Origin of the sequence: Bacillus sp. OTU2372 (assembly GCF_038440275.1) — a bacterium.
Taxonomy (GTDB): domain Bacteria; phylum Bacillota; class Bacilli; order Bacillales; family Cytobacillaceae; genus Neobacillus; species Neobacillus bataviensis_B.
In genome coordinates this window covers 57,672-115,342 of record NZ_JASATK010000012.1, presented here as the reverse complement: position 1 = coordinate 115,342, position 57,671 = coordinate 57,672, and the positions used below count along the sequence as shown (strand labels likewise).

61 protein-coding genes (1 of these 61 only partly in view) are annotated in these 57,671 nt (G+C 42.5%); 10 read left to right on the top strand and 51 right to left on the bottom strand.

All coding sequences use genetic code 11. The features are described 5' to 3' along the window. Positions 1-519: 519 nt before the first annotated feature. Both AAHB15_RS18605 and spoIID read right to left on the bottom strand, forming a co-directional pair. Positions 520-1,473 carry an NERD domain-containing protein gene (locus AAHB15_RS18605; protein ID WP_342043055.1) on the bottom strand — a complete coding sequence of 318 codons (954 nt, stop codon included), beginning with the start codon at positions 1,471-1,473 and terminating at the stop codon, positions 520-522. A gap of 789 nt (positions 1,474-2,262) precedes the next feature. Next, a complete protein-coding gene (spoIID, locus tag AAHB15_RS18600) occupies positions 2,263-3,303 on the bottom strand; it encodes a stage II sporulation protein D (RefSeq protein ID WP_335572611.1) in 1,041 nt (346 codons plus the stop codon). Between spoIID and AAHB15_RS18595 the strand changes: the two genes are divergently transcribed. Continuing rightward, the gene (locus AAHB15_RS18595; protein WP_342043054.1) at positions 3,281-3,517 is read left to right on the top strand and encodes a hypothetical protein; all 237 of its coding nucleotides are present in this window, start codon (positions 3,281-3,283) and stop codon (positions 3,515-3,517) included. The two genes, spoIID and AAHB15_RS18595, sit on opposite strands and share 23 nt — an antisense overlap. A 129-nt stretch (positions 3,518-3,646) precedes the next feature. Here the strand turns inward: AAHB15_RS18595 and murA are convergent, their stop codons facing one another. From murA to AAHB15_RS18570, 5 genes are all read right to left on the bottom strand, one after another. Beyond that, positions 3,647-4,957 (bottom strand): UDP-N-acetylglucosamine 1-carboxyvinyltransferase, encoded by a 1,311-nt coding sequence (gene murA / locus AAHB15_RS18590; protein WP_342043053.1) that lies wholly within the window; start codon positions 4,955-4,957, stop codon positions 3,647-3,649. A 32-nt stretch (positions 4,958-4,989) separates the two neighbouring features. After that, positions 4,990-5,856, bottom strand: coding sequence for a YwmB family TATA-box binding protein (locus AAHB15_RS18585; RefSeq protein WP_342043052.1), 867 nt, complete (start codon positions 5,854-5,856; stop codon positions 4,990-4,992). A gap of 254 nt (positions 5,857-6,110) precedes the next feature. Next, positions 6,111-6,344 carry a DUF1146 family protein gene (locus AAHB15_RS18580; protein WP_335572607.1) on the bottom strand — a complete coding sequence of 78 codons (234 nt, stop codon included), beginning with the start codon at positions 6,342-6,344 and terminating at the stop codon, positions 6,111-6,113. A 185-nt stretch (positions 6,345-6,529) separates the two neighbouring features. After that, on the bottom strand, positions 6,530-6,709 hold the full coding sequence (locus AAHB15_RS18575) for a hypothetical protein (RefSeq protein ID WP_144565989.1): 180 nt from the start codon (positions 6,707-6,709) through the stop codon (positions 6,530-6,532). Between the two features lie 67 nt (positions 6,710-6,776). Next, positions 6,777-7,103 (bottom strand): general stress protein, encoded by a 327-nt coding sequence (locus AAHB15_RS18570; protein WP_335572606.1) that lies wholly within the window; start codon positions 7,101-7,103, stop codon positions 6,777-6,779. A 144-nt stretch (positions 7,104-7,247) separates the two neighbouring features. On the opposite strand from AAHB15_RS18570, the gene AAHB15_RS18565 reads away from it, so the two are divergent. Continuing rightward, positions 7,248-7,595 (top strand): IDEAL domain-containing protein, encoded by a 348-nt coding sequence (locus AAHB15_RS18565; RefSeq protein ID WP_342043051.1) that lies wholly within the window; start codon positions 7,248-7,250, stop codon positions 7,593-7,595. A gap of 69 nt (positions 7,596-7,664) precedes the next feature. Further along, positions 7,665-7,919: a GlsB/YeaQ/YmgE family stress response membrane protein gene (locus tag AAHB15_RS18560; RefSeq protein WP_144565992.1), complete on the top strand. Its 255-nt coding sequence runs from the start codon at positions 7,665-7,667 to the stop codon at positions 7,917-7,919. Positions 7,920-8,013: 94 nt separating this feature from the next. Here the strand turns inward: AAHB15_RS18560 and cls are convergent, their stop codons facing one another. The 3 genes from cls to AAHB15_RS18545 all read right to left on the bottom strand — a co-directional run bounded on the left by cls (position 8,014) and on the right by AAHB15_RS18545 (position 13,249). Continuing rightward, on the bottom strand, positions 8,014-9,513 hold the full coding sequence (gene cls / locus AAHB15_RS18555; protein ID WP_342043050.1) for a cardiolipin synthase: 1,500 nt from the start codon (positions 9,511-9,513) through the stop codon (positions 8,014-8,016). 86 nt (positions 9,514-9,599) lie between these two features. Further along, positions 9,600-10,445, bottom strand: coding sequence for a CheR family methyltransferase (locus tag AAHB15_RS18550; protein ID WP_342043069.1), 846 nt, complete (start codon positions 10,443-10,445; stop codon positions 9,600-9,602). Positions 10,446-10,459: 14 nt separating this feature from the next. Then, on the bottom strand, positions 10,460-13,249 hold the full coding sequence (locus AAHB15_RS18545) for a CHASE3 domain-containing protein (protein WP_342043049.1): 2,790 nt from the start codon (positions 13,247-13,249) through the stop codon (positions 10,460-10,462). A gap of 215 nt (positions 13,250-13,464) precedes the next feature. Here AAHB15_RS18545 and AAHB15_RS18540 point away from each other — a divergent pair, with 215 nt between their 5' ends. Further along, complete coding sequence (locus AAHB15_RS18540) at positions 13,465-13,920, top strand: Dps family protein (protein ID WP_144565993.1); 456 nt, start codon at positions 13,465-13,467, stop codon at positions 13,918-13,920. Between the two features lie 332 nt (positions 13,921-14,252). Here the strand turns inward: AAHB15_RS18540 and AAHB15_RS18535 are convergent, their stop codons facing one another. The 4 genes from AAHB15_RS18535 to AAHB15_RS18520 all read right to left on the bottom strand — a co-directional run bounded on the left by AAHB15_RS18535 (position 14,253) and on the right by AAHB15_RS18520 (position 17,031). Next, on the bottom strand, positions 14,253-15,398 hold the full coding sequence (locus AAHB15_RS18535) for a PP2C family protein-serine/threonine phosphatase (RefSeq protein ID WP_335572602.1): 1,146 nt from the start codon (positions 15,396-15,398) through the stop codon (positions 14,253-14,255). A 73-nt stretch (positions 15,399-15,471) separates the two neighbouring features. Then, positions 15,472-16,254, bottom strand: a complete 783-nt coding sequence (gene sigB, locus AAHB15_RS18530) for an RNA polymerase sigma factor SigB (protein ID WP_144565995.1) — start codon at positions 16,252-16,254, stop codon at positions 15,472-15,474. Then, entirely contained in the window at positions 16,220-16,702 is a 483-nt protein-coding gene (gene rsbW / locus AAHB15_RS18525; protein WP_144565996.1) for an anti-sigma B factor RsbW, read from the bottom strand. Before rsbW ends, sigB begins: the two co-directional genes overlap by 35 nt. Before the next feature lie 14 nt (positions 16,703-16,716). Then, positions 16,717-17,031 carry an anti-sigma factor antagonist gene (locus AAHB15_RS18520; protein WP_342043048.1) on the bottom strand — a complete coding sequence of 105 codons (315 nt, stop codon included), beginning with the start codon at positions 17,029-17,031 and terminating at the stop codon, positions 16,717-16,719. A 221-nt stretch (positions 17,032-17,252) separates the two neighbouring features. On the opposite strand from AAHB15_RS18520, the gene AAHB15_RS18515 reads away from it, so the two are divergent. Beyond that, entirely contained in the window at positions 17,253-17,423 is a 171-nt protein-coding gene (locus AAHB15_RS18515) for a hypothetical protein (RefSeq protein WP_186446494.1), read from the top strand. A gap of 115 nt (positions 17,424-17,538) precedes the next feature. On the opposite strand, the gene AAHB15_RS18510 is transcribed toward AAHB15_RS18515, so the two are convergent. Next, the gene (locus AAHB15_RS18510) at positions 17,539-18,021 is read right to left on the bottom strand and encodes a hypothetical protein (RefSeq protein WP_335573560.1); all 483 of its coding nucleotides are present in this window, start codon (positions 18,019-18,021) and stop codon (positions 17,539-17,541) included. A 364-nt stretch (positions 18,022-18,385) separates the two neighbouring features. After that, entirely contained in the window at positions 18,386-19,321 is a 936-nt protein-coding gene (locus AAHB15_RS18505) for a magnesium transporter CorA family protein (RefSeq protein ID WP_335573561.1), read from the bottom strand. A gap of 120 nt (positions 19,322-19,441) precedes the next feature. Between AAHB15_RS18505 and AAHB15_RS18500 the strand changes: the two genes are divergently transcribed. Both AAHB15_RS18500 and AAHB15_RS18495 read left to right on the top strand, forming a co-directional pair. Continuing rightward, positions 19,442-19,708 carry a hypothetical protein gene (locus AAHB15_RS18500; RefSeq protein WP_255286531.1) on the top strand — a complete coding sequence of 89 codons (267 nt, stop codon included), beginning with the start codon at positions 19,442-19,444 and terminating at the stop codon, positions 19,706-19,708. A gap of 216 nt (positions 19,709-19,924) precedes the next feature. Continuing rightward, positions 19,925-20,647, top strand: a complete 723-nt coding sequence (locus AAHB15_RS18495) for a TrkA C-terminal domain-containing protein (protein ID WP_342043047.1) — start codon at positions 19,925-19,927, stop codon at positions 20,645-20,647. Positions 20,648-20,772: 125 nt separating this feature from the next. On the opposite strand, the gene AAHB15_RS18490 is transcribed toward AAHB15_RS18495, so the two are convergent. From AAHB15_RS18490 to AAHB15_RS18455, 8 genes are all read right to left on the bottom strand, one after another. Continuing rightward, positions 20,773-21,138 (bottom strand): PTS glucitol/sorbitol transporter subunit IIA, encoded by a 366-nt coding sequence (locus AAHB15_RS18490; protein ID WP_144566195.1) that lies wholly within the window; start codon positions 21,136-21,138, stop codon positions 20,773-20,775. Positions 21,139-21,268: 130 nt separating this feature from the next. Next, complete coding sequence (srlE, locus tag AAHB15_RS18485; RefSeq protein WP_335573563.1) at positions 21,269-22,282, bottom strand: PTS glucitol/sorbitol transporter subunit IIB; 1,014 nt, start codon at positions 22,280-22,282, stop codon at positions 21,269-21,271. A gap of 19 nt (positions 22,283-22,301) precedes the next feature. Beyond that, a complete protein-coding gene (gene srlA / locus AAHB15_RS18480; RefSeq protein WP_098527803.1) occupies positions 22,302-22,853 on the bottom strand; it encodes a PTS glucitol/sorbitol transporter subunit IIC in 552 nt (183 codons plus the stop codon). A gap of 16 nt (positions 22,854-22,869) precedes the next feature. Then, positions 22,870-23,319, bottom strand: a complete 450-nt coding sequence (locus AAHB15_RS18475; protein ID WP_186446495.1) for a transcriptional regulator GutM — start codon at positions 23,317-23,319, stop codon at positions 22,870-22,872. 24 nt (positions 23,320-23,343) lie between these two features. Next, entirely contained in the window at positions 23,344-25,269 is a 1,926-nt protein-coding gene (locus tag AAHB15_RS18470) for a BglG family transcription antiterminator (protein ID WP_342043046.1), read from the bottom strand. A gap of 138 nt (positions 25,270-25,407) precedes the next feature. Then, positions 25,408-26,208, bottom strand: coding sequence for an SDR family oxidoreductase (locus tag AAHB15_RS18465; RefSeq protein WP_342043045.1), 801 nt, complete (start codon positions 26,206-26,208; stop codon positions 25,408-25,410). Between the two features lie 155 nt (positions 26,209-26,363). After that, entirely contained in the window at positions 26,364-27,671 is a 1,308-nt protein-coding gene (locus AAHB15_RS18460; protein ID WP_342043044.1) for a hemolysin family protein, read from the bottom strand. Between the two features lie 293 nt (positions 27,672-27,964). Continuing rightward, positions 27,965-29,473, bottom strand: a complete 1,509-nt coding sequence (locus tag AAHB15_RS18455; RefSeq protein ID WP_342043043.1) for a mechanosensitive ion channel — start codon at positions 29,471-29,473, stop codon at positions 27,965-27,967. Between the two features lie 144 nt (positions 29,474-29,617). On the opposite strand from AAHB15_RS18455, the gene AAHB15_RS18450 reads away from it, so the two are divergent. Next, a complete protein-coding gene (locus tag AAHB15_RS18450; protein WP_098527798.1) occupies positions 29,618-29,854 on the top strand; it encodes a hypothetical protein in 237 nt (78 codons plus the stop codon). Positions 29,855-29,897: 43 nt separating this feature from the next. Continuing rightward, the gene (locus tag AAHB15_RS18445) at positions 29,898-30,068 is read left to right on the top strand and encodes a CsbD family protein (protein WP_342043042.1); all 171 of its coding nucleotides are present in this window, start codon (positions 29,898-29,900) and stop codon (positions 30,066-30,068) included. Between the two features lie 198 nt (positions 30,069-30,266). Here the strand turns inward: AAHB15_RS18445 and nuoN are convergent, their stop codons facing one another. The 13 genes from nuoN to AAHB15_RS18380 form a co-directional block, all read right to left on the bottom strand. Then, positions 30,267-31,754, bottom strand: coding sequence for an NADH-quinone oxidoreductase subunit NuoN (gene nuoN, locus AAHB15_RS18440; protein ID WP_342043041.1), 1,488 nt, complete (start codon positions 31,752-31,754; stop codon positions 30,267-30,269). Between the two features lie 6 nt (positions 31,755-31,760). Then, positions 31,761-33,269 (bottom strand): NADH-quinone oxidoreductase subunit M, encoded by a 1,509-nt coding sequence (locus AAHB15_RS18435; protein WP_335573569.1) that lies wholly within the window; start codon positions 33,267-33,269, stop codon positions 31,761-31,763. Then, positions 33,266-35,137: an NADH-quinone oxidoreductase subunit L gene (nuoL, locus tag AAHB15_RS18430; RefSeq protein WP_342043068.1), complete on the bottom strand. Its 1,872-nt coding sequence runs from the start codon at positions 35,135-35,137 to the stop codon at positions 33,266-33,268. The genes AAHB15_RS18435 and nuoL overlap by 4 nt, the downstream gene beginning before the upstream one ends. 138 nt (positions 35,138-35,275) lie before the next feature. After that, entirely contained in the window at positions 35,276-35,590 is a 315-nt protein-coding gene (nuoK, locus tag AAHB15_RS18425) for an NADH-quinone oxidoreductase subunit NuoK (RefSeq protein WP_335573570.1), read from the bottom strand. After that, positions 35,587-36,108: an NADH-quinone oxidoreductase subunit J gene (locus tag AAHB15_RS18420; protein ID WP_098527793.1), complete on the bottom strand. Its 522-nt coding sequence runs from the start codon at positions 36,106-36,108 to the stop codon at positions 35,587-35,589. Before AAHB15_RS18420 ends, nuoK begins: the two co-directional genes overlap by 4 nt. Then, positions 36,105-36,524, bottom strand: a complete 420-nt coding sequence (gene nuoI / locus AAHB15_RS18415) for an NADH-quinone oxidoreductase subunit NuoI (RefSeq protein ID WP_098527792.1) — start codon at positions 36,522-36,524, stop codon at positions 36,105-36,107. The genes AAHB15_RS18420 and nuoI overlap by 4 nt, the downstream gene beginning before the upstream one ends. A 106-nt stretch (positions 36,525-36,630) precedes the next feature. After that, positions 36,631-37,635 carry an NADH-quinone oxidoreductase subunit NuoH gene (gene nuoH / locus AAHB15_RS18410; protein WP_335573571.1) on the bottom strand — a complete coding sequence of 335 codons (1,005 nt, stop codon included), beginning with the start codon at positions 37,633-37,635 and terminating at the stop codon, positions 36,631-36,633. Further along, entirely contained in the window at positions 37,635-38,735 is a 1,101-nt protein-coding gene (locus AAHB15_RS18405) for an NADH-quinone oxidoreductase subunit D (RefSeq protein ID WP_144566014.1), read from the bottom strand. Before AAHB15_RS18405 ends, nuoH begins: the two co-directional genes overlap by 1 nt. Positions 38,736-38,738: 3 nt before the next feature. Next, entirely contained in the window at positions 38,739-40,058 is a 1,320-nt protein-coding gene (locus tag AAHB15_RS18400) for an NADH-quinone oxidoreductase subunit C (protein WP_342043040.1), read from the bottom strand. A gap of 3 nt (positions 40,059-40,061) precedes the next feature. Continuing rightward, complete coding sequence (locus AAHB15_RS18395) at positions 40,062-40,574, bottom strand: NuoB/complex I 20 kDa subunit family protein (RefSeq protein ID WP_141561107.1); 513 nt, start codon at positions 40,572-40,574, stop codon at positions 40,062-40,064. Beyond that, complete coding sequence (locus tag AAHB15_RS18390) at positions 40,565-40,936, bottom strand: NADH-quinone oxidoreductase subunit A (RefSeq protein ID WP_342043039.1); 372 nt, start codon at positions 40,934-40,936, stop codon at positions 40,565-40,567. Before AAHB15_RS18390 ends, AAHB15_RS18395 begins: the two co-directional genes overlap by 10 nt. A 1,053-nt stretch (positions 40,937-41,989) precedes the next feature. Then, entirely contained in the window at positions 41,990-42,847 is an 858-nt protein-coding gene (locus tag AAHB15_RS18385; protein ID WP_335573573.1) for a YitT family protein, read from the bottom strand. Positions 42,848-42,891: 44 nt separating this feature from the next. Continuing rightward, positions 42,892-43,647: a GntR family transcriptional regulator gene (locus AAHB15_RS18380; protein ID WP_335573574.1), complete on the bottom strand. Its 756-nt coding sequence runs from the start codon at positions 43,645-43,647 to the stop codon at positions 42,892-42,894. A 480-nt stretch (positions 43,648-44,127) separates the two neighbouring features. Here AAHB15_RS18380 and AAHB15_RS18375 point away from each other — a divergent pair, with 480 nt between their 5' ends. Then, the gene (locus AAHB15_RS18375) at positions 44,128-45,114 is read left to right on the top strand and encodes an SIS domain-containing protein (protein WP_335573575.1); all 987 of its coding nucleotides are present in this window, start codon (positions 44,128-44,130) and stop codon (positions 45,112-45,114) included. A 94-nt stretch (positions 45,115-45,208) separates the two neighbouring features. On the opposite strand, the gene AAHB15_RS18370 is transcribed toward AAHB15_RS18375, so the two are convergent. The 14 genes from AAHB15_RS18370 to AAHB15_RS18305 all read right to left on the bottom strand — a co-directional run. Then, entirely contained in the window at positions 45,209-46,045 is an 837-nt protein-coding gene (locus tag AAHB15_RS18370) for a PfkB family carbohydrate kinase (RefSeq protein ID WP_342043038.1), read from the bottom strand. A 56-nt stretch (positions 46,046-46,101) separates the two neighbouring features. Next, positions 46,102-47,115, bottom strand: coding sequence for an SIS domain-containing protein (locus tag AAHB15_RS18365; protein WP_342043037.1), 1,014 nt, complete (start codon positions 47,113-47,115; stop codon positions 46,102-46,104). A gap of 33 nt (positions 47,116-47,148) precedes the next feature. After that, complete coding sequence (locus tag AAHB15_RS18360) at positions 47,149-48,063, bottom strand: carbohydrate ABC transporter permease (RefSeq protein ID WP_335573578.1); 915 nt, start codon at positions 48,061-48,063, stop codon at positions 47,149-47,151. A gap of 2 nt (positions 48,064-48,065) precedes the next feature. Then, entirely contained in the window at positions 48,066-48,941 is an 876-nt protein-coding gene (locus tag AAHB15_RS18355; protein ID WP_335573579.1) for a carbohydrate ABC transporter permease, read from the bottom strand. 99 nt (positions 48,942-49,040) lie between these two features. Beyond that, complete coding sequence (locus tag AAHB15_RS18350) at positions 49,041-50,318, bottom strand: ABC transporter substrate-binding protein (protein ID WP_335573580.1); 1,278 nt, start codon at positions 50,316-50,318, stop codon at positions 49,041-49,043. 412 nt (positions 50,319-50,730) lie between these two features. Then, entirely contained in the window at positions 50,731-51,138 is a 408-nt protein-coding gene (locus tag AAHB15_RS18345) for a F0F1 ATP synthase subunit epsilon (protein ID WP_144566025.1), read from the bottom strand. A gap of 21 nt (positions 51,139-51,159) precedes the next feature. After that, positions 51,160-52,572, bottom strand: coding sequence for a F0F1 ATP synthase subunit beta (gene atpD / locus AAHB15_RS18340; RefSeq protein WP_144566026.1), 1,413 nt, complete (start codon positions 52,570-52,572; stop codon positions 51,160-51,162). Positions 52,573-52,814: 242 nt separating this feature from the next. Further along, entirely contained in the window at positions 52,815-53,672 is an 858-nt protein-coding gene (gene atpG / locus AAHB15_RS18335) for an ATP synthase F1 subunit gamma (RefSeq protein WP_342043036.1), read from the bottom strand. 86 nt (positions 53,673-53,758) lie between these two features. Next, the gene (gene atpA / locus AAHB15_RS18330; protein WP_144566028.1) at positions 53,759-55,267 is read right to left on the bottom strand and encodes a F0F1 ATP synthase subunit alpha; all 1,509 of its coding nucleotides are present in this window, start codon (positions 55,265-55,267) and stop codon (positions 53,759-53,761) included. 162 nt (positions 55,268-55,429) lie between these two features. After that, positions 55,430-55,966, bottom strand: coding sequence for a F0F1 ATP synthase subunit delta (locus tag AAHB15_RS18325; protein ID WP_144566029.1), 537 nt, complete (start codon positions 55,964-55,966; stop codon positions 55,430-55,432). Beyond that, complete coding sequence (locus tag AAHB15_RS18320; RefSeq protein ID WP_342043035.1) at positions 55,963-56,502, bottom strand: F0F1 ATP synthase subunit B; 540 nt, start codon at positions 56,500-56,502, stop codon at positions 55,963-55,965. Before AAHB15_RS18320 ends, AAHB15_RS18325 begins: the two co-directional genes overlap by 4 nt. Positions 56,503-56,621: 119 nt before the next feature. Continuing rightward, positions 56,622-56,846, bottom strand: a complete 225-nt coding sequence (atpE, locus tag AAHB15_RS18315) for a F0F1 ATP synthase subunit C (protein ID WP_098527772.1) — start codon at positions 56,844-56,846, stop codon at positions 56,622-56,624. Positions 56,847-56,919: 73 nt separating this feature from the next. Then, positions 56,920-57,633, bottom strand: coding sequence for a F0F1 ATP synthase subunit A (gene atpB / locus AAHB15_RS18310; protein WP_098527771.1), 714 nt, complete (start codon positions 57,631-57,633; stop codon positions 56,920-56,922). A 22-nt stretch (positions 57,634-57,655) separates the two neighbouring features. Then, positions 57,656-57,671, bottom strand: the 3' portion of a protein-coding gene (locus AAHB15_RS18305) for an ATP synthase subunit I (protein WP_335573582.1). The gene runs 359 nt beyond the window's last position; the window shows 16 of its 375 coding nt (coding positions 360-375); the start codon falls outside the window, past its right edge — the gene reads right to left on this strand; its stop codon occupies positions 57,656-57,658.

Sequence of the window (57,671 nt, the reverse complement as noted above, 5' to 3'; positions counted from 1 at the left end):
ACACGGCGATAAAAAAATTTTTAAAACTTATTTTTCGACAGTGAGGATGTTTTTATGCATTCTTTTTGTAAAAATTTTTCAGGGGTAGTTTATGGGGCTGGGGTGTTTGCATATGTTTTGAAAAAAAGAGCTTGGATCCCCAAGCTCTTTTTTGACGTTATAAATAGGAGCGGTAGTAAAATAGCATGCTGGCGAATGATAGGATTGTATAGGCCAAAGAGGTGATGAATACTAGGCTGGGTGAAAACTCAAACTTTTCTCCATGCGTTTTAACCCCAGTTGAGCTCTGGATGCTTCCATCAACGATTCTGGTGGTTACGCCCCCCTTGGAGGTGAAGAACCAGATAACAACCCTTGCCGCAAAGCCCACTACAAAGGCATAATCAATGAATTTGGTATTCGTATAGTGAGTGATTCCAAGGGTAAGTACCATTAACACGATTAAAGTAATTATTATCGTTAGTATTTTTTTTAAAATCTCTCCCCCTTTTTTATATATATTCACATAATAACGTAATTTTAGAAATATTTTCTGTCTTTGTAGGATCCGGTATAGGCTAATCCCAGCTGGCGCAGAATTCGGTGTGCGGTCTTTGGGGAGTCTATTTGAAAAAAATGGCGAAGCTCTTGATTGCTTATGGTCGGCTTACATAAGAGAAAGTAGTGATTAATTGCTTGGATGTGAGCGGTTTTGGATTTATTTTTACAATGAGGGCATACCCACGTACCGTATTTGTAGCTCATGGCTAGGCACCCGCACTTAGGACAGTGGACGCCGGTAAGGATTTCATCTTGGGATAGGTGGAAATGGTCGAGGATGTCGGTATTCTCAGGAGTATGGCTCGCTAATAGGAGGCGCTTAAGTTTGCGGAGTTCTTTTTGATTCAGCTTTTCCTTTTGATTCATATTTGCGGTTTGGTTGATTTTTTCGACGAGTCCCTCGCTGTTACAGATAAACCGGAGAATCTGCTCGTTCCCCTGCTCGACTCTAATAAGTGCTTTTTCGTTGCTGTTAACAAATTGGTAATAGATTGGGTATTCACCAAAATGGTGCTTCTTGAGCCATTTGCTAAGCTTTAGGGCCTGAAGTTTTGCTTGCAGTACGGGATTTGGAATGCGCTCTTCTTTACCGGGTGTTTGAATTGTGGTCTGATTGAGGTATTTTTTAAAGTGATATTCACCGATTCTATTTTTGACTTCAAGGATGAGGCCAAAGGTGGTGGTTAGTAGGAGGATATCAATCTGAAAATAGTATATGCCTAACGGAAGTCGGAGGTGGTGGAAAATAAGATATTTTTCCTCGGGTAGCATGCTCAGATAGAAATCTAGTGATTTTTCACCCTTGTATCCCGCTAGTCGACTTTTGTATTCATTTATTAGTGTGGGTCGAATGGGGTGGTTGGGGGTAATCCGAGTGTCAAGTGCTTGGATTTTTTGAATAAGTACTGGAAGTGTGAGTTCTTTCGCAAACAAATACATCATTCCTTTCTTTTTTATAAAACTTCTTTACTTTTACCCGATTTCCTGCACGAATTATTTGTCGATTTTATGAATTATTTTGAAGATGGTGGATTATTGGGATCGAAGTTTCCGTTTTTAAAAGAGAGGATTCTTTACCTACCACTTTGAACCAAATACCTGCCTTTTTTCAAAAATACCGGCCAATTCTTATTCTTACCGGACTCTTTTTACAATTTACCGGACACTCCCCAAAAAAGTACTCCGTGGGGTACCTTCTCTTCTCCTGTCGAAGTTTCCGTTTTTAAAAGAGAGGATTCTTTACCTACCACTTTGAACCAAATACCTGCCTTTTTTCAAAAATACCGCCCAATTCTTATTTTTACCGGACTCTTTTTACAATTTACCGGACACTCCCCAAAAAAGTACTCCGTGGGGTACCTTCTCTTCTCCTGTCGAAGTTTCCACTTTTAAAAGAAAGGCCTTTTTACCTGCCACTTTGAACCAAATACCTGCCTTTTCCAAAAAATACCTGCCAATTTTCATTTTTACCAGACACTTTTTTCAATTTATCAGACACTCCCCAAAAAGGTACTCCGTGGGGTACCTTCTCTTCCTCTGTGGAAGTTACCATTTTAAAAGAAAGAATCCTTTATCTGCCACTTTGAACAAAATACCTGCCATTTTAAAAAAATACCTGCCAATTTTCATTTGTACCGGACACCCTTTACCAATTCCCCCCCACCACCTCCCGACAACCACTAAACACCAAAAAGCCAGGCTCACTACCTGGCTCAGATCACATTATTTTTGCGCAGTTAAAGTAGATAACATACTCTCTGCAGAGGCAATCTCTACCCCTTTATAATAATGCTTCACGATCTCCTTATAATCCGACCCATCCTCGGCCATACCGTTCGCACCGTATTGACTCATGCCAACACCATGCCCGAAGCCCTTCGTCGTAATCACAATATTATTACCCTTCCGCTGCCAAGAAAAATCGGACGACTTCAGATCCAATTTTTCACGAATATCCTTACCCGTTAACACCTTGCCATTAAAGTTTACTTTCGCAACCCTTTTTCCAGTGGTACGGGCGACAATTTTTCCGATCGTCGAACTTGAGCCAATTTTCACACCGAGCTTCGCTTCAAACGCTCTCACCGTTATCACCTTTTGATTGGAAAACTTCGGTGACTCTTTATCCCATGGACTCGCGACACTCCGCAAATAAGGAATACTGCCTGCCCAGTAATCCTCCGAGTCTTCGGTATAACCATTTCCGGTTGAAAAGAAGAGTGCATCTATCGGTTTTCCAGCATAGGTTAAAATCTGGCCGTCCGTCGAGCGAACTGCTTCGAGGACCTTTTTCTTTTTCCAAGCATAATCCTGGCCCCAATCTCGCCTCATTTCAGCATCATTCATATAAACCTGGTGGATTTGCGTATCCGTAACCTGCGCCCCCTTTGGCACGCCCATCGTATCCTTATTTACCAATCTGTTTACGATATATGTCCGTGCCGCCAGCGCCTGTGCCTTGAGTGCCTCTTCCTTAAAATCTGCAGGCATTTCGGCCGCCACAACCCCAACAAGATAATCTTCAAAAGGTACTTTTTCAGTTACCCCCTTGGCTGACCGAAAAACGGATACGGTTATGCCCGTCTGCGAGTCCACACCTGGGGCTGTATTCGTTTCTTTGGCCGAGGCCTTCGTTAGGTCTTCTCCTAGCTTTCCGCTCGTCTGATGCGCACCTGAGAAAGGTAATACAACAACACAGGGGATAATGATGGTTAAGGCAATGAGGAGCGATGCTAGTACGATGAGTGGTTTGATTTTATTCATGATCGTGCCTCCAGTTTGTAAAATTTGCAGCCAGCACAACCTGCCGGAATACATCTCCATTCATACATATGGAAGCGGACAAGCATTTATTACAGATTTTTCAGCGAAACATGTTGAAAATGGTGACAGGCACCGTTCCTACTCTACACATAATGGAAAACATAAAAATGGTGACAGCATCGATAGCAGCTTATCCAATGTAGAAAACTACTAAACGGTGCCTGTCACTCCCTTATTACCAGACGTAAAATAAAAGAATCCCTTAGTAACGCAGCCGTCGGATATCAGACGACTGCCTACTAAGGGATTCTTTCACTTAAATTTCACTCTATTTTATTAAGATTTAAGCATTCATATCAGAAACATATTTCTTTACTTCGACAAATGTTTCATCTGCTTCTTTGACACGTTCGATATCTGCGCCTAACCCAGCTAACTTGCCGTGGAAGTCTACATAACCGCGGTCTAAGTGTTTCAACTCAGTCACGCGTGTCACACCCTCAGATACTAAACCAGTCAGAATCAACGCTGCCGCTGCACGAAGGTCAGTCGCAGACACTTCTGCACCCTGCAAATTAGAAGGACCATTTAAAATAACAGAACGGCCTTCAATCTTGATATCGGCATTCATGCGGCGGAATTCTTCTACGTGCATAAAACGGTTTTCAAATACCGTTTCAGTAATCATAGAAGTACCTTCAGCACGAAGCAATAACGCCATCATTTGTGACTGCATATCAGTTGGGAAACCTGGGTGCGGCATCGTTTTAATATCGACTGCCTTCAAACGATCAGGACCGATGACACGAACGCCATCCGCTTCCTCATGAATCTCAACGCCCATCTCTTCCATTTTCGCAATCAAAGAAGATAAGTGTTCAGGCACAGCACCTCTAACCAATACATCTCCGCCCGTAATTGCCGCAGCTACCATAAACGTACCCGCTTCAATCCGGTCAGGAATAATGGCATGATCGGCGCCGAATAATACATCCACGCCCTCAATACGTAAAGTACCAGTGCCAGCACCCTTTACGCGAGCGCCCATTTTATTCAAGAAATTAGCTAAATCGACAATCTCAGGTTCTTTCGCAACATTCTCAATAATGGTCGTACCCTGTGCAAGAGATGCTGCCATCATGATATTTTCTGTTGCACCTACACTTGGGAAATCTAAATAAATCTTTGCACCTTTTAAGCGGCCGTCAACCTCCGCTTCAATAAAGCCATTCCCTACCTTAACCTTTGCACCCATGGCTTCAAAGCCTTTAAGATGCTGGTCAATCGGACGGGATCCAATCGCACAGCCGCCAGGCAATGCTACACGAGCCCGGCCATTTCGAGCCAATAGCGATCCCATAACAAGGACCGACGCACGCATTTTTCGTACGTATTCAAACGGCGCCTCTTCTTTTAACACTCTAGATGCATCAACAACAACTGTATTATTGTCAAAAGCCACTTCAGCGTTTAAGTTACGTAGCACTTCATTAATTGTGTATACATCGGAGAGTGTAGGTACATCACGTATCACACTTTTTCCATCACTTGCTAATAATGTTGCAGCGAGAACAGGCAAAACGGCATTTTTTGCACCTTCAACTTTAACCGTTCCATATAGCCTTTGTCCGCCGCGGACGATGATCTTTTCCAAGAGTATTCCCCTCCGCGTCCATTTTCTCTATATTAATATTCAATCGTAATGATTGGGGTTCCAACTACTATGGTAGTTTTGCTGCCCAATCCTTCGGAGCGTAAGCCAATTTGTATATTCATGTTATGCAATTTGTGATCTATGGAGCCTGTAAAAATTGGCGATGATGCCGAAACAGACATGAAATTCTCCTCTTTTAACGCTTCGATCTCTCTCGCATTAAAACCTGACATGATCCTGTCAGCTTTCTTTGCCAAAGCCGTATCAATCTTATCACTGAAAACGCCTTTCATACAAGAGAAAACTGTAGGTTTGCCTCGAAATATGTCAGAAAGCCTATTCCGGAACGTTTTGGTAGTGAAAAAGCCCTCTGTCGTCTTGTTCCACTCGTTTCCACGAACACTATATACTATATACGCATCTACAGTTTGTTTTGTGTGGGAAGACATCAATTGAAGCGTTTCTTGGTGGTGTTTTGATGTTGGAGATACTGCTGTCACCTGCCACTTCTGGCTGGTGTTCGTTACAGACCATTTCCAATCCGGAAACTTCTGCTGAAGCTTTTTTGCATATTCCTGCACTTCCTCAACACTTTTCATGCCCGTCACATGTTCACGTGCATAAAAAGACCAATCATCGAGCAAAATATGTTCGGCTTGCAAAACAGAGCCAATTTTAGCTAAATCATCGGCGCCTTTTGGAAGAATCGACGAGTCGCTGCCGTTACCCTTCTCCGCTTTTAAAAGATTAGAGCCAACATGGCCTATCTCTTCAAGTGAGAAAAATCCTTTTCCAGCTTTCTGCCCGCCCATGGCTTCAGTTGTTCGGTTTCCCATCGCAACAAGGATGAAACATACAATCGTAATCATATATAAAAAGTTCATTGAATGTCTTTTCATTTCTCTACTCCCCCTTACTACCATTGTTGCCAGGCAGCCAGAGAGCAATACTTTCGAAATGTCGTCACTTTTTGACAAAGATGAACTTTTTTGGGACATACTTAGCTTTCCACATAAACTCGATTGTACTCAAAATTTCACCAATTGGGAACATGCAAGAAGACCTAAATTTTTTCCAATTTTGTCGAAGGAAGCAAAGGGACGGTTCTCGTGCTTCCAATTTTACTTACTCCCGTATGATTTCCTCGCGTCTATTATTGCAAAATCAAGGGCAGCTGTTTTGACCATTGGAGGTAATCAAGGAAAAAGTTACTAACAGATGAACCGATAAAAATAGCTAATAATATGTATAGTAATCGCGCCTGGAACACATGGTTCGGCTTCAACAGCTTCTCTAAGCGAATTACCTGCAGTGCATACCAAGCGATCGCAATAAAGACGATATGTGACAGGATACTAACAAGCGCTATTTGCCCAAAATCATCCATCGAACGGTCCTCCTTTTTTAGATCCAATGAATATTCTATCATATAGACGAGTGAAAACCAGAAAAGATTCACCGATTGGAAATTTTAGTAATTTTCAGAATATGGAAAGGGTTTACAAACAAACGATTGCCCGCCTAAACCGTAATCCTCATTAGAAGACTATTGTTTAAACAGGCAATTCGAAATTATATTTCATTCCACACCCGGTCTATATTTAATGGAACAAATACTCTGTCCCCCTGAATCTCCTTGTGAATGATCGGATTCTCAAAATACTCCTCCAAACTGCGTTTCTTACTTCTTTTATGTCTTACTATTCGGTGGACACCTAATAATGTATCTAAACTTTGCTTCGAAAATTTCATCTTCCTCACCTCATTATTTTTTATAAAACCGATAGGAAACCTTTGCTTCCTATCGATTTCTTCTATATTATGCTGATTTTGATGCTACGACGATGACCTTGCCATGATCCAATTCTTCTTCATATCGTTCTGCTTCATTACTTGTTAACCCAAGTGACTCTAATTTGGAGCGGAGTTCATCTCCCCGCGTCCGGAATACATTTGCGATAGAATCGAGGACGCCTTGTTCCTGAACACTAATATCATTAATATCCAGTGAATCAGTTAAATCCTCTGAGCGGTTTCGATCATGTGCCAAAAGGTAAATTTCTTCTTTTGTATAGCCTTGCATGATCAACTGTTCAATTTCCTTCTTTGCTTGTACACCATTTTCAACGATTCTAACTGTTTCCATATCGTTTCCTCCTTTTTTCAACTTATGTTACGTATATAACCGTTCTAACTAAATTGAAACCTATTTTTCTAAAAATCTACTAAGTTTAGGAACCCTTTCAATGTGGGTATATAGAAATCACCTATTATTAGTGGAGGTGCATATATGAAGAAATTGATTTGTAGAAATTGCGGGAACGAAGATTTTAAGGTTCTAAATGTAGGTGAAACATTATGCAAGTGTGGACGGAGGTTAACCAAACTAAGTGATTACCAATGGGAAAATTCACAAAAATGGAAGGAAGATCAAAGACGCCGAGCTGAAATCATTTCAAAAATCAGTCTGTTGAAGCGGGAAATTGATCAATGCCTTGACGAACGGGATGAAGAAGGCTTTAAAAAGCGAACGTTTGAATTAAAGCTTTGTCATCATTTCTTAGACAACGCACTGCAGGATTCCCAGCACCGCTACAAGAAGCACATCAAGGAAAATCAAAATAAGTTTAGTTTTTAAGTTTAATTGTCGAAACTCGCGGGTATTTAATTAGCATAACTCAATGAAAAATAGAAAGGAGACATTTTCATGGGATTTATTTGGTCATTAATTATTGGAGGAATCATCGGCTGGTTAGCTGGACTTATTCTTGGACGTGACGTACCAGGAGGAATTATCGGTAATATTATTGCAGGATTTGTAGGGGCATGGCTTGGATCATTGATATTAGGCGGATGGGGGCCAGTGATTGGCGGATTCTATATCCTCCCAGCCCTAATCGGTGCGATTGTCCTCGTGTTTGTCTTAAGCCTTATCCTAAAAGGGATGAGAAAAACTGCATAACCAAAGGAATTAGTGAAGACTGCCTAACCGGCGGTCTTTTTATTTTGAATGAATCATACTCCTAAAAAAAAGGTACTCGCCACAGCGAATACCCCTACAATACCCCAGAAAACAACCTGGCAAATGATTCCTTCCATTTAACCTCCAAGCCTCTTTTATAAAACTCTACTGGACGGATCCGATGGCATTCCTTCAAGTCCTCTTCGTAATGGGCGACAAGATCATTAATCGAGTCCGTTCCCGTTAAAAATAAATTCACCTCAAAATTCAAATGAAAGCTCCGCATATCCACATTAGCTGTACCAATCGAGGCCAAATCGCCATCAACGATAATCACCTTTTTATGTAGAAAGCCCTTTTGGTAGGAATAAATCTCAATGCCAGCCCGCAAAAGTTCCGGGAAATACGATTGCGTCGCATATTGAGTCAGGAAACCATCATTGGTGTCAGGCACCATTAAGCGCACCTGGATGTTGTTTTGTGCGGCGATTCTGAGTGCGGTTTGGATGGCCTGGTTGGGTATGAAGTACGGGGTGGCTATCCAGATCGATTTTGTGGCGCAGCTGATCATCGAATAGTAATGGTCGCTCATATCCCGTGTTTCCGGACCTGTTGCGACGACGTGCACTAATCCATCACCGGCCACCGGTATCGGCCGTAGATAGCGCTCTTGTTCAAAAAGGACTTCACCGCAGGCGTACTTCCAATCTAGCAAAAACACTGCATGAAGAGTTTGAACAGCCTCCCCTTCAAGCACGACATGACTGTCACACCAAAAGCCGAAATCATCGTCTTCACCAAGGTATTCGACACCAACGTTTAGTCCACCGACAAAACCTACTTGTCCATCAATGACAATGATTTTGCGGTGGTTGCGGAAGTTAAACTTCTGATTATACCAGCCTCTATTTAGCGGTAAAAAAGGCTGAACGTTGATGCCAGCCTCCTCCATTTTCTTAACAATCGGTTTTGAGAGGAAGAAACTGCCGACTGCGTCATACAACAGCCTCACCTCGACGCCCTCCTCTACTTTCGCCTTTAAAATATCGATTAGTTCCTGGCCAAGGCGGTCATAGCGGAAAATATAATATTCAAGATGAATAAAGTCCTGTGCTTCTATTAACCGCCGTTTAATCTCCTGAAAGGTATCAGCCCCGTTTCGCAGGATCTTGGTTTTCGTGTTCTGGTTTTGGTCGGTCAAGGTTACCTTCTCCAAATAGCTGGCAAAACTACGCTGGTGGTCATTCAGGTTGGATAAGTCGAGCTTTTTTTGTTTTTTCCCTAGGACTTCTAGCAACTCTCGGTCACTCAGCCGCTTACTTTTAAACAGCTCCCCTTTGACTAGCAATTGCCCAGAGTACACATAAAAGATATAGCCTAGGATCGGCAGAAATAGTAATATGTAAGTCCATAAGAGTGTCGTTTGGGCGGGGCGATTTTCTAGCCACAAAGCTATGACTGTGTAAAAAATGATGACAGCATAAAGTGTCAAGCACAGTACCTTCCACCAAAAAGGAACATCCATAAAAAGGACTAAATAGCCAAAGGCTATCATCATGGCTGCAAAAAGCCATTCAAAGCGTTTGATTTTCATGACCGCGGTCACCCTTTTTTCCTATGGAATACCCTTTTCTGAGGCTTATGAAACAAAAACGCCTGCCCCATGGACGGGGCAGGCATTTATAGCTTTCGGTAAATCTTCTCTTGTGAATTAAATTCCTCGTATTTCAGACTTTTTGGCACAAATAGAATCGACTCTTTACTGCCGAAGCCAACGAATCCTCCCTCAGCCAAGCTGCTATGAATTAAGTGATGAACCTGCTGCTGCAGCTCGTTATCAAAATATATCATCACATTTCGGCATAAAATCACGTGAAATTCATTAAACGAGCCGTCCGTGACCAGGTTATGCTGCGCGAAAAACAAGTTCTCCTCGAGGCTTGGGTTGAAATAAGCATACTGGTGGTCGGTCGTATAGTACTCCGAGAAAGCCTTCTTCCCACCTGCTTTCAGGTAGTTTTTTGTATACTGCTGCATTTTCTTTAGAGGAAATGCCCCCTCTTTAGCGGCATACAATGCTTTTTCATTCATATCAGTGGCATAGATTTTCGTTTTTTTCGCCAATCCCTCTTCCATCATCAGAATTGCCATCGAGTAAACCTCCTCACCTGTGGCACAGCCAGCATGCCAGATGCGGATTTCTGGAAGGTCCTTCAAAATCGGCACGACTTGGCTGCGGAAAACAGCAAAGAAGCTAGGGTCACGGTACATTTCTGTCATCCGGATTGACAAATCATTTAATAAGCGCTCCAAATAACCTTTTTCGTGCAGAACTTTTTCCAAGAGGGCAGTAATCGTTGGTAACCGCTCCGCTTTCATGCGGTTTAGAATCCTTCTTCTTAAGGAAGCCCGTACGTACCCTCTAAAATCGTACCCATACATTTGATAAAGTCCTTCAAGCAGCACGTTGATTTCAACTTCCTGCAATTCGTTGGCGAGTTCTTCTTTTTCTGTCAAAAATTCCATCGTCGTGTCGTTGTTCACTCCTGGTTCACCTGCTCTGTCAGCCATACCCGCATCAACGAGAATAGCTGATCGATATTCAATGGCTTCATAATATAATCAGAAGCACCGGCTTCCATACACTTATCACGTTCACCCTTCATCGCCTTGGCCGTCAACGCAATGATCGGCAGATTGTGCATTCCAAGATCCTCACGAATGATCTTCATTGCCTCATAACCACCCATAACCGGCATCATGATATCCATAAAAACAAGGTCATAATCGGACCGGTTTTGCAGCATATCTAATGCCTGCTTACCGTTTTCTGCAACGTTTACGGTCACACCCTTCCGCTCTAAAGCCGAAACTAGAGCGAATACATTGCGGCCATCATCTTCAACTAGAAGGACTTTTTTCCCTCTAAACAATTGCTTATCAGAGTATTCCTCTTCGGCTTGGCCATCATACGGCTCCTCGCTCATCCATGCCGGCTCCTCGATTACTTCACCAGCAGCGGCGGCTTCCTCCAGCGCCAGTTGGGCATCAAGAGGCAAGGAGTCCTCCCCATCCAATCTGCTCGGAATATAAAGCGTAAACGTGCTTCCTTTCTGAGGTTCGCTCTGAAGTTCGATTGCCCCGCCAAGCAGACGGGTGAATTCACGGCAAATCGATAAGCCAAGACCCGTGCCGCCATATTGCCGGTTTGTCGTTCCGTCCACCTGCTGGAAAGCATCAAAGATAATTTGCTGTTTATCCTGTGGAATACCGATTCCTGTATCGGTCACGGAAATCGCAAGGACAGGGTCCCTCGTTTGTTTATCGAGTACCCGTTGTGCTTTTTCCGGAAGAGCGAGCTCAATTTGAAGCGTAACGCCTCCCTGCTCCGTAAATTTAAACGCATTTGATAAAAGGTTCTTTAATATTTGCTGTAATCGTTGTCCATCCGTCGAGATCACCGGTGGTACATTTGAATCCATTATAATGTCAAACTGTAAATTCTTTTTCGCTGCTATTGGGTTGAACATATTCCGCATTGTCTGTGGAATCTCGGTAACATTGACTTCATCTGTTAAAATTTCAATTTTTCCAGCTTCGATTTTGGATAAATCAAGGATATCATCAATCAGACGCAGCAAATCTGCTCCGGAAGTGTTGACGACCCGCGCGTATTCGGCCACTTCCTCTGCGTCCATATCTCCATTATTCTCCATTAGCATTTGCGACAAAATAAGAATACTGTTTAATGGTGTCCGGAGCTCATGTGACATGTTCGCAAGGAAATCAGTTTTATATTGTGAACTCATCTGCAATTTCAACGAATAATCCTCTAGCTCGTCCTTTGCTTTTTTGAGTTCCATCGCCCGCTGCTCCGCATATTCCTTCTGTTCTTCCAAATATTCATTCGAAAGCCGCAATTGTTCTTGCTGCATTTGTAATTCTTCCGATTGTGCCTGCAGTTCTTCGGATTGTGCTTGTAATTCTTCGGTAAGGACCTGCGATTCCGCTAGGAGCCTTTCCACTTCCATACGTCCTGCTACACTTGAGATCGATGAGCCAAATTTGTCCTGAAGTAAATCCAGCAGGGTCAGATGTTGTGAATCGAACGGCTGAAGCGCTGCAAACTCAACTACTGCCTCTACTCGATTTTCAAATAGGATGGGAGCAATTAATAGATTACTCGGGTTCGAAGTACCTAATCCAGTTGTTATTTTAAAATGATTATCCGGTATTTGATCAATGAGAAAAATTCTTTTATCAAGGGCTGCCTGACCAATGATCCCTTCACCTAGACGAAAGCGCGTCTTGACAATGTCGTCATCCGTGATGGCATAACCGGCTACTTTTACAAAGTCTATCTCGCCGCCTTGTTCACGGCGAAGATAGACGACCCCATATGTTGCTTGAAGCAATGGCGCAAGTTTGCAAATAAACAATCGGGTCAGTTCATTGGTATCGGTAATGCCTTGATATAAAGTGGAAATGTCCGCCAGACTTTTTTGTACCCAGTTGTGCTTTTCGAGACTACTGAGCAAGTCGTTCATCGCCTCAGCCAGTTCCCGCGACTCGTCGCGTGTGTTCACTTTTATCCGTGCCGTCAGATCGACATTGGAATTTGAGTCTGTTATTCCTTTTATCGTTGTTATTACCTGTTTTATGGTTTTAACAATCGAGTTCGATAAGATCACAGCGATGGCAATCGTAAAGGCTGTTACTAAAATAATGAGTACGTATAAAATTAACTTTAGATTGTTCGTATGTTCATTGAGCTGATTGATTCGTTCCGTTGTCAATTTTTTTTCTGCGGCAAGAAAAGAATCAAACTGTGTACGCAGTTGGTCCGTGATTTTTTTTCCTTTGTTTTGAGCGAAATGCTGTCTTAATAATTTGGTTTTATTGTTCTTTTTGGCATTGATCGTATATTCGCCGGAATTTGTAATCCAGTTTAGTATTAACGGTTTCATCTCTTCCAAATTTCGCTGTTGGCTTCCGTTATCTGACAACAGGGCATGTAGTTTATTGTAATTATCCTGCCAGCTTCGGCTCCCTTGTTCATACGGTTCCAGATACTGCTCATCTCCCGTTATGACGTAACCCCTCATGCCGGTTTCCATATCCAGCACATTTTTTTGAATCTGATTGGCCAGGTCGTGTATTTCTATATCGTGTTCGGCAACAAAGTCTATCTCATCCTGCAAATCTGTCATTCTATTAATTACGGTTAATAGTGACAGAACCAAGCAAAGTAAGATCGTTAGGTATCCGATAATAATTTTTGCATGGATGTTGAAGTTAAAGCCCTTAATAGTAACCGCCCCCCTAATCAATATATTCTTATTCTAACCTGTAAAATTTTAGGTTTCACCCGTTTTAAACCATTTTGATACTATAGTAATAGTTTTATTTCCAGTCCATTTATCCTAATTCTATTACCCTCTTTCTAGTGTTTTGAAACCTCCTTTTTTAAAAATTTTTTATGGTTTTAACTCATTTATTAACGGGTAATCAATAGTTATCATGACAAATTTGGAGGTTTGATAAAATGGCGAAAACAAAAGAAAAGGTTCAATTAACAGAGGTACTCAACAAGCAAGTTGCTAACTTCTCCGTTCTTTATATGAAGCTGCATCATTATCACTGGTACGTGAAGGGGGAAAACTTTTTCACCCTGCATGTTAAGTTTCAAGAGTTGTATACGGAAGCAGGGCTGCATCTGGATACGATTGCGGAAAGAATGCTGTCACTTGGCGCGTTACCAACTGCGACTCTTAAGGAGCAGTTAGAGCTTTCTTCGATTAAGGAAGCTAGTGGGGATGAATCTGCTCAGGAAATGGTTCAGACGCTTGCTGATGATTTTGATAATGTCTGCAAGGAGCTTACTGAAGGGATTACGGCAGCCGAGGACAATGATGATCAGCCGACGGCGGATATGTTTATTGCGATTCGGACTTCGTTGGAGAAGCATGGCTGGATGTTGAAGGCTTATTTAGCAGAGTAAGAATAAATAGGGTGCCAGGTGATTGCATGCTGGCACCCTTTGTTTTTATGTGTTGCCCAGGACCAGGTGGCTATTTTTATCATTTAAAAGGCGCTATGAATCTCTCATAGTGCCCGTCCGGCTTATTTTCTCCCGCTCGCGGGCACCATCATCCTCTCATTATGCCCGTCCGGCTTATTTTCTTCCGCTCACGGGCACTATCATCCTCTCATCATGCCCGTCCGGATCATTTTCTCCCACTCACGGGCACTATCATCCTCTCATGATGCCCGTCCGGCTTATTTTCTCCTGCCCACGGGCACTATCATCCTATTCGAATCCTTCTTACCCGCTCACACCCTGTTTGTCGAGACTATCACCAAACACATATCATCCTTCGCATCCTGCAGCATCTCCGAACTCAGCTGCAGCCGTTCAAATAACTCCTTCGGATCATCCATCCCCAGCTCTTGCAAACTGCTGACAAGTTTTGAAATGGCATCCTCATATTCCTCCTCAAGCCCTTCCGACAGACCATCTGTAAACAGCAAAATTCGTGCTCCCTTTTTATAAGGAATCACTCCCTTGGTCACATCAATATCCTCAAAAAAGCCAAGTGGACAGCAGCCATTCGCCATCAACTTCACTTCATCATCTACAATCGCAATCCCAGCCGGATGGCCGGCATTCACGTACTCAATCGTCTGCTCGGCTGTATCCAGCACAAAATAAATCGCCGTAAAATAGTAGTTTTCTAGTCTATCAGGCATATGGAGCTGATTCATCCTGCGATTGAGTTCCATCATCACCGCCTCAGGGTCGCCTAAACCTGTAATCGCATCCTTTAACGTCGAATAGATGTACATACAAACAAGCGAAGACGAAATCCCATGTCCCATCATATCTAGCAAAATTACCCCATAACGCCCCGGGCTAATTTGATACCAGGCATAGAGGTCCCCAGCAAGTTCAAAGGAAGGCTTGTAGACAGCTGAAATCGTCACATCCCCCTGTACAATCGGATCACTCAGCATGCTGAGCTGGACCTGTTTGGCCAGGTCTAACTCATGCTGAATCCGCCTATCCCGTTCCTTACGTAAGTCCTTTTCATACTTTAACCGCAAAACAGACCGAATCCGCGCCAGCAGCTCAACCTTATTAATCGGTTTCATCACATAGTCAAGTGCACCGGCATCCATGGCCTCAGCCATCTTATAAGAATCCCCCATAGCGGTGACAATAATAATCGGCAAGTCTTCGTACCGCTCATTGGCAAGAATCGTCCGGCAGGCTTCTAGACCATCAATCTCAGGCATCATCAGGTCCATTAAGATTAAATCCACTGGGATTTCCACAGAACTAGACGCTTCTAACTTCAGATAATCATATAATTCCCGGGCAGAAGATAACAAAACTAATTGATCATAGCCTGCTTTCTGTAGGATTTTCTCAATAATCATCAAATTAGTTATATTATCATCCACAATAACAATGTTCATAAACATTCCCCTTTTGAAAAAGGTGCCTGACCCAGAATGGGTGTCAGGCACCTTTAATACTATCAAACAATGTTTATCCCTCGATGGGCATTGTTGCAAGTTCCTTGCGCAGCTTTTCAATGGCCTTTTTCTGCAGGCGGGAAACATGCATTTGCGAGATTCCCAATTGCTCTCCAGTTTCTTTTTGACTTTTATTTTCCACAAATGTGCAATGGATAATTTCTTTTTCCCGGTCTGATAAAACATGCAGGGCGCTTTCTAGCAGCAATTTCCGATCTACTTTTTCAAAACCATCATCAGGAGAACCGAGTATATCTAAGGCCGTTACCACATTCCCCTCCGAACCCGTTTCTATCGGCAAGTCGACGGATGCGGCTTGATAGCTTTTCCCCATTTCCATTGCCTCCAAAACTTCCTCTTCAGATAGTTCCATGTATTCGGCAATTTCATGGATCTTAGGAGACCGCTGGTATTGATTGGTGAGCTCGTCCACTACTGTTTTTAGCTTGGGCCAAACTTCTTTGACGCGTCTCGGCACATGGACGCTCCATGTTTTATCACGTAAAAACCGCTTTATTTCTCCGATTACAGTTGGGATTAAAAAAGATTCAAACGCCCTTCCGGCACCTTGATCATACCTTCGAATCGCGGCCAATAAGCCAATCATTCCGACTTGCATGATATCTTCATGAAAATCTCGTCCCTTTGAATATTTCCTCGCAAGGCTCCCGACTAAGGCCGTATAATGTTCTACTAAAATCGTTTGGGCTAGGGGGTTTTCATTTTGTTGAAATTCCAGTATCAGGGCGTCGATTTCTTCCTTAGTTCGCCTCATGGGTTGTGGCTGCTGTCCCATTATTCTCACGCTCCCCACTTAGATACTTCGCCATGAAGACCGTTACACCTGAATGATTCAAAACACGGACTTCGTCCATGAGTGTTTCAATCAGAAACAGACCTAACCCTCCCTCTGAAAGTTGTTCCACCGTACTTGACTCCGTGTAAGGGCCCAGCTCGTTTCTGGTCTTGATAAAATTAAAGCTCACCCCGCTGTCGGCCACCATGATTTCTAGCTTGTCCTCATAGATGCCGAAGCCTAAGGTCACTTCTCCGCCTTCCTCGTCTCCGTACGCATGTTGGACCGCGTTGGTACAGGCTTCACTTACAGCAATTTTAATGTCCTCAATTTCCTCGTATGTATAACCCATGCGGCTAGTAATTCCGGATAATGTCAATCGAATCACACCAACATAGTCTGGTTTTGCAGGAATTTTCATTTCAATATAATCCATCACTTGTTTCATCGTCCCCCACCCTCTTATTTTGCAGAAATATTCATTATATTCCCCAGGCCTGTAATCTCAAAGAGCCTTTTCAGTCGATCGGATAACTCAATCAGCCTTAATTCCCCGCCATTTTCCTTCAATTTTTTAAATATGCCGACAAACACACCAAGACCGGTACTGTCTAAATAAGATACGTCCTTGAGATTGATAATCATGGTTGTATTTTCCCCTTCGGCGAGCGGTAATAATTCCTCTTTAAGGTTTGGTGCTGTAAAAGCATCAATTTCGCCTGCCAGCATCACGGATACTTCCTCGTTATTCTGATGTACATCTATATTTAGATTCACTCCATCATCACCTCTGAGATATTTATAGTGTATATAACCAAGTTTTAAAAACTCTAAACCTATTTTTTAAAAAATTTTTTGGTGATTGGGAGCAGGGGGACGGTTCTCATGCTTCGGAAGCGTGAGAACCGTCCCCCTGCTCCCCTTTTTATTATAGCAAATGTTTCAAACTCTATTAAATGGGTATATAAAAGCTACTAAAATATAAAGGAGAGAGTGAAATGGATGAAATGAAGAAACTAAAGACAAAATTGAAGGTTGCGGCCAATAAAAATGGCTCGATGACACAGGACTTTGATGATGTAAAAAGGCTTGGCAAGGAAATGAAGAAAGCCAAAACAGGCTCCGAGCTTGAGAAAGAAGATAACAAAACTCCCGATCCACTTCAATAAATAGCGGCCATTCAGTACGGCCGCTATTTTTTTCGCCTTATCATCATGTCAAAAGGGGCCTGCACCCATGTTTTAGTGCAAGCCCCCTATTTATGTTAAATATCGATTCCATTGATTAAATTTGTTTATCAAGCGGGTCTTCCTGACCATATCGCTGATAAAATTCATCCACCTGCTTTTCAGGATGGGAATCTCCATTCTTTTTTCGTAGTTCTTCATTGCCTTCTTGTTGAAGGTCTCGGCCGTCACTCTTGGCAATGTTATAACCGGAGAGCTGCTGACTCGGTTCCCCGCGGTCCCGCTGTCCACTTTGGGACCCTTGCCCATTACCCTCTTGTCCGTTCTGATAGCGGTCATCATTTTGCCAAGTTTTAGTCTCGCCCGATTGTCCATTTTGCGTAAACTGTTCCTGCCGTTGTTGTTTTCCTTGTTGAGAACTCTGCCCATCCATTAACGGAAGCTCATCGTCTCTATGCCCATACTTTTGCTTTATATCACACTCGTTGTTCCTTGTTGTCTGCTCGTTTTTATAAAGAGCGTCCTCGGTTTTCATACCTGCTTCTTCCATATTCTGAGGTTCTGCATAATTCTTCGCCATGTTTATTTCCTCCTTTTTATATCCCAAGACTGCTGTTTTTCATCCCTTGTCATTCAACAGGTTTTACCGAACAAGCAACCACATATTTCAACCACCCTCTTTCTTTCCTAAGCTAGACTCTTCATTCTGGTTAGCTTTTTGCTAGCCATGTTAATGTTGTACCACTTAACCTTTATGCTCAAACCCCTTATTTAAAGGCTGTATTAAATTTGAGTGTTGATTTCCGCTCCAGGCGCAAGCGGTTCGCGGGCGGTCCGGGGAGCCTCCTCGGCGCTATGCGCCTGTGGGGTGTACTCCCGCAGGAGTCTGCGCGCCTTCCGCTCCAATCAACATGCTAAAAATCCATAATAACCTATAACACAGCCTATTTAAAAAACGATCCTTTTTTTTTCCCCTTCAACAGGTCGCCTGTCCAGCCTTTATTTTTTATAAAATAATATAAGAGGGCCGTTGAAATGATGATTAAAGCAATCGAGAAAATATAGCCATACCGCCATTCGAGCTCCGGCATATGCTTAAAGTTCATGCCCCATAATGCCCCGAAAGCCATTATCGGGGTAAAAATCGTTGTCAACACTGTTAAGGTTTTCATGATTTCATTTCCGCGATGGGAGGAGATGACCTCTTCTAAATTGATGAGTGAGTCGATTTCATGTTCATACTCATTAAGCAGCACCATCGCCCGCTCAATCCGTTTGCATGTGCACGAGAAAAAATCTCCGTCCTTAATATCGGGGAAATTGACTTCGTCTATGGCCATTTTTACCTCGTTGATCGGAATTAACAGGTTTTTGCAAATCAACAATTGATGCCGGCGTTTATAGACAAGTTCAAGGATCCCAATTTCATTTCTTTTTCGAACACTCCATATCAGTGTCTTGAGTGTCTCCTCAAACTGATCAATCTCCACAAGCATTTCATTCATCAGTTCTCCGAGAAAAAGTAAAAAGCCTTCAACGGCATTATTTGTCCGCGCTAATTGACGATTCAACATGTCCGGATGAATGGAGATGATTTCCAAATCAACCGTGATCAATTGATCACATGTTAAAAAGAAATGAAAAATTTTATAATCCTTTTCATCTGTGTAGCTCTGTTTATAAATGAGGGAACCGTTGATAACCTTTTCGCCATTCTCTAAGCTGGTTACCCGCAAACTATTGGTTTTATCTTGTCCTACCTGATTCAGCCAAGCGGTCATAACAGGGTCCTCTTCGTTGTTGGATGACTGGATGAGCTTCATCTTGTCGCTGCTCCACTCTACCCACTTCCACTGGTTGCTGCCAATATATTTTTCCAAAAGAATCCCTCCTCTTTAGCCTTATCCCCGCTTATCTGCGAATTTAAACGTTTCATTTTAAATGAAAGGGGTATTAAATAAACTAGGGTAGGTTGTTCAAATCTTAAGGAGGTAATTTAAATGAAACGTGTCTTAAGTATGAGCTCACTATTAGCTGTTGGGGTTGGCGCTTCCGCAGTGTGGCTGAGTAATAAGCCCAATCGGATTAAGGCAGGAACGTTATTAAAAGATTGGAAACGCAAGATTCTGCCAACGGTCTATCAAAAAAGCGAACAGCTTCCGATTCAAAAAGGCGGTCATCCGCATCCACATGATATAGAAGATAACAAGATGGTCGATGAAGGTGCGATGTACTCGGTTCAGTTTTATAATGAGAAAATGCAATAACAGCAGTAGGTTGGGGCTTTTAATGCCCCAACTATTTTTATGAGATAAGAAAGTATAAAAGTTTTTGACTTCGAGAATTGTCCAGCTCCAGGCGCCATCGGCTCGAGGTCACAAGCCAATCCGTCCAAAAGGTTAAAGAACAACCTTTCGGCCGGCTCGTCTTGTGCTTGTCGCCGAAGTCTAAGCGCCTTGCGCTTTTCTTATGAGGTGATAGCATTGAATCTACTTTTTTTGTTCATCTACATTGTGATTATTATTGCTGTGATTGAAATATTTGTGATTTTGTTCCGGTTAACCGGGCTGAAGGTAGAGGTTTCGCGGTTTCAGGTGATTTCGATGATGACAGGGACCGGGTTCACAACTTGGGAATCTGAGCTGATTTTGGGTCATCCGATTCGCCGTAAGCTGGCTACCTTTCTTATTTTGTTCGGCGCCTTTTCCCTTGCCGTGATTATTTCATCGATAAGCCAATTTCTATCAGAGGGTCTGCGCGCAAAGGAAATCTTTATCGGTGCGGGAGCTGTAATCGCAGTTTTTGTGGTGTTAAAAACGGAAAGAGTCCGGCGGCGGCTTGCTAAGTTTTTTAATCGCGAAATGAAGCAGAACATTGAACTGGCGGATTTACCGGTGCGGGATGTTTTTTTGAAAAATAATGAAGATGTCCTGCTCAATCTTCATATTTATGAGGACTCTACTCTGGTCAATCACACCATTAATGAAGCTGTCAAAGAGCATGAAGAGTTGGAGCTGGTCGTCTTGTTTATTCAGCGCGGTGATATCAAAATCCGTAAACATTTGTATGATACGAAGCTGCACGAGGGTGATCAGCTTTTGGTATATGGTGTAAAAGAGGTTGTCTTAAAGGTCCTTCACGAGGATATATCCATTATGAAAGAAAAACAAAAGAACCGCGAACTTCCAACAGATAATATACTATGATTAGAAAAAAATGAATCAATATACAATTTCATTTACCTATACCTCCATAAAGCCAAAGGCTTAATCTATAACAGATTAAGCCTTGGACTAGTAATTGGTTTAATTATAGACTGTTAGCCTCTAGGCTATTCACTTACAATCTTTAGTTCAGAACCCACTTCTATAGATGGAACCTCTTTATCTTCTAAATATAGAGTCCCCGGTAATTCCGGTGTTGCTGAGCCATCGAACCTTAATGTAATATGTCCTAATGTGGTAAGGTTTCGTTGAACCACATCTCCTACGGAGGTAATTTTAAACTTTTCATTGTTGATATAAAGGGTTTGCCCAGGTTGGATATCCTCTTCCACATTCACAACTTCGATATTATAGCAAAAATCTTTTAAATCCTGCGGAGCTGCATCGCCAAATAAGATTAGCATTTTTTCCTCTAAAAACGAATTCGCCATTGCACCGATACTTCTTACTTGATTCTCATAAATTGTTTTCATATTCTCATGGCATTGACAACTAGCGTTGCCGGGCCGCATACCTCCCATACTTTTTTCTAAGTTAGTATAAATAAAAAGCTATTTTCTTCCGTAACTAATCCATAGGAATAATCTACATAATTTCCATGTCTTATTCGTACAATCCAAAGCTGGCCAGCCAAGCAACAAGCACCCTTGGCACCCCAATTAAGAAACGCGAGTAGAGAACAGAAGGTACCCCCACTTCGACTGTTTCAGACTCAGCTTCAGCAAGCCCTAAACCGACAGGAATGAAATCACATGCACTTTGGGTATTGATTGCAAATAATGCTGGCAGCGCTAGGTTTGGTGAGATATTACCCTTCCCAATTTCAACTCCAATCAGTGTACCAATAACTTGGCCGATAACAGCACCTGGGCCAAGTAATGGGGATAGAAATGGTAAAGAACAGATAAAGCCTATTAAAACTAGTCCCCAGATATTACCTGCGAGCGGTGACATCAACTTCGCAAATAAATTACCAATTCCAGACCCTTGGATGATTCCAATTAGTAAGGATACAAAGGCCATAAACGGAATAATCGTATTGATCATGGTTTGGACTGCATCACGACCTGCTTGATAGAAAGTGTTAATTACCTTACCTGCACCAAGTCCAAATTTAGTTACGATGCTTTTATTCTTTTTAGCTGCCAACGTTTGGGAGATTTTTTTATCAGTACTATATTTATATTCTTTTTCCGGCTCAGGTAATTTTTCTGCGGCAGCAGCTACTTGTACTTCAGCCCCATCAACTAGTTGGATCTGATCAACATCAACTGCAGAAACATAAATATCTTCCGTAATAAATTTAGCTAATGGACCACTTTTACCCGTTGGCATAATATTAACAGTTGGAATACCTTTTTGCGGATAGATTCCACAGCGTAAGGTACCCCCGCAATCAATAATCGCCAGTGCAATCTGATCATCCGGAACCGATGTTTGGAAGCCATTTACCGCCTCAGTGCCAGTTAGTTCCACAATCTTATCTACAATAGCTGGCTTAGCGCCTCCGCCTGTTATATATACGATTTTATTTTTAGCTGCAGTTGGAGTAATCATCAACGGCCCCCCAAAACCACCGCTTCCTTTTACAATTTTAATTGAACGATACTCAGTCATCTTGAACCCTCCCTACATCCTAGTGATGTAACTTCACTTCTGTTTTCAATTTAATACCTTGTTGTTTTTCAACCAATTTTGTAGTAAAGTCGGTAATCCAGCCCGCAAAGAAGTTCATCACTAATCCGACTAGCAAGTATCGGACAGCCAATTCTGCAGTACTAAATCCGAGCTTTTCAATCCCAGCGGCGATCCCGAGGAAAATAAATAATTCACCTGGGTTGATATGTGGAAATAATCCATTACTTGTATGACAGAAATAAGAACCTGAAGCATAATAGCTTGGTTTATATTTTTCCGGTAAAAACCGGCCTAATGATAATGCCATTGGATTACCTAACATGAATGAACCAATAAACGGAAGAACTAAATATCTTAATAGTGGGTTCTTGCTTGAAGCCATCGCAAGCTTGTTAATCCGTTTTTCTCCAATCAACTGAATCAACGTATTCATCGCCACCATTAATAACAAAACAACTGGTACGATTCCCTTCATCCATGAAATAAACGTGTCTGCACCCGTTTGAAATAATTTCATAAAGCCTTCGGCAAATACAACGATATAATCCATTAACAATCACCTCTTCTTATTTTTTTACAGCAGCCACACGTTCTGCTTGCAGCATCATTCTTTTAAAGAGACTATTTTTTTCAGGAATTTCTCCCCCGCTCATAATCACCTTATAATTTTGAACCGCGTCGAGAATGGCCAATTTTAGCAATTTATTGCATTGAGTCAGATCTTTTTCTTCTAGTGTTCTAATATTTTTATCTTCAAAGCCGTGCAAATCCTTCACCTTCGCCATGACCGTAACTCCCTGAATCTTCTTCGCCTTCAGGATTTTACCGCTATTCGTAACAGCAAACATGACAATGGTTCCGGAGCGAATCTTTCCAGGCTTCTTACCGATGGCCACTTTTCCGATTCTTCTCAACTCTGCATACGCTTTCGAAAAATGCTTTATTTGGAGATACCCTAATACCATTTGAAAAATAAATGCACCCGCCATAAAAATCATGATGATAAAAATTTGCATTGTTTCACGTCCTTACAAAATAATTCAGGAGGTCCTGCTTGCTTTTTCGAGATATTGTGATAGTTCTTCATAGTTAGTAGCCTCAGATAATTGGTTAACAAGCTGTTGATTACCCGCAATCCGCATTATTTCATCGTAAATTTTCACTAAAAGACTAGCATCATAATCAGTCTGTTCGGGTATTCCTAACAAGAAGACCAATTTGATTTCCTTTCCATCAGCCATTACCATCTCAGGAAATACACCCAACGCAAGCTCGATTTTATTAGAATTATGGTTTACGGTATGGGGCAAGGCTATGTACCGATCAAATACCATCGATCCTTTTTCTGCCCGAACCTTAAGCCGCTCTTTAAACCCCTCATCGAGATAGCCTCTCATAACTAAATCTTCAATCATCAAATTTACATTCTCTCGGTAACCCTTCTGGCTGTCTAAAACAAAAAATTTATCTTCATTGGTTAACATCTTGATGATGGAATGATTGTTTCCTGTGTCTTTTAACTTGAATTTCTGTAAATAGGTTACTCTTTCAATTTGCTGTGAAATGCTTTTTTCATCAAAAATTTCATTGATTGATATTAATGGAGCATCCGTTTCAAATGTAAGCTGGACGGTTGAAAAAACCATATCATAATCGGCTAACTGTTCTTTCGTTATCTCTGATTCCGAAAACAAGTCAATCTGCGTGTTTTGATTCAAAACTCGCTGCAGTTGAATGGCAACCAATTTAGCTGTGCCCCGGCCGGTTCCACAAATAACGGCAACCTGCCGCAAGCGTTTCACCTTCACTTCATTTTGGGCGATAAATACGCCAAAATAGAAGGCAATGTAGCCAAGTTCATCCTCCGAAACCTTTAGACCATACTCTTCCTCAATCACTTTTCCAGCCATTTCTGCCATTTTGTAAGCAACCGGGTATTTCTCCTTTACGTCAATAAGGAGCGGGTTGGTAATCCTCATACCAAACATCAAACGATTTAACATAAAGGTTAAATGGTATTGCAGATCTTCAAAGAACTCTTTATTTTCAAGAAAGATCCCCTTTTCAAAACCCACTGCTTCCATAATCTTCTCCAAAAGATTTTTCACATCTTCCGTAACGGTTACATCGGCCATTGTTCGATTGTTCGTCGGTGTTCTCCGTCCTGCAATCGGTAACGTAATGAACAAGATTTCCGGCTGCGGAATCTTTATAGGTAAATGCCTTTCAATCGCGTCAGCTATTTCTAACGCAAGCTGATAGTCTTTTGTATCAATTAGTTTATGGTGTTTCTCATTTATCTTTGGAAGTGGATGGTCCTTTAACAAACGGTCCAGCATAATGATAACAAAACGGATTAGCCGATTTTGCGTGGTTGATTCCAAATCAAACTGATTCGCAATCCGGATAACCTCATCTTTTATATCTTCATCCAGAGGATAACCGCTATATAAATAATCATAAAGGTTATCCAGGATAAAGAAACGCAGGTTAAGTTCATCCCCACTTAAAAACATGCCGCTGTTTTGTTTACCAAGAATCGAGAGATGATAGGCTTCTAATGCTACAGCGGCTTTCTTTAACTCATTTATGAGAGTTGTCCTGCCAATGTTCATACGATAAGCCAATTCATCGAGTGTATTAATTTCGTCACTGTTTACTAGTTGGTCAATGATAAAAGCAATCCGGCTTTGTGGTGAATCCTGCTGATTTTTCTCTGAATGGATTTTTTTCAACAAGTTCTCAAATAACTGCTCATTCTCAATGATTAAATGGTAGCCTTTTCCCTTTTCGTTCACAAATGATGCGATGCCTTCCAAGTCGCTGTTTAATTGTTTACTATAATTACGGACAGTTCTAGTACTTACCCCCATTGCTTCTGCGAGATACTCCAAAGAGCAGTATGTTTTCTTCCTTACAATCTCAATAATTTGAACAACTCGTTCATCCATCATTAAATCAGACATTTTCTTCACCACCTCCTTCTAAAAACCAATGCCAAGATTATATCCGAAAAACAATGTTATGGACAGTTTATACGGTTAGGGTGTTACTTTCCAATATTGAAATTCAAGAAAAAGTTCGTCACTTCATCTTGCCTTATATTAGCCGCGGGATTTACCACCTGAGATATTGATTGTAGTACCGGTAATATAACTTGAGCGGTCTGAAGAAAGGTAAGAAACCAGTTCACCTACTTCATATAATTTCCCTTCCCTAGCCAAAGGAATAGACTTGCTATAATCGGTTGCTAACCCGTCGACTGTAACACCACGTGTATAAGCTAATGCTTCATTATAGGCATCTGTCCTCAACCCCGTTGTTTCCATGATTCCAGGTGCCACTGCTGCCACTCGGATATTATATTTACCTAATTCTTTTGCCCACGCACGAGTGAAGGAAATAACAGCTCCTTTTGTAGCGGAATAACAACTTTGACCAGCAGACCCTTCTTGACCAGCCTCTGAAGCAATATTTACGATAACTCCTTTGTTTTGTTTGACCATTTCCTTAGCTGCAGCCTGTGAACAAAGGAAAGGGCCCTTTTGATTAACCGCTACCATAAAGTCGAAATCCTTTTCACTTAACTCATATTCTGGCCTTACCCCTTTTACATCTACTAATAGTCTAGGGAGGTTGATTCCTGCATTATTTACGAGAATATCTACAGATCCAAATAACTCCACTGTCTTAGACACCATTAGGTCAACGCTTTCTTTTCTGGTCACATCACATTTTATAAAATAAGTTCCATCGGCCTGTGGACCTTCTTCCACATTTAAGTCAGAGACAACCACTTTTGCCCCATTTTTTCTTAGTTCATCGGCAATACTTAATCCGATGCCAGATGCACCGCCTGTTACAATTGCTACTTTACCTTCTAATTCAAGCCAAGATGTATTCAATTATATTCCTCCTAGTCTTTCAATCTATAAAGCGTTTTCAACTTATGTATCAAGTATAAAAATTTTATTCAATCGAATTAATACATACTTTTTCACAGAAAAGTGAAAACAGTTGAACTATTGAAAGTATTCATCTAGGCAATGACAAAAAGCCTCTAATCAGAGGCTTTTTTTACTTCTACATATTTGATATGATATCCCTCCGCTTCACTGACCCTAAATTCATATCCATCTGCCACTACTACCGCTTCATCGTCTATCCGCGTCGACCTTTCTGTTAAAAACCAGCCGCCGAGCGTCTCGATGCCATCCGCGCTTAAATCGATTCCGAGTAACTCATTCACTCTCTGAATAGCAACTTTAGCATCAATGATATAGTGGGTTCGCGGTATGACGGTCCGAATCGCTGGAACTTCATCTTCATCAAATTCATCTCTTACCTCACCGACGATCTCTTCAATAATATCCTCGACCGTTACCAATCCGGATGTACCGCCATATTCATCAAGTAAAATCGCCATGTGGGTCCTTTCCTTTTGCATCATCAGCAATAAATTATGAATTGGGATCGTTTCAATCGCGGTAATCACCGGCTGAATATGGGATTCGAGTTTCCATTCTTCTTGAGGGCTTTTATTCATAAACCTATGGGTTAACAACATCTTCACGTTTAGCATACCAAGAACATGATCCTTATCCCTCTCAACCACCGGATAACGAGTGAATTTTTCACTTCGAAGCTTTTGAGCAATCTCTTCGATTGTATCGCCTAGCGATATGCAGCACATTTCTGTGCGAGGTACCATGATCTCTTTAGCCAACCGCTCATCAAATTCAAAAATATTGTTCACGTAGCGCCATTCATTCCGATTAATCTCCCCGCTTTTATAGCTTTCCGACAAGAGGATTCGCAGTTCTTCTTCCGAATGGGCCATTTCATGTTCAGAGGCTGGCTTTAGTCCAAACATACCGACCAGCAGACGGGCGGAATGATTTAATAGCCAGATAAACGGAAACATGAGCTTATAAAACCAAATGATTGGTTTGGCGAACCATAAGGTAATCTGCTCTGCTTTTTGAATGGCGAAGGTTTTCGGCGCGAGTTCCCCGGCGACAACATGAATAAAGGTAACGATAACAAATGCCAGGGTAAATGATAAGAAATGGGTAACAGCCTCGTTTAAATGAAAAACTGCCAGAACAGGATGAAACAGCTTCTCCACTGTCGGTTCGCCGAGCCACCCTAGTCCTAGCGCTGTCACTGTGATGCCGAGCTGGCAAGCCGATAGGTACTCATCGAGGTGAGTGACGACCCTCTGTGCGGCGGCCGCACGGCTTTCCCCTTCTGTCATCAATTGTTCAATCCGTGATGTTCTCACCTTGACAATCGCGAATTCAATCGCCACGAAGAAACCAGTTAAGACAATCAACAAGACAATGATCAATACGTTTAACCACAGCAAAGATGGAGCACCTCCTTATAAGAAAAGCGCAAGCGCCTTGGTCAGCCCCGATATAGGGCGACTTATCGACTGGCCGGCGAAAGCAGGGTCAAAGACTAGTCGCCCTTAATGCGTACAGAAAGCATAAGACGAGCCGGCCGAAAGGTTGCTTTTTAACCTTTTGGCCGGATTGGCTGTAGACCATCGAGGGGCTAGGCGCTGGAGCTAGACAATTCTTAAAGTCAAAAGCTTTTATACTTTCTTATCCCCAAAATAACAATCCGAAATCCCGCTGGATTCCGGATTGCCATGGTCTATAAATGATTATTCTTGTCCAGCTTGTCATCTAGTTTTTCTAAATATTTAGCGGCGAACGATTTTCCGCCAAGACCAAACGCCAGGCCAAATGCGAGTGCCAACCCGCCTAAGACGAGAATGAAGGCTGCATTCACAATGGAGTGTGCCACACCAAGCTGGTCTAATGCCATAAATACTGTGATCGCAAAAATCGTATATTTAGCGATGGCGGCCAAGGTGCGTGAATAGTTATTTTTAATGACATTTTGTAAAATACGCTCCAATAAATGGCCAACATATAACCCTACACCTAAGATTAAAATAGCAGCTAACAGCATTGGCAGATAAGCAATTACTCCTGTTGCCAGCGTTACTAAGAAGTCTAAATGAACAATTTGTAAGGCTTCGACTGCGAATAACAACACAATGACAATTTTAACAAGCAGACCAACAATTTGTGATAAAGTAAACTTCGGTTTTTCCGGTGTTAATGAACCAATCCCTATTTGATGAAAGATGCTGTCAAATCTCAAACGCCATAGCATTTGGACAACCATTTTTTCAATCCATTTTCCAAGCCAAATACCAACTAACATCAGAATGATAGCAACCACCATATTAGGAATTAACGTCAAGATGTGATTTAACATCGCTATAGCGGGTTCAGAGATTCCCTTCAAATCTAGCTTTTCCAATGCCGTAATGATGGTTGGAATTAAGATAAAGATAAACACAATATTCCCAATGATGCTTGATAGATTGGTATCTTCCTTATCTTTGATGATGCCGTATCGCTGCCCGATATGGTCCGCCCCTAGGCTTTTTAAGAAGTTTGTGAGTATATCGCGAACCAGTTTGGCAATCAACCAGCCGATCAATACAATCAATGCGGCCGCAAATAACTTCGGAATAAACGCTAGCATAGAAGTAAGTGCATGTGTGAATGGTCCTGAAATCCCCTCAATCTGTAATGCCCCTAATACTCCTGGTAAAAATAGCAATAGAACAAAATAGAAAACACCTTGTGCGATTCTTTCCACACTATAATGGGCTTCAACCTGATTTTCGGCCATTTTCCATTTAACCAATCGTGATTCCAACTGAAGCAGCGATGCTCCTTTTTTGAAAAGTAGACGCAGCAGGTTGGCAACCACCCAGGCAAATAATAGAATAAGAGCCGCTTTTATTATATTGGGAATAGCGCCTGTCATCGTTGACATCATATAAACCAATGGTTGGGCGATTAGGCTTAAGTTCAACATGTTGAAAAAGATGATAAAGACGACCACTAATAACGTATAGTAAACGATTTTCCCAATAATCGTTTCAGATGAATACTTCTTACTAGTACCGAGGTTAGAAAACAGCTTATCATCAAAACTTGCTTTCTTTAATAATGATGTCACAGCTTTTCCAATTCCTTTTGCGATTAGCCAGCCTATTAATAAGACGAGAAGGGCTAATAGCAAACGGGGAATCTGATCTGTATATATGTACCACCCTGTTAACATATCTTTTACATTCATAAACATCGCTCCTTTTCATAATTCGTTTTGTTTGCTAGATGATATACCCCGTCTAATTCGTTTCAAACATTTGCAAAAATAGGTTTCACAACCATTTTCCATGGGAATATACTCTGCAACCGAATAACAAAAGGAGGAGAAACGATGAAGAGCAAAACATTGTTAGCTGGTGGTTTAGCGGCGTTACTGACTTTTGGCGGTTTGGCCGGATGCGGTGATGGCGTCGACCAAGACAATGGCATTAGTGATGGGCAACAGAAAGACGCGGTAGATACTAGCAACAAGAATTCTGCTAAAGAGAACATAACGGAAGCAAAGAACAATTTAGAAGATATTAAGAATAATGTGGAAAAGGAAATTAAAGAGGATGCTAACAACTAAGATAGACATTACTAGATTTTTAAAATAAAAGGAGGAAAACAACGTGAATAAAGATGAATTAAAAGGACGTTATGATCAAGTCAAAGGCGAGGCAAAAGAACAATGGGGTAAAACGACCGATGACCGCTCGACCGAAGCGGAAGGAAAGTTTGATAAAGTGAAGGGTAAAGTGAAGGAAGGATACGGGGAAGTAAAAGAAAAATTATCGGAGTGATATTTATAGAGGCAAAATAAAGAAGAGGCCCCCCGGCCTCTTCTTTTCTATGTTACCCCTTTTATTTGACCATGTTCACCAGTCGGCCGCCTTCCCCAAAGCATCCGACCGGATTGTTATATTATTTCCCGGGGAAATACTCTATTCCCTGGACAAGCCTAAGTTCAAAGTCCAAACTTTGAGTTCCTTTTTTAAAAATTACTGCAGATTATTCAAGAAGTCGAGCGCAATATTTGGTGCCACTCCGAATAGAACCGACCCAACGACTGCGACTAGCAGGACAACCACAATACCGAAAGGAATGTTCAGTTTGCGCTCGTCCGCAGCCGGGCGGAAGAACATCTGCGTCATGACGCCGAAATAGTAGAAATACGATACGACGGTTGTCGCAATCATGATCGATGCCAGTACATAGTGCGGAGTGCCATAGAAGGCCCCGACAAAGATATTTAATTTGCCAATGAAACCTGCTGTACCCGGGAAACCTGCTAAGGAAACTAAGAGAATTCCCATAATAACAGCAAGAGCTGGTGAACGGCGGTAAAGACCGGCGAAGTCGGCAATTTTTGTTGAACCAGACTGCTCAGTAATTACCTGAATCACAGCAAACGCACCAAGGTTCATTAACATATATGCCAAAAGGTAGAACCAGATTGAAAAAAGCATGTTCGAGCTCAAGGTTGTTAACGCGACCAGTATATACCCAGCGTGGGCGATACTGGAATAGGCGAACAATCGCTTAATATCTGACTGCCTTAAAGCGACGACGTTTCCGACAATCATAGTGACGGCGGCAATCACTGCAAGATAATCCTGCATTTTAAAGAGGATGCCTTCACCGTTTGCCCCTGTTGGTGCCGCATTGTAGAAGACAGCAATCAGCAGACGAATAACGATTACAAAGCCAGCAGATTTAGAAACTACACTCAAGAAAGCCGTAACTGGTGTCGGCGCACCTTGATAAACGTCCGGTGCCCACATATGGAACGGCGCGGCGGCTAATTTAAATGATAAACCTACAAAAATGATTAAAAATGAAAGACCGAGAAGGTAAGCATGCTGCGCATCTGTTACCGCAGACAGTGTCTGTGCAATTTGGAACAAGTTAGTTGATCCTGTTAACCCATACACATAGCTCATCCCAAACAAGGTGATGGCTGTGGAAATACCACCATTGATGACATACTTCATCGCCGACTCATTTGATTGTAAGTTGTGTTTGCGGATGCCCGCTAAGATATAAGAAGATACAGTTAACAATTCCAACCCAATAAATAACGTGATTAAATCCCCGCTTGAGGTCATCACCATCGCACCGAGCAAGGCCGTTAAGAATAAGTAATAAAACTCGCCGCGGTAGTTTTCCATGCCTTCCTTTGCTTCATAACTGACAGCAAGGAACATGACGAGCCCCGCACCGACAAGCAGGATTAACTTAAAGGCTTTACCAAAAGCATCCAATGTGAAGCTGTCGTCTAAAATCGATGTCGCATCCGTATTGAGCAGCGATACAACCGATACAATAGCGGCCAATATGCCCAAGATTCCAATCCAGCCAAGGAAGCGGTGGTCTTGTTTTTTTGGTGTAAATAAATCGATTAAGGTAAGCGCTGCGGCCACACCGAGGATGATGAACTCTGGTGTCATGACACTCCAGTTAAATGATTTCAATGTCGTTAAATCCATCCTTCATCACCCTCCTAACCCTAACATGATGGTTTCCAGTGTTGTTTGCAGCGGAGAACTTAGAACACTTGGATAAACTCCAATTAATACGATTAAAACCATTAGTACCACAACCGGTATGAATTCGACGCCTTTTAGGTCGATCACACCCGTAAATTCGCGATTGTGTTTGCCGTAGGTGATGCCCAAGACAGCGCGCAGTACGTAGGCTGCGGTCATGATAATGCCGATGGTTCCCACGGCGGCAAGCCACGGAAGTTCCTTGAAAAGCCCTAGGAAGGCCATAAATTCACTAACAAACCCGGACATGCCAGGAAGGCCCAGTGAGGCCATACCGCCAGCAAGCAGAAAGCCAGCTGCGAGCGGCATCCCCTTCGCCATTCCGCCCAGGTTCTCGAGAAGCGACGTATCGGTACGCTCATACAGGACGCCGACGATGAAGAACAATAACGCCGAAATTAGTCCGTGCGAGACCACTTGGAAAATTGCTCCTTGCACTCCGGCTGTGTTCATCGCCGCAAGGCCAATGAGCACGATCCCCATGTGAGAAATCGACGAATAGGCCAAAACCATTTTAAAGTCTGTTTGAATGAATGCCAGGAACGCCCCATATAGTAGGTTGATAACGCCAAGGACGGCAATCAGCGTCGCAAGGGTATCAAACTGCTTTGGAAAAATCCCCAATCCAAAACGGATCAGTCCATATGCACCAATTTTTAATAGAATCCCAGAGTGAATCATAACAACCGCTGGTGGTGCCTGGACGTGCACCTTTAGCATCCAGCTGTGCAATGGAAAAATTGGTAACTTCACACCAAAGGCAATTAATAAACCGATGAAAAGGCCCATTTTCAGGTCACCGGAAAGCGGTGCGCTTGGATCTGCCATCATTTGTGTCAGCAGCTTAATGTTGGTAGTACCTGTTTTTGCAAACAGAATCATAATCACGATAAGGAGAACGGCCGAGCCTAACCCGTTGTAGATTAAGAAACTATATGCAGCTTTTTCTTTTTCAAAATAACCCCATTTTCCAATTAAGAAGAACGTTGGAATGAGTGTAACCTCGAAGAATATGAAAAATAAAATTAGGTTTTCAGCAGTAAACACACCGAGCATTCCGATTTCTAAAAGAAGGAACAGCATAAAATAGCCTTTCCATTCTTTTTTAACAAACCGCGCGGCGGCAATCGCTGATAATGTTGCCACTATGGCGGTTAACACGACTAGTAAAAGCTGAAAGCCGCTTAGGCCAAGCTCATAGTTGACTGCAAAGTAGGGCTCTTCGGTATTCATACCGCGGAAATGAATCCACTCTTTTGCCACATTAAAGTCTGCAAGGTTCTTGCCCCACTGAAAATGAAGATAACAAGCAAGCGCCAAGAATAGTGCCGGCAAGGTGGCTAGAAAGCCAACGATTTTGATTGGTTTTTCAACTGATTTTGGCATCATGGCCAAGACGATGATACCGAGTATCGGGGAGAATACTAGGATTGAAAGAACAGCTGATAAATTCATCGTAAGTACCCCCCTGTTAATGCAAAAATGACGGCGAGCAGTGCGAGACCGATAAAGGCAACAGCCCCATAGGTCTGTACCTGTCCGGATTGCAGCTTGGAGCCTGCACGGCCAAGTCCTTGGACAATCCCAACCACGCCTTTGACAAGCCCTTCAACGAGGAAGACATCAATGAACCGCAAGAAGTAGCTGAGTGCTTTAGAAGCTGCGACAACGGTGTATTGATAGAACTCGTCAACATAATACTTATTAAATAAAATACTGTGCAAGGTGTCCCCTGTGCCGCTTAACCAGTTACGGGCAAGTGAACGCTTATAGTACATCAAGTAGGCAAGATAAATTCCCGCTAATGATACAAGCGTTGCGGCAATCATAATCCATACAGGACCTTGCGTCTCGGCATGGTGGGCAAGCGTTTCATTGCCGTCAACAAGCCAGTCGCCAAGGAACGTGCCGAACCATGGTGTGTTCACGTAACCAGCAATGACTGCGAGTACTCCAAGGATTACCATCGGCAAGGTCATATTGGATGGCGATTCGTGAACATGTTGTTGGTTGCCGCGCGCTTCCCCGGTAAAAACCAGGAAGAACAAGCGGAACATATAAAATGCTGTCATAAAGGCCGCAATGAGTGCCAGCAAGAATAGGATTGGATGCCCGCCTTCCCATGCCGCTGCCAGAATTTCGTCTTTTGAAAAGAAACCGGATAGTAATGGTACCCCGCTGATCGCGAGTGTTCCGATTAAGAATAACGGCCCGGTCAGTTTTAATTTTTTCCAAAGCCCGCCCATTTCCTCAATGTTTTGCGTGTGGACCGCATGAATGACCGAACCGGCTGCTAAGAATAGCAAGGCCTTAAAGAAAGCATGTGTCATTAAGTGGAATACACCTGCCACATAGCCGGCTGAGCCTAGGGCTAACATCATGTAGCCAAGCTGTGAGACAGTTGAGTAGGCGAGAACCCGTTTAATATCGGTTTGCACTAAACCAATGCTTGCCGCAAAAATGGCGGTAAACGCTCCGATGACTGCAATGGTGAGCAGTGCTGTTTTGCTGGCTGAGAACAGCGGAAATAGTGCTGCGACTAAATAAACACCAGCTGCAACCATTGTAGCAGCGTGGATTAAAGCCGAGACAGGTGTCGGACCTTCCATCGCATCTGGAAGCCAGGTGTGAAGCGGGAACTGACCGGATTTTCCGACTGCTCCGATAAAAATCAGTATCGCTACCAGGGTAATCATCGATGTTGGGATAGCGCCGGTTTCAACTGAATGGAAAATGACGCTATATTCAAAGCTTTTGGTTTCCCAGAAAAGGAGGATCATCCCGATAAATAGGCCGACATCGCCGATACGGGTCATGATGAACGCCTTTTTGGCGGCCGCTTTCGCTTCTTCCTTGTAAAAATAAAAACCAATCAATAAGAAGGAACCCACACCAACTAGTTCCCAGAAAATATAAGTTTGCAGCAGGTTTGGTGAAATAACCAGCCCCAGCATCGCAAAGGTAAATAATCCTAAATAAGCATAAAATACATGGAACCGCTCGTCGCCATGCATGTACCCTTTAGAGTACGTATGTACCAAGAAACTAACGAGCGACACGATTACCAGCATTAATGCATTTAATTGATTGACTTCGAAGCCCGCTGTAAGATGCAGATCCCCTATCGTGAGCCATTCAAATTTTGTCCCGAAGGTTGGCTCCAAAAAGCGCTCGAATAAGACCAAAATGGAATATATCAGCGATGCGAGCGTGAAGAGAATCCCCACATATGCGCTCGCCTCCTTCAGCCGCTTACCGAATAGAAGAAGGATCAAAAACGATAATAGCGGGAAAAGCGGGATAAGCCATGCATTTTCCAATATTATCAACCCCTTGGATGGTGATGAGTGACCATCCGAATTTTGTCGATTCGACCGATGGACGGGTGTGCTTGTCACTGCCCGAAGTTTGGTCGAATAACCTCAAGGGCTTGTTACTACCCGAGGTTTTCCTGAGTCCTGTTAGTTTTTCATTGTATCCATTTCGTCGATGTCGACGGTTTTTTTGTTGCGATAAAGGGCAATAAGAATCGCCAGACCTACAGCTGCCTCCGCTGCTGCCACACTGATGGCAAACAAGGCGAAGATTTGACCTGTAATCGACGGTGTCATGCCATATTTGCTGAAGGTGACCAGATTTATATTAACGGCATTCAGCATTAGTTCAATTGAAATCAAGATGATAACAGTATTTTTCTTTGTCAATGCACCGTATAAGCCAATGCAAAATAGGATTAGTGCCAGTGCCAGGAAGGCTGAAGCGGGAACTGAACTCATTCCTTATCCGCCTCCTTCTTCTTATCATTTTTTGCTAAGATAATCGAGCCGACGAGTGCAACCAATAGTAACACAGAAGTTAACTCAAATGGAATAATATACTTTGAGTAGAGCGCCTGCCCAATTTGTAATGTGTTATTTTCATGGAGCTTAGTCGGAACCTGCTCAATATTGAAATTGTAGATGCCAATGTAAACCGCAAAGGCAAAGCCGACCACTCCAAGGAACAAGAGGAACTTTCGTAATCTTCCTGTTTTGGGTTCGCTCTCATCGTTATGCCTCGTTAACATAATGCCGAAAAGCATAATGATCGTGATGGCCCCTGAATAGATTAAGATTTGCACTGCCGCGATAAACTCTGCAGAAAGCAGTACATAAATCCCCGCGATCGCCACGAATGTGAAAATAAGAGCGACAACCATATGGATTACCTTATTCAAGTTTAACAGCAGCACGCCGCCGATAATGGCAACGAGTGCGAGTCCCATAAATGCGAGGAATTCGCCTGAGAATGTCATGGTTTATTCACCTGCCGTACGTTTTCGTCGTTTTCATCCAGCCATTCCAGATTTTTAAATAACATGTCGCGGCTGTATGCGGCGAGCTCGAAGTTATTCGTCATGACGATTGCTTCCGTCGGGCAAACCTCTGTGCACAGGTCACATAAGATACAGATTTCGAAGTTAATATCGTATGTGTCGATGATCTTCCCCTTTTTCGTTGGGTCCGGATGCTTCTTACCCGTTAAATTAATACATTCTGTCGGGCAAATATTCATGCATTGATTGCAGACAATACACTTTTCCGGATAAAACTTTTGGATGCCGCGAAAGCGGTCCGGCAGCGGAAGCGGCTCATTCGGATAATCGTACGTAACCTTCTCGCGCGATAATTGTTTAAGGGTATATTTCAAGCCTTTAAATACTCCAAGCACGTTTTTCACCCCTTTAGACAGTTTAAATATTGTTTTTGGTGTCAGGCACCATTTCCACCGCTATCACAGTGTTGATGCGAGTTTTGGTGTCAGGCACCAAATGTAATTAAAAGAATAATGATTTGATGAGAGCGGTTAGGAATATATTCCCTAAGGCGATTGGCAATAGGACTTTCCAGCCGAATTCCATCAATCTGTCGACGCGGAAACGCGGCAGCGTACTCCGAATCCAGAAATAGATAAAGACTATTAAACAGAATTTAAGTGCAAACCATACTGCTCCAGGGATAAAGCTAAGGAACGCAAATGGCGCCAGCCAGCCTCCTAAAAAGACGACCGTAATCAGCGTCGACATCCCAAAAACATATACATACTCTGAAAGCATAAAAAACGCCCAGCGAAATCCAGCATATTCAACGAAATAACCGGCAACGAGTTCGTTCTCCGACTCTGGCAAGTCAAACGGTGTCCTGTTTAATTCCGCAATTGAAGCGATAAAGAACACGATAAAGCCAATTGGCTGCAATAGGATAAACCAGCCATGCTTCTGCTGTTCCACGATATCATTTAAATTTAAACTTCCTGCCAACAGGATAACCCCTAACACGGACATGACCAGCGGGATTTCATAGGAAATCATCTGTGCCGCCGCACGCATCCCGCCTAAGAGTGCATACTTATTATTTGATGCCCAGCCGCCCAACAGCATCCCAAAAACAGTTAAGCCTGAAATAGCAATGTAATAAAGTAAGCCGACACCAATATCCGCAAACTGAAACTTATCGGTAAATGGTAAGGTTGCAAGCACCATGAATGACGGCGCGAATGCAATGATCGGTGCCAAAATAAATAATGGCCGGTCTGCTGCTTTCGGAATAACATCTTCTTTTAATAATAGCTTTAATACGTCCGCGACAGTCTGCAATAAACCCCAGCGGCCGCCAAGTTGATTCGGGCCGTGCCGCAATTGCATATATCCCATTACTTTCCGTTCGGCTAATATTCCGTAAGTTACGAAACCTAAAACGACTAAAAGCAAGACAACACCAAGTAAAAAGAATATTCCAAAGTTAACTAAGCCAGGACTTGATTGGAGCAAATCTTGAATCACTAGCCGTCGACCTCCCCAAGGACAATATCCACTGCCCCTAAAATGGCAATCAAGTTTGCAATATTTTCGCCTACTAGTAATTTCGGCAGAATTTGTAGATTATAGAATGATGGTCTTCTAAACTTTAAGCGGTACGGTTCTTTTTTCCCGTCACTGTAAATATAACAGCCAATCTCGCCGCGCGGTGATTCAATTCGGACAAACCCCTCACCTTTTGGCACTTTAATGATTTTTGGAACTTTAGCCATAATGTCACCTTCAGCAGGGAATTGCTCGACAGCCTGCTCAATGATTTTTAACGATTCAGTGATCTCAGCAAGCCGTAAGTGGTATCGAGCTAGACAATCACCGTCCTCAGAGGTCGGTACATCAAAGTCAAAGCGATCATAAATCGAATATGGCTCATCTTTACGAAGATCCCACTTCACACCTGTACTGCGAAGATTTGGTCCGCTGAGTGAGTATTGAAGCGCTTCTTCCTTCGTATATTTACCAACACCTTTTACCCTGTCCAAGAAGATTTCATTTCCGGAAACAAGGTCGTGGTAACCTTTCAACTGCTCGCGCATATACGGAACAAAATCCCTCACAGTTTCAATCCAGCCCTCAGGAGCATCCCACTTCACACCGCCGACACGCATATAGTTGAAGGTCAAGCGGGCACCTGATAACTCGTTTAGCATATTAATAATCATTTCACGATCCCGGAAGGCGTAAATAAATGGACTCGTCGCACCAAGGTCAAGGACATAAGTTCCCCAGGCCACAAGGTGACTCGCAACCCGCCCTAGCTCCATCGCCAGTACGCGCAGGTATTCAGCGCGGTCAGGAATCTGGATGCCCATCATCGTTTCAACCGCATGACAGATGACGTAATTATTGGTCATTGCCGATAGGTAGTCCATCCGGTCTGTATAAGGGATAATCTGTGTATATTGCAGATTCTCGGCTAATTTTTCCGTCCCACGGTGTAAATAACCGATGACAGGTTTTGCTTCGGTTATGATTTCCCCATCAATTTTAACAACCAAGCGGAAAACTCCGTGCGTACTTGGATGCTGGGGACCGACGTTTAGTAACATTTCTTCTGTTCTGATCACCCGCTACACCTCCACATCATACTGTTCATAATCTTTACGCAGTGGATGGCCAACCCAATCTTCTCCAAGCAGGATCCGATGTAAATCGGGGTGTCCTTTAAATTTAATTCCTAGTAAATCGTATGCTTCACATTCAGGCCAGTCCGCGCCGGCCCATAGTGGCTGCAAGGATTCGATTGTTGGTTCATCTCGGTCAATCTTTACTTTCAACGCCACCGATTGCCGGTTTTTGTATGAGTATAAGTGAACATAGACTTCCATATGTGTTTCAAAATCTGTTCCATGCAGCTCTGACAGATAATCAAACCCGAGCAGCTCATTATATTTTAAAAATTGAGCTACTTTGAAATATGTATCATGCTTCGCCACAAGTGTCGGAACATCTTTGGATAGTTTATTAATATAAGAATCTTCTAAAACATCCGGACCTATGTGTTCTGCAATCACTTTTACATACTTATCTAAGTATGGCTGATTGACAGATGGCTTCACTTCAGCTGCCGGTTCAGCTGCGGCACCTGTCTTCCCGCCCGCTGCTGCTTTGGCTTTGGCTGCTGCTGCTGCTTTTGCCTTCGCTTTTGCGGCTGCGATGGCTTTTGCCTTTTCGTCATCGCCGCCTGCATCTGCATCGGTTCCGCTTGCTTTGGCCTTTGCTTTTGCTGCCGCTGCTGCTGCCGCTTTTGCCTTTGCCACTGCGGCCGCCTTTTTCTTCGCCAGGTCGTCGTTATCATCTGCTTGTTCGGATGAGGCTTCTTCAGCTGGTGCTGTACCGCCCGTAAGTTCCATCGCTTTGCGTTTCGCTGCTGCCGCAGCTTTCGCCTTTGCCACTGCGGCCGCCTTCTTCTTGGCTAGGGTCTCGGCGTCATTTACCGAAGCAGGTTCCGCGGCCTGCGTTGGTGTTTCCTCAGCAGGAGGCTCTTCTTCCGTGATTCCTTCGCGTTTCTTTTTCGCTAACGCTGCCGCTTTTGCCTTCGCCGCTGCGGCTGCCTTTTTCTTCGCGAGTTCATCAGCGTCATTTGCTGAAGCAGGTTCCGCGGCCTGTGTTGGTGTTTCCTCAGCTGGCGCCTCTTCTTCCATGATTCCTTCGCGTTTCTTTTTCGCTAACGCTGCAGCCTTTGCTTTCGCCGCTGCGGCTGCCTTCTTCTTTGCGAGTTCATCGGCGTTGCCCGCACTCGCAGCTGCGGCCGGTGCTGTTGCCTCTTCCGGTGCCGGTGGTGGTGCTGATCCGCCAGCCTCTTTCGCCTTACGTCTTGCTAAAGCTTCAGCCTTTGCCTTTGCGGCCGCCTCTTTCTTTAATTGTTCAAGATCCTTCTCCCCGCTCATCGGTTAGATCACCTTCTTCCCTGTCTTCGCTTCGTAACGAATTTTATCCTTTAACTTATTGATTCCGTATATTAAAGCAGCAGGGTTAGGCGGGCATCCTGGGATATAGACATCCACCGGAACAATCTGATCGACTCCTTTAACAACGGAATACGATTTTACATACGGTCCGCCGGCAGTCGCACATGAACCCATTGCTATCACCCATTTAGGCTCCGGCATTTGGTCATATAAACGGCGTAAGATCGGTGCCATTTTTTTCGTCACCGTACCAGAAACAATCATACAATCGGATTGCCGAGGTGACGTACGGAAAATCGTCCCAAACCGGTCAAGGTCATAGTTCGCTCCCCCTGTGCCCATCATCTCAATCGCACAACAAGCCAGACCAAATGTCATCGGCCACAAAGAATTACTCCGTGCCCATGCCTTAATTTGCTCCAGCGTGGCAAAAAATACATTTCGTTCTAACTCTCTTATTTCATCCGGTGTGAAATCTTCTAGTCTTAAATCCATCGTAACACCTTCTTCTTCCAAGCATACACTAGGCCAAGTAAAAGCATCGCCACAAAAATTAACATCTCGACGAGCGCAAAAATCCCCAGATTATCATAAGCAACCGCCCATGGATATAAAAACACTGTTTCTACATCAAAAATAACAAACATCAGGGCAAAAATATAATAGCGGACATTGAACTGCACACGCGAATCGTGAAATGGCTCAATACCGCTTTCATATGTGGTATTCTTCTCATCGCTCGGATTATTCGGACGCAGAAGTTTCCCAAAATATAACGCCACCACAGGCAGCAGCACACCAAGACATAGGAACACAAAAACTATCAGATAATTATTCTGATATACATTAAGTTCCATGTCTATCCCCTCCAATGTTGTAAATTTTCATACTAATTAAATATGTAACCGAATTCATTATAGCACTGTTACAAACCCGTGTCGACAAACCAACTTTATAAAAAATTGTATTTCTATCGCCGCGACAATTTCCCATTTTTAGCCTCGTGAGAGCACGCTCTCAAAAGAGGCTAAAAATGGGAAATTTCGCAAGCTGGAGCGACAGCGGAAGCGTAATGTGCTTTCTTCACATGGGATAGAAATACAATTTTCACACTAAACTTGTCTTAAGACACAGGTGCCTCCCCCTTGAGCGTTTGCGTGATCTCGCTCGAGAAGCTCCCCCGAAAAACATCAGAGATGACGCAAGAGCGAACCAGCTAGACTAATCAAAAGTGCTCGCTTTCGATGCACGTGATCTGGAGCGTCAGCGGAAGATGACGTGCCTAAAACAGGGTTCTCAAGAACCCCAGTAACCCTACTAAAATTATCGACAACAACCACTATTTAACAGTAATTTCCGCTCTTTTGTCTGTGAGATTTGTCATCAAATGTTCACTTTTCTTACTATTTTTAAAAAATAAACAAAAATCACTCTTTTTTATCAAAAAATGACACAAACTGTTATATTACTAGAACATCTTCTACACTCATCCTTGAGCCCAACTAAATATAAGCATATCCCCTATCATCATATGCAAAATTGTCCTCATCATACCACCTACAAGAAAACTGAGACTTTATCACCAGCGCACAAATAACTTTAAAAGCCAGTCGCAAGACTGGCCGAACAAATATCTTCCTTTAACCCTAATAAGAGCACTCATGGAGACAAAGAAGAGAGTTTCAACCTAGTATTTGTCCTCATGACGGCTTCATGAAGACAAAAAGGGGAGCTCCCACCCGGTATCCGTCCCCATGACCGGTCCATGAGAACAAGAATATGCATTCCTTCATAGATTCTGTCCATATCAAAGCTCATAATGACAAAAAGAGGGCTCCGACCTGGTCCTGTCCTCCATCCCTCTTTTTCAAAAAGAGAGAGCGTTTCCATAAAACACTCCCCCTGACAACCTATATACCTTTCGCCATCTTAGTATTACCGACCTTATACCCCTTTCCAATCATCTCCTGAACAAGATGAACGGTCACATAGGCATGCTCATCCACTGCATAAATCAAATTCTTCAGCTGAACAATTTCCTGCCTATTTATCACGATATAAAGCACATCCTTATTATCACCGGTATAACCGCCGCGTCCCTCTAAGACCGTAATCCCTCGTGATAACTTATTCGTAATCGCATCCAATACCAATTCAGATGAATTAGAAATAATCAGGACAGCGACCTTTTCTTCTAGCCCTTCCACGATAAAATCAATCGCCTTAGCGCCTAAGTAAACAGCAATCAACGTATACATCGCTTTCCCGAGCCCAATGATAAACACCGAGCCGGCCACTACGATAATATCAATCGCCAAAATACCCTTCCCCATACTCCAGCCAAGAAACTGGTTGGCAAGCCTCGCTAAGATCGTTGTCCCGCCCGAGGTTCCCCCGGCACGAAAAATAATCCCTAAGCCGCCTCCCACCAATAAACCGGCAAAGATGGCCGCTAATAACGTGTCATTCGTTAACCGTTTTCCCGTTTCCTCGGTAATAAATAAAAACAAAGAACATGAAAAAATGGAAAATAACGTATAAATAATAGCTCTTTTCTCCAAAAACTTCATTCCTACCAAAACAAGCACCGTATTAAGGACAAAATTCACAATCCCAGGCGACCAGTGGAACAAATAGTGAAAAATGATCGTTAAGCCGATAATCCCGCCTTCTGACAACAGATTTGGGATTGTAAAATAGTTAATACCAATCGAAAAAATAAACGAACCCAGCAAAATGTATAAACAATCTTTGAACGTTTTTCTCATCGCGCTCAACTTCCCCATGTCAAATTCCGAATTTCTTTTTAAAACTATTGCTGGAAGATGAATTTATAGCTATCACCTAAAATATACTGTTTCCCGCGATGGACAGGCTCGTCGTTTTCATCATAAACGGTCGTTTCCATATAAAATAGAGGCTCTCCGCTTGAAGTATTGAGTAATTGCACTTCATCTTCTGATGCCCGGACAATCTCCAATGTCGTCTCCCAGGAACCACGAGGCTTAATATTCAGCTTTTCTTCAATTACTTTATAGACGGAACCCTCTAAGTCCTCATTCAGTAAGATATGGAACCTTTTATAAGAGTAATAATTGTTTTCAATCATAATCGGAGAATCGCCAGCATAGCGGACCCGTTGAATAAATAACAGGGCATCCCCCTCTTCAAGCTGCAACAGCTCTTTATCTCTTGCCGTTGGCTGAACAATTTCCTTTTTAATCACTTTACTGCTCGCTGTCAGGCCATTCGCCTTACAGGCATCACTAAAGCTTAAAAAGTGAACAATCTTTCGCTCAATCTTCCTTTTGTTAACAAACGTCCCTTTGCCCTGACGCTTTACCAGGAACCCATCTTCAACCAGCTCAAGAATCGCCTTTCTTACGGTAATTCTGCTGATTTTATATTCTTCACTTAATTCTGCTTCCGTTGGGATTTTATCTCCATACTTTAATTCCCCATTCAAGATGGAGCTGAGAAGTGATTCCTTTAATTGAATATATAAAGGAATCTGGTCATCCTGTTTTAACACATCAATCACCTGCCTAATTTTCTTATTAGCAAACAATATAGGGAGGAAAGCCCCCTCCCTTTAATCACTAGTTCCACCTGCTGTTTTTTCTATTGTTACTTTCAAGTATATATAAATAATTTCCAGCTATCAATTTGTTTTAATCGGCTAACACTTCTGAAAGCACGTCCAACGTCCGTTCCATCGACTCATCCGAGTTCTGCACATATTGATAGGATGTGCAAAGACCTGCGTTTTTGCTAAACAGTCGCCTGGGCCTATTCGTGATCTTTGACATTTCCCATCCCCTTCACTTCACCCTGTTTTAAAAAAAAACAAAAACTATCTAATTTTACTAAGATATTCAAAGTTAATATAACATTATAATATGTTATGAGTCAATTTGATATTAGTGTCTATTAAAATATAAAATTTAATTTTCAAAAGAGATTGACAATTTGTATCATGTATAATACTATAACATTATATAATGTATTATTATATGTTAGACCAAACAGTCCTAAGGAGGAAAAATGAATGGTAAACTCACAAGTAGTTGTAGATCCACAGGTAAAAAATGTGTTAGATGCTTTGAAAGGGCGCACAATTAACCATGTATACTTTGTTGCATGCGGCGGTTCCTCTGCTATCATGTATCCGAACAAATATATCATGGACCGAGAAGCAAAAAACATTCCTTCTGATGTATACAGCTCCAATGAATTCATTCATCGCAACCCTAGAAAACTTGGCGAAAATTCTCTTGTCATCTTGTGCTCGATGTCAGGTACCACTCCTGAAACCGTAAAGGCTGCTGAATTTGCCCGTCAAAAAGGAGCATTAACAGTTGGTTTCACAAACGAACCAACCTCCCCGCTGGCACAGGAAAGTGAATTCGTTGTTAAATACGAATGGGGCGCTGAATCCGTTGCCTTCAATACCAACTTAGGCTTGCTATATCAACTAACGATGGGTGTATTAAACGTCCTAGAAGGAAACGATAAATTTGACAAAATGGTTAATAGCTTATTCAATGCCCAGACCGCTTTTGAAAAGGCTGGCAAGCAATTTGCAGATCGTGCCCAACAATTTGGTCAATCATACAAAGATGAAAAAGTGATCTATACAATGGCAAGCGGAGCCAACTATGGAATAGCCTATTCCTACACTACTTGCATCCTTTTAGAAATGCAGTGGATTCACTCCAACGCCATTCACGCAGGTGAATACTTCCATGGTCCATTTGAAATCATTGATGAAGAAGTACCATTTATTATTCTACTTGGCTTAGATGAAACACGTCCACTAGATGAAAGAGCATTAGATTTTTCAAAAAAATACGGTAAAAAACTTGTCGTGTTAGATGCAAAAGAGCTTGATTTAGAGGGCATTGACGAAGAGTTAAAAGGTTATATCGCGCCACTTGTCCTAAATTACGTTCTCCGCCGCTATGCAGAACAATTAGCTGATGCTCGTAATCACCCGCTTTCAAAAAGAAGATATATGTGGAAAGTAGAATACTAAAATGAAATCGCTCCCTAAGCCTTAAAGACTTAGGGAGTTTTTTTTATAAGCGTAATAGAAGAACCTGTTCTACAAAGAACAGGTTCCCCTTGCCTTAGCCAATCGTAATCCGTTTCGCACGCTTTTTCCCGTGGCCGAAGGCACCAAAGCGCTGGCATGTTTCAGACGCTGCCGCCGCACCCTTTTCCATCGCCTCCTCGGCGATCCCAGACAAGACATATTCTTTTAAAAAGATCGCTACAAAGGTGTCACCTGCACCCAGTGTATCGACTACCTCTGTCTCTACGATTCCTTGCTTAAATAACTGTTTTGAATCGGAGAATAAAGATCCTTCCGAACCTCTGGTCACAATAATATTCGGTGTCCCAAGCTGGTGAACACGCGCGATTAATGCTTCACACTCAACGTTTGTTAAGTCGCCGCCAGAGAAAATTGCAAATTTTATATAGGGGCAAACAAGCTCTAAATAGTCCTCATCGTATTTCGTTGAAAAATCAAATGAGATATCAATATACTGCTGCAATAATGGCAATTCTTTTTCTAAATGGCTGAATACGCTTGTATGCAGCAGCGAGAAAGTGCTGATAAACGCCAGTTCAGATTCAGTAAAGTTCAATTTCAGTTCTTTCTGAACACCACCTTTATTCGAGCCGACAAACTTACGGTCGCCCTGCTCATCCAACGTAACAACAGCTTCTCCCGAGGGTCCGAACACTTTCCTTACCCGGGAAACATCAATTTGTTCCTGTGCTAACGAGTTGACAATATGCTCGCCCTCTTCGTCATTCCCGACAATCCCAATATATGAAACTTCCTCTACACCATAACGCTTCCAAAAAACAGCTACATTGACGGCATTCCCGCCGGGGAACATTTCTTCCCGATCCTCATAATAATCAACTACATTATCTCCAACCGCTATTAATCTCATAAATTGTCCCTCCCATTAGTGAATAAGGGAAAGATATCATCTTTCCCTTACGCCTTTTAATATGCTACTGTCCGGTAATATCTTCGAATCTCTAACGAGTGATTCCGTTTATCCTCAAGGTGAACGCTAAGTCTTTGCAGAAGAGTAGACGTAACAATTGGTGATAAATACTTTCTAAATTCCAAACTGATTCCCTCTAGTGCATAGTCTGTTGTATCAAGCACAGTCAATTTCTTCGTATACTGTTCAGCAAACCGCTCAACACGATTCATTAGTGGACGAGTTTCATCTTCCCCTTTTAATAGAATCATGCTTGTATCTTCTTCAACCAACTCTAATGTGCCATGGAAGAACTCCGCCGCATGGATGGATTTTGTTTTAATCCATTGCATTTCTTCCAATACACACATCGCATAAGAGTAGGCACGGCCCCATGTGGTTCCTGAACCAACCACCATATGGTATGGCTCATCCTTATAAACAATGGCAAACGCTTCTGCTTTAGACTCGAATTTTTCTTTTGCCTCTATTAACCTTTCTGGAAGTATTTCAAGCTGTGCGGCAAATCTTTCATATTCAGGGAAATCGCCATTTTTATGCATCAGTCTAAAAATAAGGTGGAAGAGCACCAATTGATTGGAATCACTGGCAAAATCATTCTCTGCAAAGTTGACTAAGGGGAAGTCTACAATGTCAGCAAGCGGCTTATTGTACTCACCAGTTATGCCAATAGTCGTCGCTCCTCTTTCTTTACAGTATTTTGCTGCGGCAACCGTCTCCTCTGTCGTTCCTGATAGAGAAGATAGAATAACTAGTGACTCTTCACTTAACTGTTTATGATTTTGTAGAACAAATTCTGCGGCGATTTCCGCATAGGCTGGAATCGTAGATGTTGAGTTCACCATATATTCGAATGGATAGAAGGTTGCCACTGCCCCGCCGGATCCGATTAAAAAAAGGTTTTTAAACCCTTTTTCATAGATTTTATCTACTACTCTTTCAATTTCTTCTCTCAGCCCGATGGCTCCACCTGTCACCTTTAAATACTTTTCTCTGCTAAAATTCAACATTGCGTCCACTCCCCATTATTATTTTTATAAAAATTATCCCTTCACACTTCCCTCGGCTAAGCCGCGGACAAAGTATTTTTGCATCATGAGGAAGATGGCAATCAGCGGAATGGCGGAAATAACCAAACCAGCCATCAATACGCCCCAATTCGTACTCAAGGCACCTTTAAACACTAAGAGTCCAGAGGTAATCGGTTTAACGTCTTCTGTTTGAATAAAGAGAATCGAAAATAAAAACTCATTCCAAGCATAATAAGCGGTTAAAATTACACCCGTGAACAGAATCGGTCTGCTCATTGGCAGGAATATTTTTGTAAATACCTTAAAGCTGTTAGCACCATCAAGGTAAGCAGATTCCTCTAACTCTTTCGGGATCGATAGGAAAAAAGAGCGGATTAACAACACGGTTAAAGGAATGCGGTAGGCCGTAAACGTTAAAATCAATGCCCAGTAAGTATCAAAGATTCCCAGCTTTTGAACCAGCTCATAGAGCGGAATTAAACTGCTTTGCGGGGAAAACATCAGACCCGCTGAAACAAACAAGAGCAGGAACTTGCCGCCTTTGATTTGAAAACGAGTTAATCCATATGCACACAAGGCACTTACTAACACCGTCAACAAACAGGTCCCGCCCGTGATAATCAAACTGTTCATAAAGTAGCTGGAAACCCCTTGTTCCCAAGCTGTTGTATAATTTGAAAAGAGCCACTCTTTTGGAAGTCCCCAGCTGTCGTTAAAAATGGCAGCGGTCGTTTTAAAGGAGTTGATGACCATCCAAAACAATGGATAGGCAATGGCCGCAAAGTAAAGGAGTAAAAAGAGAAAGATCAATCCGACAACAATTGAAAAGCCAGATTTGCTTTTAGTAGACTTCAAGTTTACATTGACAATTTTTCCAAGCTTTCCATCTTGTCTTACTGAATCTCCCTGTGATTCCACCAGCTTCATTTCTACTCCTCCCCTGTTTTTAAGAATTTATTCTGTACAAAATAAAAGATAAGTGTGATACCAAGAATCACGTTTGCGATCGCTGAAGCGAAGCCTGGTTCATTATCAATAAACGCTTTTTGATAGAGATATGTACTAAAAACCTGTGATGAGTTCCCTGGACCACCACTCGTTAATACATATACTTCACTAAAAACTAAGAACGAGCCAGTCACTGTATAGATTAATAGAACAAATGTCATTTCTTTTACTTGTGGAACAGTAATGCTGAAGAATGTACGAATCTTCCCGGCCCCATCGATGGTAGCCGCTTCATATAATTCTCCTGGAACCTTCTGCACTGCTAACACATACAACATGACCGCATATCCAATACTTTGCCATTGAGAGACAAAAATGACTGCATAAATCGCTGTTTTGGGGTTGCCCAGCCAGCCCTCTGCCAAATCCCCTAGTCCGATCAGTCGTAAGAAACTGTTTAGCAGCCCTACTTCTGGATTGTAAATAAAACTAAACAAGATTCCGATGACCGTCATTGAGATGAGAACCGGGATGAAAAAGGTTGTCCGGAAGAAGGTAGAAAATCTCCTGAAAATCTTATCTTCCAGTACCGCTGCAATCACTAACCCAAGACCAACCTGCATAATCACAGAGATCACCGCGTATAACATATTGTTTTTTATCACTGTGTAAAAAACAGGATCTTTAAAGAGTCGTAGATAATTATCTAGGAAAACAAAGCTTCTATCTGATGTAAATGGGTTCCATTCATAAAAGCCATTTACGACATTTCGAACTAATGGGTAGTATACAAATAAAGCCAGCATAATTAAGGCCGGTGCCATGTAAAGAATTGGGACCATTCGTGTTCTGCGCATCTTAACCCCCCCAAACAACAAAATCATTTAGCATTTTGCCGGTTAAAAGGGAGTTGTTGTCCCTCTTAACCGGCACCTTTGATAGATTTGTAGATACTGTTACTTGTTATACACTTGTTTTGCTGCTTCTTGAACACTCTTCATAACATCTGCAGGCTTCATTCCGCCTCCAAGCATCGTTTGTACTCCATCACCGTATGGTTTGAAGATTCGGCTGTCTAACGCACTATCAGTCCAGATCAACATATTTTTCTGTTCCTTAATTAAATCCATTGCTTTGACTTCTTCTTTCGTTGCGGTATTTTCATTGACTGCGTCAGCAACTGTACTAGCTAATCCAGTATCTTTAATTAACTTTTCGCCATTTGCTTTAGACGTCATAAACTTCAAGAACGCCATCGCTTCTTTTGGATGAGTAGATTTGCTGTGAACCATAAAGCCTTCAGGTGCGCCGATTAAACCGCCCTGATCCCCTTTTGCCCCATCAATCGTTGGTACCTTAAATGTATCCCATTTAAACGTTGCATCTTTCATATACGTAATTTCCTGTGTTTCTAGGAATGTGATTGCTGCCTTCCCGCCAAGGAAGAGGCCTCTTGCTTCATCGTGTGCGACTGCATTTGGGTCGTCATTAAAATATGGTCTTAATTCATTTAATTTCTTTAATGCCTCTACATATCCAGGGTCGGTAAACTTGGCCCCCTGATAGCTAAGATCTTTGTCCAGCACTTCCTTAGGAACTAAACGCTGGTTTAGAGCGGTTACATAATGAGCAGCAGCCCAAGGTGATTTATTTCCCAGGATGATTGGCGTTGTTCCATTCTTTTTAATCGTTGCCAATACGTTCATGAACTCATCCCAAGTAGTTGGTGCTTTCAATCCCAACTTATCAAATAAATCTTTGTTATAGAAGAATAGCTTGCTGTCTGTAAAAAGCGGTACTCCATAGACTTTGTCATCCTTTTTAAAGAAGTCTACTTGTGAACTGATTAATTGGTTAGACCAATCAGTGTCATCTTGATAGTATTTTGTCAGATCTAACGCCACACCATCTCTAATAAACTTTTGTCCATATTCTCCAGCCCAGCTAAAGAATACATCAGGTGGATTCTGGCTTCCTAAAAGAACATTTGCCTTTTGCTTATAATCATCGTTTAATGCGGTTACCTCTTCGACTTTAATGTTAGGATTTTGCTTTTCAAACTCGGCAATAACACTTTTAAAATAGGACTTGTACGGCTCATTTGGCCAACGGTAAAAAAATGTGATCGTAGTCTTTCCATCTTTTGATTTTGAAGTAGTGCTTTTTGAGGAACAACCGATAATTAATGACATAACCATTAAAATAATGACAGCTACACTAAACCAACGTTTCACATACATTCCCCCCAGTAAATTCACTCTCATGGCAAAAGTTTTTTAAACCGCTTTCATAAAGAACTAAACCAATATGTTTACTCTTTTTGTTCATCCTCCTTCGACCTAATCTGTCAGCGTTTATCACCTGTTGTATTATAATATATTATTACATGTTATAACGTTTATCGTCAATATCGAAATAGCTAAAACTTTCAAATAATTTGTTACAAAATGCTAACTATTCCCTGCGGCATGTTTCGACACCCGAAATTAGTATCGTACAATATTTCTTTATTAGTATAAAATATCATAATAACCGCTTTTCTAATAGTCAAAAAATTATATAATGAATAATTATATCCCTTGACCCATCCATTCTAGAAAATAAAAAAACCCCTCTTGGTCTCGACCAGAGGGGTTTTCATAACTATTATAATCTTTTTTCCGATACGGCGAGGCGATTGATGGCACGCTGCAAGGCAAGCTCAGCACGTTTGAAATCAGTGTGCTCAGCACGCTGCTCATGCATACGCTGTTCGGCACGCTCCTTCGCTCTTAAAGCACGTTCCACGTCAATATCAGAGGCTAATTCAGCTGATTGCGCCAAAATAGTCACCTGATCAGGACGGACCTCTAAGAATCCACCGCTAACCGCGACATATTCCGTCTTTCCACCCTTTTTCAACCGAACTGCACTAATCTCAAGCGGAGCAACCAACGGAATGTGACCAGGCAAAATTCCCAGCTCACCACTCTTAGCTTTGGTACTAACCATCTCTACTTCAGAATCATACACCGGGCCATCGGGAGTAACAATACTGACTTTTACCGTCTTCATTTTTTACCCTCCTGGCAAACTTTAAGCTTCTACACCCATGCGTTTTCCGGCCTCAACCACTTCTTCAATACGCCCAACCAAACGGAACGCATCTTCTGGAAGATGATCATACTTACCTTCAAGGATCTCCTTGAAACCTTTAACTGTTTCTTTAACAGGAACATAAGAACCTGGCTGGCCAGTGAACTGTTCTGCAACGTGGAAGTTTTGAGATAAGAAGAATTGTACACGACGTGCACGGTGTACGACTAATTTATCATCATCAGAAAGTTCATCCATACCTAGGATCGCAATGATATCCTGTAGTTCACGATAACGTTGTAATGTTGATTGAACTTGACGTGCTACATTGTAGTGCTCTTCACCAACAATTTCAGGTGACAATGCACGAGAAGTTGATGCAAGAGGATCCACCGCTGGGTAAATACCCATCTCAGAAAGCTTACGCTCAAGGTTTGTTGTTGCATCCAAGTGGGCGAAAGTAGTAGCCGGAGCCGGGTCAGTATAGTCATCGGCTGGTACGTAAATCGCTTGGATTGATGTAACAGAACCTACGTTAGTAGATGTAATACGCTCTTGTAATTTACCCATTTCAGTTGCAAGTGTCGGCTGGTAACCTACCGCAGATGGCATACGGCCAAGTAGCGCGGAAACCTCAGAACCTGCTTGTGTGAAACGGAAGATGTTATCCATGAAGAAAAGAACGTCCTGTCCTTGCTCATCACGGAAATATTCAGCCATTGTCAAACCAGTCAAGGCAACACGCATACGTGCTCCTGGCGGCTCGTTCATTTGTCCGAATACCATCGCGGTTTTCTTGATAACGCCTGAATCTGTCATCTCGTGGTAAAGGTCGTTTCCTTCACGAGTACGCTCACCTACGCCGGCGAATACAGAAATACCACCGTGCTCTTGAGCGATATTATTGATCAATTCCTGGATTAATACGGTTTTACCTACACCGGCACCACCAAATAGTCCAATCTTACCACCCTTAATATATGGCGCAAGAAGGTCTACTACCTTAATACCAGTCTCTAAGATTTCAACCTCAGTTGAAAGATTTTCAAAAGTTGGTGCTTCGCGGTGAATCGAATCACGGCGTGCACTTGCAGGAATTTCTTCCGCAAGGTCAATTGCCTCACCCAAAACGTTAAATACACGGCCAAGTGTTACATCCCCAACCGGTACAGAGATTGGCTTACCAGTATCTTCAACTTCCGCATTACGAGTTAAACCGTCAGTGGAAGACATCGCAATCGTACGAACTGTATCATCACCTAAATGCAGGGCTACTTCAAGGGTTAAGTTGATCCCAACTTCTGACGCTGTGTTTACAATTTTTAATGCGTTATGGAGTTCAGGAAGTTGACCGCTTTCGAACTTAACGTCAACAACCGGACCCATAATCTGAAGAACGCGTCCTTTGTTCATCATGTTCCCTCCTAACTTACTCTTTCTTAAAATAGAGCCGGAAATGAACGATTCATTCCCAAGACTACTTCTATCTCGGACCCTAGCAAGGGTTCTTTTTTAAAAATAAACTTTGATTACTATCCAGCTCCAGCGCCTAGGGGCTCGAGGTTATAAGCCAATCCGTCGAGAAGGTTAAAGAACAACCTTCCCGCCGGCTCGTCTTATACTTGTCGCCCCTGGTCAAGGCGCTTCCGCTTTTCTTATTCAAGTGCCGCCGCACCGCCAACGATTTCCGTTATTTCTTGGGTAATCGCTGCCTGACGGGCACGGTTGTAGCTTAATGTATAGGAATTGATTAATTCTTTCGCATTATCCGTTGCGTTTCTCATTGCGGTCATCCGTGCGGCGTGCTCACTTGCTTTACTGTCAAGAAGTGCGCCGTATATTAAGCTTTCCGCATATTGAGGCAGGAGAACTTCCAAAATTTCTTCCGCAGATGGCTCAAATTCATAGGAGGTGAGCTTGCTAGAAGTGGTTAAATCCGTTAATGGTAGCAGCTTCTTCTCGGTTACCTCTTGAGAAATTGCACTTATATAATGGTTGTAATAAACATATAATTCATCAAAGGTTCCGTCCTCAAACATCCCGACAGTTGAACTGGTTAAGTCTTTAATGTCGCTAAAGTTCGGCTGATCGGATACCCCGACGATTTCCAGCGCTACGTTCATCCCGCGCTTTGTGAAAAAATCACGGGCAACACGGCCAATCGTAATGATGGCGAACTCATCGTTCGATTTATGACGGCTTTGGATAGTCTGATTCACACGGCGGATGACGTTACTGTTGAACGCACCAGCAAGACCCCTGTCAGATGTGATCACAATATAACCGGTTTTCTTAACAGGACGTGCTTTTAGCATTGGGTGATTAACCCCTTTAGAGCCAATTGCAATCGACGCTGTTACTTCTTGCATTTTCTCCATATAAGGTACAAATGCTTTCGCATTCATAACTCCACGGTTCCATTTAGCAGCCGAAGTCATCTCCATCGCTTTGGTGATTTGACTCGTCTTTTTGGTTGAAGTAATACGCTGTTTTATATCACGTAATGAAGCCATAGGTTCTCACCACCCTCATTCAAAGAATGTCGGTTTAGGCAATGCGGCCGACCGCACGCCCAAACCTTTCAATATGTCAGACCCTATTATTCGGAAACTGCAAACGTCTTTTTGAAGTCGTTGATTGCAGAAGCCATATCCTCATCAGAAGGAAGATCCTTCGTTTTGGTAATATGGTCTAACAATTCTTTGCGGTTGTGGTCTAACCAGTTATGGAATTCAGATTCAAAGCGGCGAACATCCTGTAATGGAATATCATCAAGGAAACCGCGTGTTAATGCATAAAGGATTGCAACTTGCTTTTCAACAGTAAGCGGCTTGTGAAGATCTTGCTTAAGAACTTCAACCGTACGAGCACCACGGTTAAGCTTCGCTTGTGTTGCTTTATCAAGGTCAGAACCGAACTGAGCAAATGCTTCTAATTCACGGTATGAAGCAAGGTCAAGACGCAGTGTACCCGCAACCTTCTTCATCGCTTTGATTTGCGCCGATCCACCAACACGTGATACAGAAAGACCTGCGTTGATCGCCGGACGAACACCGGAGAAGAAGAGGTCAGATTGTAAGAAAATTTGTCCATCGGTGATGGAAATAACGTTTGTTGGAATATAAGCAGAAACGTCACCCGCTTGTGTTTCAATAAATGGCAATGCTGTGATCGAACCAGCGCCAAGAGTGTCGTTAATTTTCGCAGCACGCTCGAGCAGGCGGCTGTGCAGATAGAATACGTCCCCTGGATATGCTTCACGGCCTGGAGGACGACGTAGTAACAAGGAAAGCTCACGGTATGCAGCAGCCTGCTTAGAAAGATCATCGTATACGATTAATACGTGCTTGCCGTCATACATGAATTCTTCACCCATCGCAACACCTGCGTATGGAGCTAAATATAAAAGTGGTGCTGGCTGTGATGCAGAAGCTGTTACAACGATTGAGTAATCCAATGCGCCATATTTACGAAGGGTTTCAACTGCGTTACGTACTGTTGATTCCTTTTGACCGATGGCAACATAGATACAGATCATGTTTTGGCCTTTTTGGTTTAAGATGGTGTCGATCGCAACAGATGTTTTACCTGTTTGACGGTCACCGATAATTAATTCACGTTGACCGCGTCCGATTGGAACAAGCGCGTCAATCGCTTTAATACCTGTTTGAAGCGGCTCATGAACGGATTTACGAGCCATAACGCCAGGAGCTACCGCTTCAATTGGGCGAGTTTTCGTTGTATTGATTGGCCCCATGCCATCAACTGGTTGTCCTAATGGATTTACAACACGTCCGATTAGCGCTTCCCCAACTGGAACCTCCATGATGCGGCCTGTACGGCGAACCTCGTCACCCTCACGAATATCTGTGTAAGGTCCAAGGATGATAATACCGACGTTATTTTCTTCTAGGTTTTGTGCCATACCCATAACGCCGTTTGCAAATTCAACAAGTTCTCCTGCCATGACATTGTCGAGGCCATGAACACGAGCGATACCGTCACCGATTGAGATAACTGTACCAACATCACTCACTTGAATTTCTGCCTGATAGTTTTCAATTTGTGATTTAATCAGGGCACTGATTTCTTCAGCTTTGATGCTCATGAGTTTCACCCCTATCTATGATACATTGCTATTTGATTTGAAACATTCAACTTTTAGAATTGTCTAGCTCCAGCGCCTAGGGGCTCGGGGTCATAAGCCAATCCGTCAAGAAGGCTCGTCTTATGCCTGTCGCCCCTGATCAAGGCGCTTCCGCTTTTATTATTAGCTTAACAATTTACGTTCTAAACGATCTAACTTGCCGCGCAAGCTGCCGTCATAAATTCGATTTCCAATGCGAAGACGAATTCCGCCAAGCAGATTGGAATCGACGATATTTTCAATTCTTAGTGATTTTTTGCCAATTTTCGCAGCGAATGTCGCAGATAATGCCTCGCGTTCAGCATCCGTTAATTCACGTGCGCTGTACACTTCCGCTTCTGCGATTCCCATTGCTTCATTTGCCAATTCAAGAAACTGGTCGGTTACTTCGACAATTTGGTCCTCGCGATGACGATCAATTAAGAGCAGCACCGTATTAAGGACATACATATTCACTGATGCAAAAGCATTTTTCACAATCTCTTTTTTCTTATCAATCGTAAGCTTTGAAGATTTAAGAACAGCTTTTAAATCAGGATTGTATTCCAAGACTTCCTTAACTACACGAAGGTCCTCTTCTACTTGACCTATAATCTGCTGTTCATTAGCAATTTGAAAAAGAGCGGACGCGTAGCGTTTTGCTACCATAGTGTTGCTCATCGTCCTTCTCCTGCCTCTTTAATATATTCGTTAATTAGTGCATCTTGGTCTTGTGCTGTTAATTCCTTTTCAATCACTTTAGAAGCAATTAACACAGACAAGGAAGCAACCTGTTCGCGAATGGCAGCAACAGCTTTTTCCTTTTGCTGCTCAATTTCAAGCTTGGCAGCTTCTTTAATGCGCTCTGCTTCAGCCCGAGCCGTCGTGATGATTTCTTCACGCTGAAGATCGCCTTGCTTCTTTGCATTTTCAATTAAATTTTGCGCGTCACTACGTGCTTCTTTTAAAAGATTACGCTGCTCTTCAATAAGTTTTTGCGATTCTAGACGGCCGTTTTCAGCCGCAGTAATTTCATTAGCGATATGCTCTTCACGTTGTTTCATAATGCCCATTAACGGACCCCACGCGAATTTTTTAAGCAATGCTAACAAAATGATAAATACGATTAGCTGGAAGAAGATATCTCCAGTATTAATGTGGCCGCTATGTTCGCCGGCTTCAGCGGCAGTGGCCAGTACAAAACTGCTAGTTAACACCCTGGGTTCACTCCTTTCAAGAGTTGCTAAACACGTTTTGAGAACAATCAACGGAATCGAATAAACATAAATGAATGGCGAAGGATTCGGTTATCTTCGCCACCTGGAATTTTCCAATTCTATCGGTTTAATACCATGAACGCAATAACTACCCCGATAATAGGTAGGGCTTCAACTAACGCAACCCCGATGAACATTGTAGTTTGAAGCGTACCACGTAATTCAGGCTGACGTGCTACACCCTCTACTGTACGTCCTACGATAAGACCGTTACCAATACCTGCACCAATTGCTGATAAACCAATTGCGATCGCTGCTGCTAAAATACCAATTGAACCTGTCATTTCTGTTTTTCCTCCTTAAATGTATGAAAACATAATATTTTTTTGTTTTTGTTCATGAGTATGAACGATTATTTTAATGGTCATGACTCACTTTGTGAGACATGTAAACCATTGTTAACATGGTAAAAATGTAAGCTTGGATAGAGCCGACAAACACAGAGAAACCTTGCCAAACTAATGTTAACGGTATTGCGGCAATGGTACCCGCAATTCCTTGGTGGGCTAATCCGCCTGCCAATAGTGATAATAGCAATTCACCTGCGAAGATGTTACCGTAAAGACGCAGACCAAGTGTTAATGTGTTCGCGAATTCCTCAATAATCTTTAACGGAAATAAGAATTTCATTGGGCTGAAGAAGGTTTCTCCATATCCCTTGACACCTTTTAACTTCACACCATAAAAATGGGTTAAACCCAAGATCATAACAGCGAGAGTTAACGTGATGATTGGGTCAGCTGTTGGTGATTTCCACCAAAGTGTTCCATCAATCACAATTGAAAACGGCAAACCTAACATATTGGATACAAAGATATACATGATGAGTGTGATTCCAAGGATATGAAATCTTCCCCCATCCTTCCAATCCATTGTGCTATTGATGATCCCTTTTACAAAGTCCATCACCCATTCAAAGAAGTTCTGCATCCCTGTTGGTTTCATAGCCAGTTTACGGGTAGAAAGAACGGCAATTAGAAAAACAATGACACTTGCTACAGTGATCATCAGGATATTGGCGCCATTAAACCATAGACCCAAGAATTCAAACTCAGGAGCTTTATGTTCCATATGTACTCACCTCACTTCCCCTTCATTTATGTTGATGC

Coding starts and splice junctions, on each gene's coding strand:
- cls (WP_342043050.1), bottom strand. CDS start 9,513: ATGAAAATCAAACGCTTTGAATGGCTTTTTGCAGCCATGATGATAGCC.
- atpD (WP_144566026.1), bottom strand. CDS start 52,572: ATGAACAAAGGACGCGTTCTTCAGATTATGGGTCCGGTTGTTGACGTT.
- AAHB15_RS18390 (WP_342043039.1), bottom strand. CDS start 40,936: ATGGAACTTAATGTATATCAGAATAATTATCTGATAGTTTTTGTGTTC.
- AAHB15_RS18580 (WP_335572607.1), bottom strand. CDS start 6,344: ATGGATGATTTTGGGCAAATAGCGCTTGTTAGTATCCTGTCACATATC.
- AAHB15_RS18565 (WP_342043051.1), top strand. CDS start 7,248: ATGAAGAAATTGATTTGTAGAAATTGCGGGAACGAAGATTTTAAGGTT.
- srlA (WP_098527803.1), bottom strand. CDS start 22,853: ATGGATTATATCGTTGTATTTGCCGAAGGCTTTATGAAATTATTTCAA.
- AAHB15_RS18375 (WP_335573575.1), top strand. CDS start 44,128: ATGGTAAACTCACAAGTAGTTGTAGATCCACAGGTAAAAAATGTGTTA.
- AAHB15_RS18355 (WP_335573579.1), bottom strand. CDS start 48,941: ATGCGCAGAACACGAATGGTCCCAATTCTTTACATGGCACCGGCCTTA.
- AAHB15_RS18370 (WP_342043038.1), bottom strand. CDS start 46,045: ATGAGATTAATAGCGGTTGGAGATAATGTAGTTGATTATTATGAGGAT.
- atpE (WP_098527772.1), bottom strand. CDS start 56,846: ATGACAGGTTCAATTGGTATTTTAGCAGCAGCGATCGCAATTGGTTTA.
- AAHB15_RS18365 (WP_342043037.1), bottom strand. CDS start 47,115: ATGTTGAATTTTAGCAGAGAAAAGTATTTAAAGGTGACAGGTGGAGCC.
- sigB (WP_144565995.1), bottom strand. CDS start 16,254: ATGGGACAGCAGCCACAACCCATGAGGCGAACTAAGGAAGAAATCGAC.
- AAHB15_RS18385 (WP_335573573.1), bottom strand. CDS start 42,847: ATGAGAAAAACGTTCAAAGATTGTTTATACATTTTGCTGGGTTCGTTT.
- spoIID (WP_335572611.1), bottom strand. CDS start 3,303: ATGAATAAAATCAAACCACTCATCGTACTAGCATCGCTCCTCATTGCC.
- AAHB15_RS18395 (WP_141561107.1), bottom strand. CDS start 40,574: ATGGATTTAAGACTAGAAGATTTCACACCGGATGAAATAAGAGAGTTA.
- AAHB15_RS18345 (WP_144566025.1), bottom strand. CDS start 51,138: ATGAAGACGGTAAAAGTCAGTATTGTTACTCCCGATGGCCCGGTGTAT.
- AAHB15_RS18420 (WP_098527793.1), bottom strand. CDS start 36,108: ATGACATTCTCAGGCGAATTCCTCGCATTTATGGGACTCGCACTCGTT.
- AAHB15_RS18550 (WP_342043069.1), bottom strand. CDS start 10,445: ATGGAATTTTTGACAGAAAAAGAAGAACTCGCCAACGAATTGCAGGAA.
- srlE (WP_335573563.1), bottom strand. CDS start 22,282: ATGACTGAGTATCGTTCAATTAAAATTGTAAAAGGAAGCGGTGGTTTT.
- AAHB15_RS18490 (WP_144566195.1), bottom strand. CDS start 21,138: ATGAAAACAATTTATGAGAATCAAGTAAGAAGTATCGGTGCAATGGCG.
- AAHB15_RS18540 (WP_144565993.1), top strand. CDS start 13,465: ATGGCGAAAACAAAAGAAAAGGTTCAATTAACAGAGGTACTCAACAAG.
- AAHB15_RS18325 (WP_144566029.1), bottom strand. CDS start 55,966: ATGAGCAACACTATGGTAGCAAAACGCTACGCGTCCGCTCTTTTTCAA.
- AAHB15_RS18455 (WP_342043043.1), bottom strand. CDS start 29,473: ATGAATGTAAAAGATATGTTAACAGGGTGGTACATATATACAGATCAG.
- rsbW (WP_144565996.1), bottom strand. CDS start 16,702: ATGAAACAAGTGATGGATTATATTGAAATGAAAATTCCTGCAAAACCA.
- AAHB15_RS18585 (WP_342043052.1), bottom strand. CDS start 5,856: ATGAAAAGACATTCAATGAACTTTTTATATATGATTACGATTGTATGT.
- AAHB15_RS18500 (WP_255286531.1), top strand. CDS start 19,442: ATGAAACGTGTCTTAAGTATGAGCTCACTATTAGCTGTTGGGGTTGGC.
- AAHB15_RS18400 (WP_342043040.1), bottom strand. CDS start 40,058: ATGAGCGGGGAGAAGGATCTTGAACAATTAAAGAAAGAGGCGGCCGCA.
- AAHB15_RS18510 (WP_335573560.1), bottom strand. CDS start 18,021: ATGGCGAAGAATTATGCAGAACCTCAGAATATGGAAGAAGCAGGTATG.
- AAHB15_RS18575 (WP_144565989.1), bottom strand. CDS start 6,709: ATGAAATTTTCGAAGCAAAGTTTAGATACATTATTAGGTGTCCACCGA.
- AAHB15_RS18470 (WP_342043046.1), bottom strand. CDS start 25,269: ATGTCTGATTTAATGATGGATGAACGAGTTGTTCAAATTATTGAGATT.
- AAHB15_RS18450 (WP_098527798.1), top strand. CDS start 29,618: ATGAAGAGCAAAACATTGTTAGCTGGTGGTTTAGCGGCGTTACTGACT.
- AAHB15_RS18515 (WP_186446494.1), top strand. CDS start 17,253: ATGGATGAAATGAAGAAACTAAAGACAAAATTGAAGGTTGCGGCCAAT.
- AAHB15_RS18535 (WP_335572602.1), bottom strand. CDS start 15,398: ATGAACATTGTTATTGTGGATGATAATATAACTAATTTGATGATTATT.
- AAHB15_RS18360 (WP_335573578.1), bottom strand. CDS start 48,063: ATGAAGCTGGTGGAATCACAGGGAGATTCAGTAAGACAAGATGGAAAG.
- AAHB15_RS18570 (WP_335572606.1), bottom strand. CDS start 7,103: ATGGAAACAGTTAGAATCGTTGAAAATGGTGTACAAGCAAAGAAGGAA.
- nuoN (WP_342043041.1), bottom strand. CDS start 31,754: ATGGATTTAACGACATTGAAATCATTTAACTGGAGTGTCATGACACCA.
- AAHB15_RS18475 (WP_186446495.1), bottom strand. CDS start 23,319: ATGCAAATTTTTATCATCATGATTTTTATGGCGGGTGCATTTATTTTT.
- atpG (WP_342043036.1), bottom strand. CDS start 53,672: ATGGCTTCATTACGTGATATAAAACAGCGTATTACTTCAACCAAAAAG.
- AAHB15_RS18595 (WP_342043054.1), top strand. CDS start 3,281: ATGAGTGGTTTGATTTTATTCATGATCGTGCCTCCAGTTTGTAAAATT.
- atpB (WP_098527771.1), bottom strand. CDS start 57,633: ATGGAACATAAAGCTCCTGAGTTTGAATTCTTGGGTCTATGGTTTAAT.
- atpA (WP_144566028.1), bottom strand. CDS start 55,267: ATGAGCATCAAAGCTGAAGAAATCAGTGCCCTGATTAAATCACAAATT.
- AAHB15_RS18560 (WP_144565992.1), top strand. CDS start 7,665: ATGGGATTTATTTGGTCATTAATTATTGGAGGAATCATCGGCTGGTTA.
- AAHB15_RS18435 (WP_335573569.1), bottom strand. CDS start 33,269: ATGAATTTATCAGCTGTTCTTTCAATCCTAGTATTCTCCCCGATACTC.
- nuoK (WP_335573570.1), bottom strand. CDS start 35,590: ATGAGTTCAGTTCCCGCTTCAGCCTTCCTGGCACTGGCACTAATCCTA.